Origin of the sequence: Nocardiopsis sp. CC223A, from assembly GCF_030766825.1 — a bacterium.
GTDB lineage: Bacteria > Actinomycetota > Actinomycetes > Streptosporangiales > Streptosporangiaceae > Nocardiopsis.
The window spans coordinates 1-40,553 of the sequence record NZ_JASFDV010000067.1; the positions used below are offsets into that span (position 1 = coordinate 1).

43 protein-coding genes and 1 pseudogene are annotated in these 40,553 nt (G+C 73.2%); 26 read left to right on the top strand and 18 right to left on the bottom strand.

Annotated features, from left to right (window positions below; genetic code table 11):
• Together QJS33_RS22940 and QJS33_RS22945 are read right to left on the bottom strand one after the other, a co-directional pair.
• Nucleotides 1-728: MFS transporter (locus tag QJS33_RS22940; RefSeq protein ID WP_306370118.1), on the bottom strand; the 728-nt coding region annotated here is incomplete at its 3' end.
• A 168-nt stretch (nt 729-896) separates the two neighbouring features.
• Nucleotides 897-1,070 (bottom strand): GTP-binding protein, encoded by a 174-nt coding sequence (locus tag QJS33_RS22945; RefSeq protein WP_306370158.1) that lies wholly within the window; start codon nt 1,068-1,070, stop codon nt 897-899.
• A 278-nt stretch (nt 1,071-1,348) separates the two neighbouring features.
• On the opposite strand from QJS33_RS22945, the gene QJS33_RS22950 reads away from it, so the two are divergent.
• Nucleotides 1,349-2,902 (top strand): alkaline phosphatase, encoded by a 1,554-nt coding sequence (locus tag QJS33_RS22950; protein ID WP_306370119.1) that lies wholly within the window; start codon nt 1,349-1,351, stop codon nt 2,900-2,902.
• Between the two features lie 40 nt (nt 2,903-2,942).
• On the opposite strand, the gene QJS33_RS22955 is transcribed toward QJS33_RS22950, so the two are convergent.
• Both QJS33_RS22955 and QJS33_RS22960 read right to left on the bottom strand, forming a co-directional pair.
• Nucleotides 2,943-3,641: a metal-dependent transcriptional regulator gene (locus QJS33_RS22955; RefSeq protein WP_306370120.1), complete on the bottom strand. Its 699-nt coding sequence runs from the start codon at nt 3,639-3,641 to the stop codon at nt 2,943-2,945.
• Between the two features lie 445 nt (nt 3,642-4,086).
• The gene (locus QJS33_RS22960; RefSeq protein ID WP_306370121.1) at nt 4,087-4,284 is read right to left on the bottom strand and encodes a hypothetical protein; all 198 of its coding nucleotides are present in this window, start codon (nt 4,282-4,284) and stop codon (nt 4,087-4,089) included.
• Nucleotides 4,285-4,390: 106 nt separating this feature from the next.
• Between QJS33_RS22960 and QJS33_RS22965 the strand changes: the two genes are divergently transcribed.
• The 6 genes from QJS33_RS22965 (at nt 4,391) to QJS33_RS22990 (ending at nt 9,700) form a co-directional block, all read left to right on the top strand.
• Entirely contained in the window at nt 4,391-5,308 is a 918-nt protein-coding gene (locus QJS33_RS22965) for a LysR family transcriptional regulator (protein WP_306370122.1), read from the top strand.
• A 53-nt stretch (nt 5,309-5,361) separates the two neighbouring features.
• On the top strand, nt 5,362-5,826 hold the full coding sequence (locus QJS33_RS22970; protein ID WP_306370123.1) for an N-acetyltransferase: 465 nt from the start codon (nt 5,362-5,364) through the stop codon (nt 5,824-5,826).
• Nucleotides 5,827-5,938: 112 nt separating this feature from the next.
• Nucleotides 5,939-7,738 carry a bifunctional UDP-sugar hydrolase/5'-nucleotidase gene (locus QJS33_RS22975; protein WP_306370124.1) on the top strand — a complete coding sequence of 600 codons (1,800 nt, stop codon included), beginning with the start codon at nt 5,939-5,941 and terminating at the stop codon, nt 7,736-7,738.
• A 364-nt stretch (nt 7,739-8,102) separates the two neighbouring features.
• Complete coding sequence (locus QJS33_RS22980; protein ID WP_306370125.1) at nt 8,103-8,702, top strand: molybdopterin-dependent oxidoreductase; 600 nt, start codon at nt 8,103-8,105, stop codon at nt 8,700-8,702.
• A gap of 3 nt (nt 8,703-8,705) precedes the next feature.
• Entirely contained in the window at nt 8,706-9,431 is a 726-nt protein-coding gene (locus tag QJS33_RS22985) for a ferredoxin reductase (RefSeq protein ID WP_306370126.1), read from the top strand.
• On the top strand, nt 9,428-9,700 hold the full coding sequence (locus QJS33_RS22990; protein ID WP_306370127.1) for a DUF6510 family protein: 273 nt from the start codon (nt 9,428-9,430) through the stop codon (nt 9,698-9,700). The genes QJS33_RS22985 and QJS33_RS22990 overlap by 4 nt, the downstream gene beginning before the upstream one ends.
• A gap of 354 nt (nt 9,701-10,054) precedes the next feature.
• Here QJS33_RS22990 and QJS33_RS22995 read toward each other — a convergent pair whose 3' ends face one another.
• Nucleotides 10,055-10,939 carry an LLM class flavin-dependent oxidoreductase gene (locus QJS33_RS22995; protein ID WP_306370128.1) on the bottom strand — a complete coding sequence of 295 codons (885 nt, stop codon included), beginning with the start codon at nt 10,937-10,939 and terminating at the stop codon, nt 10,055-10,057.
• Between the two features lie 159 nt (nt 10,940-11,098).
• Here QJS33_RS22995 and QJS33_RS23000 point away from each other — a divergent pair, with 159 nt between their 5' ends.
• The 7 genes from QJS33_RS23000 (at nt 11,099) to QJS33_RS23030 (ending at nt 16,709) form a co-directional block, all read left to right on the top strand.
• On the top strand, nt 11,099-11,569 hold the full coding sequence (locus QJS33_RS23000; RefSeq protein WP_306370129.1) for a GNAT family N-acetyltransferase: 471 nt from the start codon (nt 11,099-11,101) through the stop codon (nt 11,567-11,569).
• A 94-nt stretch (nt 11,570-11,663) separates the two neighbouring features.
• Nucleotides 11,664-11,867, top strand: coding sequence for a hypothetical protein (locus QJS33_RS23005; protein WP_306370130.1), 204 nt, complete (start codon nt 11,664-11,666; stop codon nt 11,865-11,867).
• Nucleotides 11,868-11,946: 79 nt separating this feature from the next.
• A complete protein-coding gene (gene urtA, locus QJS33_RS23010; protein WP_372339704.1) occupies nt 11,947-13,161 on the top strand; it encodes an urea ABC transporter substrate-binding protein in 1,215 nt (404 codons plus the stop codon).
• A gap of 71 nt (nt 13,162-13,232) precedes the next feature.
• A complete protein-coding gene (urtB, locus tag QJS33_RS23015) occupies nt 13,233-14,123 on the top strand; it encodes an urea ABC transporter permease subunit UrtB (protein WP_306370131.1) in 891 nt (296 codons plus the stop codon).
• Nucleotides 14,120-15,247: an urea ABC transporter permease subunit UrtC gene (urtC, locus tag QJS33_RS23020; protein WP_306370132.1), complete on the top strand. Its 1,128-nt coding sequence runs from the start codon at nt 14,120-14,122 to the stop codon at nt 15,245-15,247. Before urtB ends, urtC begins: the two co-directional genes overlap by 4 nt.
• Nucleotides 15,244-15,993, top strand: coding sequence for an urea ABC transporter ATP-binding protein UrtD (gene urtD, locus QJS33_RS23025; RefSeq protein ID WP_306370133.1), 750 nt, complete (start codon nt 15,244-15,246; stop codon nt 15,991-15,993). The genes urtC and urtD overlap by 4 nt, the downstream gene beginning before the upstream one ends.
• Nucleotides 15,990-16,709, top strand: a complete 720-nt coding sequence (locus QJS33_RS23030) for an ABC transporter ATP-binding protein (protein ID WP_306370134.1) — start codon at nt 15,990-15,992, stop codon at nt 16,707-16,709. Before urtD ends, QJS33_RS23030 begins: the two co-directional genes overlap by 4 nt.
• 60 nt (nt 16,710-16,769) lie before the next feature.
• Here the strand turns inward: QJS33_RS23030 and QJS33_RS23035 are convergent, their stop codons facing one another.
• Entirely contained in the window at nt 16,770-17,792 is a 1,023-nt protein-coding gene (locus QJS33_RS23035) for an acyltransferase domain-containing protein (protein ID WP_306370135.1), read from the bottom strand.
• A gap of 211 nt (nt 17,793-18,003) precedes the next feature.
• On the opposite strand from QJS33_RS23035, the gene QJS33_RS23040 reads away from it, so the two are divergent.
• Nucleotides 18,004-19,611 carry an AMP-binding protein gene (locus tag QJS33_RS23040; RefSeq protein WP_306370136.1) on the top strand — a complete coding sequence of 536 codons (1,608 nt, stop codon included), beginning with the start codon at nt 18,004-18,006 and terminating at the stop codon, nt 19,609-19,611.
• 174 nt (nt 19,612-19,785) lie between these two features.
• Here the strand turns inward: QJS33_RS23040 and QJS33_RS23045 are convergent, their stop codons facing one another.
• Nucleotides 19,786-20,076, bottom strand: coding sequence for a 4a-hydroxytetrahydrobiopterin dehydratase (locus QJS33_RS23045; RefSeq protein WP_306370160.1), 291 nt, complete (start codon nt 20,074-20,076; stop codon nt 19,786-19,788).
• A gap of 354 nt (nt 20,077-20,430) precedes the next feature.
• Here QJS33_RS23045 and QJS33_RS23050 point away from each other — a divergent pair, with 354 nt between their 5' ends.
• The 4 genes from QJS33_RS23050 to QJS33_RS23065 are packed head-to-tail and all read left to right on the top strand — an operon-like array spanning nt 20,431 to nt 23,998.
• On the top strand, nt 20,431-22,629 hold the full coding sequence (locus QJS33_RS23050; RefSeq protein ID WP_306370137.1) for a nitrate- and nitrite sensing domain-containing protein: 2,199 nt from the start codon (nt 20,431-20,433) through the stop codon (nt 22,627-22,629).
• Between the two features lie 5 nt (nt 22,630-22,634).
• Nucleotides 22,635-23,051 carry a roadblock/LC7 domain-containing protein gene (locus QJS33_RS23055; protein WP_306370138.1) on the top strand — a complete coding sequence of 139 codons (417 nt, stop codon included), beginning with the start codon at nt 22,635-22,637 and terminating at the stop codon, nt 23,049-23,051.
• Entirely contained in the window at nt 23,048-23,395 is a 348-nt protein-coding gene (locus QJS33_RS23060) for a DUF742 domain-containing protein (protein ID WP_306370139.1), read from the top strand. Before QJS33_RS23055 ends, QJS33_RS23060 begins: the two co-directional genes overlap by 4 nt.
• Nucleotides 23,396-23,419: 24 nt before the next feature.
• Entirely contained in the window at nt 23,420-23,998 is a 579-nt protein-coding gene (locus QJS33_RS23065) for an ATP/GTP-binding protein (RefSeq protein ID WP_306370140.1), read from the top strand.
• Nucleotides 23,999-24,106: 108 nt separating this feature from the next.
• Here the strand turns inward: QJS33_RS23065 and QJS33_RS23070 are convergent, their stop codons facing one another.
• From QJS33_RS23070 to QJS33_RS23080, 3 genes are read right to left on the bottom strand one after another with little or no spacing between them, the layout of a single operon-like run.
• Nucleotides 24,107-24,916 (bottom strand): ABC transporter ATP-binding protein, encoded by an 810-nt coding sequence (locus tag QJS33_RS23070; protein WP_306370141.1) that lies wholly within the window; start codon nt 24,914-24,916, stop codon nt 24,107-24,109.
• Between the two features lie 39 nt (nt 24,917-24,955).
• A complete protein-coding gene (locus QJS33_RS23075) occupies nt 24,956-26,032 on the bottom strand; it encodes an iron chelate uptake ABC transporter family permease subunit (protein ID WP_306370161.1) in 1,077 nt (358 codons plus the stop codon).
• A gap of 5 nt (nt 26,033-26,037) precedes the next feature.
• Entirely contained in the window at nt 26,038-27,072 is a 1,035-nt protein-coding gene (locus tag QJS33_RS23080) for an iron ABC transporter permease (RefSeq protein WP_306370142.1), read from the bottom strand.
• 185 nt (nt 27,073-27,257) lie between these two features.
• On the opposite strand from QJS33_RS23080, the gene QJS33_RS23085 reads away from it, so the two are divergent.
• A complete protein-coding gene (locus QJS33_RS23085) occupies nt 27,258-28,253 on the top strand; it encodes an iron-siderophore ABC transporter substrate-binding protein (protein WP_306370143.1) in 996 nt (331 codons plus the stop codon).
• Between the two features lie 54 nt (nt 28,254-28,307).
• Here the strand turns inward: QJS33_RS23085 and QJS33_RS23090 are convergent, their stop codons facing one another.
• The 6 genes from QJS33_RS23090 to QJS33_RS23115 all read right to left on the bottom strand — a co-directional run bounded on the left by QJS33_RS23090 (nt 28,308) and on the right by QJS33_RS23115 (nt 33,650).
• Nucleotides 28,308-28,574: a LapA family protein gene (locus QJS33_RS23090; RefSeq protein ID WP_306370144.1), complete on the bottom strand. Its 267-nt coding sequence runs from the start codon at nt 28,572-28,574 to the stop codon at nt 28,308-28,310.
• A gap of 198 nt (nt 28,575-28,772) precedes the next feature.
• Nucleotides 28,773-29,696, bottom strand: a complete 924-nt coding sequence (locus tag QJS33_RS23095; protein WP_306370145.1) for an SPFH domain-containing protein — start codon at nt 29,694-29,696, stop codon at nt 28,773-28,775.
• Between the two features lie 104 nt (nt 29,697-29,800).
• Complete coding sequence (locus QJS33_RS23100; protein ID WP_306370147.1) at nt 29,801-30,568, bottom strand: TSUP family transporter; 768 nt, start codon at nt 30,566-30,568, stop codon at nt 29,801-29,803.
• Between the two features lie 176 nt (nt 30,569-30,744).
• Complete coding sequence (locus QJS33_RS23105) at nt 30,745-31,380, bottom strand: alpha/beta hydrolase (RefSeq protein WP_306370148.1); 636 nt, start codon at nt 31,378-31,380, stop codon at nt 30,745-30,747.
• Nucleotides 31,377-32,327 carry a ring-cleaving dioxygenase gene (locus tag QJS33_RS23110; protein WP_306370149.1) on the bottom strand — a complete coding sequence of 317 codons (951 nt, stop codon included), beginning with the start codon at nt 32,325-32,327 and terminating at the stop codon, nt 31,377-31,379. Before QJS33_RS23110 ends, QJS33_RS23105 begins: the two co-directional genes overlap by 4 nt.
• 33 nt (nt 32,328-32,360) lie before the next feature.
• Complete coding sequence (locus QJS33_RS23115) at nt 32,361-33,650, bottom strand: MFS transporter (RefSeq protein WP_306370150.1); 1,290 nt, start codon at nt 33,648-33,650, stop codon at nt 32,361-32,363.
• Nucleotides 33,651-33,721: 71 nt separating this feature from the next.
• On the opposite strand from QJS33_RS23115, the gene QJS33_RS23120 reads away from it, so the two are divergent.
• The 5 genes from QJS33_RS23120 (at nt 33,722) to QJS33_RS23140 (ending at nt 37,916) form a co-directional block, all read left to right on the top strand.
• Nucleotides 33,722-34,660, top strand: a complete 939-nt coding sequence (locus tag QJS33_RS23120) for a LysR family transcriptional regulator (RefSeq protein WP_306370151.1) — start codon at nt 33,722-33,724, stop codon at nt 34,658-34,660.
• A 63-nt stretch (nt 34,661-34,723) separates the two neighbouring features.
• Nucleotides 34,724-35,509: an SDR family oxidoreductase gene (locus QJS33_RS23125; protein ID WP_306370152.1), complete on the top strand. Its 786-nt coding sequence runs from the start codon at nt 34,724-34,726 to the stop codon at nt 35,507-35,509.
• A 215-nt stretch (nt 35,510-35,724) separates the two neighbouring features.
• Entirely contained in the window at nt 35,725-36,438 is a 714-nt protein-coding gene (locus QJS33_RS23130) for a GntR family transcriptional regulator (protein ID WP_306370153.1), read from the top strand.
• 81 nt (nt 36,439-36,519) lie between these two features.
• Entirely contained in the window at nt 36,520-37,446 is a 927-nt protein-coding gene (locus tag QJS33_RS23135; RefSeq protein WP_306370154.1) for a sucrase ferredoxin, read from the top strand.
• 254 nt (nt 37,447-37,700) lie between these two features.
• Nucleotides 37,701-37,916 (top strand): hypothetical protein, encoded by a 216-nt coding sequence (locus QJS33_RS23140; protein WP_306370155.1) that lies wholly within the window; start codon nt 37,701-37,703, stop codon nt 37,914-37,916.
• Here the strand turns inward: QJS33_RS23140 and QJS33_RS23145 are convergent.
• On the bottom strand, nt 37,905-38,390 hold the full coding sequence (locus QJS33_RS23145; protein ID WP_306370156.1) for a MarR family winged helix-turn-helix transcriptional regulator: 486 nt from the start codon (nt 38,388-38,390) through the stop codon (nt 37,905-37,907). The genes QJS33_RS23140 and QJS33_RS23145 overlap by 12 nt on opposite strands.
• Before the next feature lie 124 nt (nt 38,391-38,514).
• Here QJS33_RS23145 and QJS33_RS23150 point away from each other — a divergent pair, with 124 nt between their 5' ends.
• Nucleotides 38,515-39,717, top strand: coding sequence for an NAD(P)/FAD-dependent oxidoreductase (locus QJS33_RS23150; RefSeq protein ID WP_306370157.1), 1,203 nt, complete (start codon nt 38,515-38,517; stop codon nt 39,715-39,717).
• Nucleotides 39,718-39,723: 6 nt separating this feature from the next.
• On the opposite strand, the pseudogene QJS33_RS23155 reads toward QJS33_RS23150, so the two are convergent.
• Nucleotides 39,724-40,553, bottom strand: a pseudogene (locus QJS33_RS23155) (serine/threonine protein kinase); the annotation flags it as partial.

The following is a 40,553-nucleotide window of genomic DNA, read 5'->3' on the forward strand; positions in this document are numbered from 1 at the left end:
GCGGCCGCCTCCGGGGCATGGGCCGCCGCCGGGGCCGGGACCGCCGGGGCGGAGGGGTGGCCGGGCCGGTGCGGCCCCGCGGGCAAGGCGGCCTGCGCCCCGGCGGTACCACCGGCCCCGGCGGGGGCGGCCTGCGGGCCGGGCCGGTGTTCGGGCAGGGCCAGGGCCGCCAGCGCGCACACCGCGCACACCGCCACACTGGCCGCACCCACCGCCGCGTACCCGCCCCAGGCCATCACCGGCACCGCCGCCAGGGTGGCCGCACCCACGGCCGCCACCCCCAGGGCCCGGGTCACGCCCATCACCCGCGCGTAGCGGTCGGCCGCACCCCGGTGGGCGAGCTCGTCGTGGACCAGCGCCTCAAGGGAACCCGAGGACAGGGAGCCGCCCAGCCCCCACAGCACGAACCCCGCGGCGAACGCCCCGTAGCCGGGGGCCAGCAGCCACAGCACGAAGGCGGCGGCGGTGAACACCGGGGCGGCCGCCAGCAGGTACCGGCGCGGGACCACATCGGCCAGGGCCCCGGCGGGCACCGCGGACACCAGGCCCACCCCGGACCAGAGCATGAAGAGGGAACCGATCTGCGCCACCGACAGGCCGTGGTCGGCGAACAGCAGGGCGTACACCGGGTACAGGAGGACGAACTCCTCCGCCGCCGCGTACACGTACAGCGGCCCGGTCAGTCGGAACACACGCGCCCCAAAGGCGCGCGCGGAGTCGAGAGTCATGGAGGTCTTTCGGTCGAACGTGCAGGGACACCGAACAGCGGTGCCGCCGGGCGGGGCCCGGGCACGGACCGAAGACCGTCGTCGGACTTAACATCGCTTGCGCATGGCACCAGCATACGACGCCCGGCCCCGGCGGGTGCGGGGGCCGGGCGGCGCACGCGCACCGGTTCAGGGGGCGGTGCGCACGGTGATGCCCCGGGCGCGTTCGATGGCGCCGGTGCCGGTACGGGTGTCCCCGCCGTCCGCACCGCCCAGGCGGTCGATGACGCCGCAGTGGAACAGCGGGCGCTCGGTCAGGCCGGTCTCACCGGCGTCGGCACGGGCGACGATTCCGATGTTCACAACGGACAAGAGGCGTTTCCCCCGGAGATACGGGAGCAGATGAGCCGAGGTGCTCCGTGACGCCGCCGCATGCCGCTCCCCTGTCTCTCCGGGCCCGGTGAACGCCCCCGATCATGCACCCCCCACCCCGGCGCACGTCGCACACCGTCACCTCTCGGTCACCCAACGTCGGATGATGTTCACCCCGGGATGGTTGGGGTGTTCGGCTCCCTGTGGCCGGATGGATCGCGGCCCCGCCACCCCCGGCGGACACCGTCCCCGCACCGAGGAGAACCCCCATGCCGGGCACCCCCCGCACCCCCATCACCCGCCGCCGCATCCTGACCGGCGGCGCCGCCCTGGGCACCGCGGCCCTGGTGGGCGCCGCCCCCTGGGGCGCCACCGCCACCGCCGCACCCCGCACCACCCCCGTCGCCGACCCCTTCACCCTGGGCGTCGCCTCCGGCGACCCCGACCACAACAGCGTCGTGCTGTGGACCCGCCTGGCCCCCGACCCGCTCGCCCAGGACGGCCGCGGCGGCATGCCCGACCGGGCCGTCGACGTCCAATGGCAGATCGCCGAGGACGCACGGTTCACCCGCGTCACCGCCTCGGGCACCGCCACCACCGGCCCCCGGGACGCCCACGCCGTCCACATCGAGGCCCGCGGGCTGCGCCCCGGCGCCCACTACCACTACCGGTTCCGCGTCGGCACCCACATCAGCCCCGTCGGACGCACCCGCACCACCCCCGCCCCCGGCGCCCGGGTGGACCGGTTCGCGTTCGCGTTCGCCAGCTGCCAGAGCTTCACCCACGGCCACTACACCGCCCAGCGCCACCTCGCCGACGAGGACCTGGACCTGGTCGCGTTCCTGGGCGACTACATCTACGAGACCGGCGATGCCGGAGCGGTGGGCCGCCCCCACGTCCCGGCCCGCGAAGTGCGGACCCTGGCCGAGTACCGGGTCCGCCACGCCCAGTACAAGGCCGACACCGACCTCCAGGCCGCCCACGCCGCGTTCCCCTGGGCGGTGGTCTTCGACGACCACGAACTGGAGAACAACTGGGCCGACGACCACCCCTACCGCGGCGAGCCCTCCGAGGAGTTCACCCAACGCCGCGCCGACGCCCTGAAGGCCTACTACGAGCACATGCCGCTGCGGCCCGCCCAGCGCCCGCAGGGCCCGGACCTGCACCTGTACCGGCGGTTGTCGTTCGGGCGGCTGGCACGGCTGCACCTGCTCGACACCCGCCAGTACCGCGACGTGCAGTCGCGCCCGGACCGCGAGGACCCCGACCGCACCCTGCTGGGCGCCGACCAGAAGCGGTGGCTGCTGGAGGAGCTGTCCTCCTCCCGGGCCCAGTGGAACGTGCTCGCCCAGCAGGTGTTCTTCTCCCAGCGCGACTTCACCGCCGGGGACGCCGAGGGCTTCAGCGACGACGCCTGGGACAACTACAAGGTGGAACGCGACCAGGTCCGCGACCACCTGGCCGACGTGCGCAACCCCGTGGTGATCACCGGGGACGTGCACGCCAACTACGTGGTCGACGTCAAGGCCGACTTCGACGACCCGGCCTCGGCCACGGTGGCCACCGAACTGGTGGGGACCTCCTTCACCAGCGGCGGCGACGGCACCGACCACAACCCCGGCGACGCGGTGCAGCTGGCCGAGAACCCGCACATCAAGTTCATCAACAGAAAACGCGGCTACGTGAGGAACACGGTGACGCCCACCGAGTGGACGGCCGACTACCGGATCGTGGACCGTGTGTCGACGCCGGGGGCGCCCATCACCGACCGGGCCCGGTTCACCATCGCCGACGGCGTCCCCGGAGCGGTCCCCCAGGGGTGAGGCACCGCGTGGGCCCGCCGCCGGGCGGCGGGCCCACGGGTCACGACTCGTCGGGGGCGATCCACAGGGCCTCGGCGGCCACCAGACCCAGCGACCGGTCCCGGTCCCGGGCGTCGGCGTCGGCGCGCACGGCGATGCGCAGCGACCCCGCGAAGGGCTGGCGCTCCACCACCCGCACCGTCATCCCGATGCCGATCTCGATGTCGGCCAGGTACCGCAACAGGTCGGGATCGGTGTCGTTGACCCGCACGATGGTGCCCTCCACCCCCTCGTCGGCCTCCGACAACAGCACCGAGGGCCGCTCCACCACCCGGCCGTCCGTGGTGGGGATGGGGTCGCCGTGCGGGTCGACCACCGGATCGCCCAGGTAGGAAGCGATGCGGTCGACGAACTTGTCCGAGACCACGTGCTCCAGGATCTCGGCCTCGTCGTGCACCTCGTCCCAGGAGTAGCCCAGCGCCGCCACCAGGTACGTCTCCAGCAAACGGTGGCGGCGCAGCACCGACAGGGCCGCCTTGGTGCCCTCCTCCGTCAACCGCACCGACCCGTAGCGGCGGTGGTCGACCAGGCCCAGCTCACCGAGTTTGCGCAGCATCCCCGACACGGAGGAGTTGGAGACGGACAGCCGCTCGGCCATGCCGGAGATGGTGACCGGACCGGTGCCGCGCTCCTGGAGGTCGTAGATGACCTTCACGTAGTCCTCAACCGACGTGGACGGTCGTGTCGGGGTGTTGTTCATGCTCGTAACCGTATCGCGGACCACCCACGCGCCACGATTTCCGCACCGCCCCCGTCGCCCGCGGCCGCGGACTCGGTCGGCGGCGAAGGACGGACCGCGGGCGGTCGGCTCCTCCTCTGGGATGCGGATCGCCTCGGGGCCCATCCCGTGGGTCGTCAACAGGTCCTTCGCGGTGACCCGGATGAGCCGGTCGTAGCGCGTGCAGCCGTGGGCGGCCGGCTCGCGCGGGGCCACCTCGCCCATCCGCGCGGGGAACTCCGTGGGCGGTGCGCCCTCCCGCCCGCCCATGGCGCCCTCCGGGGTCGGCGGCGCGCCCCCTGCGGGCCTGATCCGGGCCCGGGGGGTGCGCCGGGTTCCCTCCCGGGCGCACCGCCCGGGCCCGCGGGACCGCTCCCCGGACCGGCCCCACCGGGCACCCGCCGGGGCGGCACCGGACCACCGGGGGTCAGGCCGGGCAGCCCGGGACCAGGTCGGGGCGCCCGCGCGAGACGATGCGCGCCCCCGCCGCGCCGACCTCGCGCACCTGTAGGGAGCCGCACGCGCAGCGCGCCCACACGGTCAGCCCCGCGGCGGTGGCGTGCCGGGACACCACACGAAAGAGCTGGGAGTCGGGCCAACCGCAGTGCGGGCATGTGCTCGTCATCGTCGTACTCGTTCCTTCTCGCCGGAGCCGGACCCCTCCAGCCTCCCCCCACGAACCTTCAATGTCCACGTTGAATTTCTGGACCAGACCATGAAGCATTAGCTACATGATCGATCTACGGCGCCTGCGCGTCCTCCGCGCCGTCGCCCACTACGGAACCGTCACCGCCGCCGCCGACGCCCTGCACATGACCACCTCGGCCGCCTCCCAACAGGTCCGCCTGCTCGCCAGGGAACTGGACGTGCCCCTGCTGGAACCCCGCGGCCGCGGGGTACGGCTCACCCCGGCCGCCCACGACCTGCTCACCCACGCCGACGACATCACCGCCCGCTGGGAACGGGCCGAGATCCAGATCCGCGGCCTGGGCACCGAACCCGCCGGACCGCTGCGCATCGCCTGCTTCCCCGTGGTGATGTCGCGCCTGCTCGCCCCCATGGCCGCACAACTGTCGGCCGCCCACCCCCGCCTGGACATCCGCCTGTCCGAGGCCGAACCCGAACGCGCCCTGGACCTGCTCTTCCAGGGCGAGGTCGAACTGGCCGTCATCGAGGCCGCCCCCGGCGTACCGCCGCCCACCGACACCCGGTTCGACCAGACACCGCTGCTGGACGACGTCCTGGACCTGGTGGTACCGCACGGCCACCCCCTGGCCGACCGCACCGAGGTACCCCTGGCCGAGGCCGCCGACCAGACCTGGGTCCTGCCGCCCCCGGACTCCACCTGCCGCGCGCACACCGTGTCGGCCTGCGGCGCGGCCGGATTCACCCCCCACGGACCCCACCAGGCCCGGGAATGGACCGCGGTCGCCGCCCTGGTCGCCCACGGACTGGGCGTGGCGCTCATCCCCCGCCTGGCCGACCTGCCCGAACTGCCCATCGCGCGCATCCCCTTGCAGGGCAGGCCGGCCCCGGCACGCAAGATCCTGACCTGCACCCGCACGGGCTCGCGCACCCACCCCGCGGTCAACGCCGCCCTGGACCGCCTCACCCGCCTGGCCGCCCCCTTCACCGACCCCCACCGGTGAACCGCACCCTCCCGCACAACGGGTGCGCACCCTCACACCCCGAAAGGCCCGACATGGCACCCGACATCACCACCGGCACCACCGCCGACCACCCCGCCTGCGCCGACCTGTGGACCGCCGCCATCGCCCACCGCGACGGCACCGCCCCCGACCCGGCGGTGCACGCCCGCGCCCTGCGCAAACTCCTGCACACACCCCGCCTGCTCCTGGTCCTTCGCGACCCGGACCGCCCACCGGGCGGCTACACCCTCACCCACCTGCCCACCGGCACCGACCGCACCGCCCACCTGACCCACATCGCCATCGCCCCCGCCCTCCAGGGCGGCGGCCGGGGACGCCGCCTCCTGGAGGCCACCCTGGCCCGCCTGGCCGAAACAGCCGACGCCGTCACCCTCCAGGTCCTGCACACCAACACCACCGCCCGCGCCCTGTACGAATCCACCGGCTGGCACCCGGTCGCCCACACCCGCTTCGCCGACTCCGGCCGCCCCGCCGTCCTCTACCGCAAGACCCTGTGACCACCACGCCCGCCGTGTCCACCGACCGTTCACACACGCCCGCTTCCCCCACGGCACCGGACCCATTACCGTGTGTGGCTTCGCCCCGCTCGAAACCCCCGGGAGAAGCCCCATGACGAAGGAGCCCACCATCTCGCGACGCGGAGCCCTGGGCGGCCTGAGCGCCGCCGGCGCCCTGGCCCTGGCCGGCTGGCCCACCCCCGCCGCCGCATCCCCCACACGCGAGGCCCTCATCACCGTGATGGGCACCTCCGACCTGCACGGCCACTGCCTCAACTGGGACTACTACAAGGACAGCGCGTACTCCGACGCCGACGGCGACCACATCGGCATCGCCAAAGCCGCCGCCCTCGTCGAACGGATCCGCTCAGAGCGCGGCCGCAACAACACCCTGCTCTTCGACTCCGGCGACACCATCCAGGGCGCCCCGCTGGCCACCTACTACAGCGTCGTCGAACCCATCACCGAGACCGGCGAGACACACCCCATGGCCCGCGCCATGAACGCCCTGGACTACGACGCCGTCACCCTGGGCAACCACGAGTTCAACTACGGCCTGGACCACCTGGACACCTGGATCTCCCAGATGGACGCACCCGCCCTGGCCGCCAACGCCGTCCACCACGGCACCACCGACCCCGCCTACAAGCCCTACACCCTCAAACGCCTCAAGGTCGACTGCACGAACAAGCCCAGCACCCAGCCCCTCACCATCGGCGTGCTGGGCCTGACCAACCCCGGCTCGGCCATCTGGGACCGCCACCACGTCCAGGGCCGCCTGGACTTCCTCGACCTGGTCGACACCGCCCGCCGCTGGGTGCCCGTCATGCGCCGCGAAGGCGCCGACATCGTCATCGTCAGCGCCCACGCCGGCGACAGCGGATCCTCCTCCTACCAGGGCGACGTGCCCGTGGAGAACGCCTCCGCCCTGGTCGCCGCACAGGTCCCGGGCATCGACGCCATCCTGTTCGGCCACGCCCACCGGGAGGTCCCCGAACGGTTCGTCACCAACGAACAAACCGGCGAGCAGGTCCTGATGACCATGCCCTCCTACTGGGGGCGGCGCCTGTCCGTCATGGACCTGGCCCTGCGCCGCGAACGCGGCCGCTGGCGGGTGGTGTCCAAGAGCGCCCTGACCCTCAACGCCAACACCGTCGAGGAGGACCCCCGCATCGCCGCCCTGGTCGCCGACCAGCACGCCACCACCGTCGCCTACGTCAACCAGGTCGTCGCCACCAGCACCGAGGAGCTCAGCGCCGCCACCGCCTGCTGGACCGACACCGCCATCGTCGACTTCGTCCACAAGGTCCAGGCCGACACCGTGGCCGCCGCCATCGCCCACACCCCCGAGGCCGACCTGCCGGTGCTGTCCATCGCCGCACCCTTCAGCCGCTCCGCGGTCTTCCCCGCCGGCGACCTGAGCATCCGCGACATCGCCGCCCTGTACATCTACGACAACACCCTGCTCGCCTCGGTGCTCACCGGCGCCCAGGTCCGCGACTACCTGGAACACTCCGCCCGCTACTACCGGCAGGTCCCCGCCACCGGGGACGTCGACCCGGCCGATGTGACCAACGCCGACGGCATCCCCGACTACAACTGCGACCAGCTCGCCGGCGTCGACTACACCCTGGACGTGTCCCGCCCCGCCGGGCGGCGCGTGAGCTCCCTGACCCTGGACGGGACCGAGGTCACCGACGACCAGCGGTTCGTGGTGGCGGTCAACAACTACCGCCAGTCCGGCGGCGGCGCCTTCCCGCACATCGTGGACGCACCCGTGGTCCACAACGCCCAACGGGAGATCCGCCAGGCGCTCATCGACCACGCCACCGGTGTGCAGGTCATCGACCCGGCCGACTTCCACACCGTCAACTGGCACCTGGTCCGCGAGGGCGCCCCGCTCTTCCCCTGACCCCGACACCGGTCCAGGCCGTCGAACGGCCCGCGGCCGCACCGGCACACCCCTGGCCGTCGGCCCCCTCACCGGCACCGACCACGCCCCCCGGACCTAACGCCCCCGGAACACGCCCGGACGGACGCCGGGAGAGCACCGCCTTCGCACGCAAGGCCGTGACCGGTCCCCTCACCGGCTCCCGCGCCCGCTACGGGGCCGTCGAACCCCCGGCCCCCGACGTCCCGGCCAGAACCCCACCAGCCCCCTCCCCGGCCCCGCCAGGCCGGGGAGGAACGGTTTTTACCGGCCCGGTGCCCTAACCGCGCGGGCACCGGGGTAGGTGGCCGGGCACGGACACCACCACCGGCGAGGGACCAGGCACATGAACCTCATCACCAGGGGCTTCCACGGACGGCGCGGCGGCGACCCCACCCGCATCCCGCCCGGCCAGTACGAAACCCACGACTTCCCCGTCCTGACCGTCGGACCCACACCCCGCGTGGACACCGACACCTGGACCTTCACCATCACCACCGAGACCGGCGCCCGCCACACCTGGACGTGGGAACAGCTCCTGGCCCTGCCCCAGGAGAGCCCGCACACGGACATCCACTGCGTCACCCGCTGGTCCAAACTCGACACCGACTGGACCGGCGTCTCCCTGGACACCCTCCTGGAGGACGTGGAGACCACCGCCGAATACGCCCTGGCCCACTCCCACGGCGGCTACACCACCGACCTGCCCCTCCAGGACCTCACCGACGGACAGGCCTGGATCGCCCACACCTTCGACGGCCACCCCCTGGACCCCGAACACGGCGGCCCCGCCCGCCTGCTCGTCCCCCACCTGTACTTCTGGAAATCGGCCAAGTGGATCAGCGGGCTGACCCTGCTCGACGAGGACGAACCCGGCTTCTGGGAACAGGCCGGATACCACGACTACGGCGACCCCTGGCGCGAACAGCGCTACCGGGGGGACTGACCCGTGGCCCGCTGGACCCCGGCCACCCTGGAGGCCGACCGGTGGGAGACCCCCACCGCCCGCACCCTGGTGCTGTCCGTCCCCGGCTGGACCGGCCACCGCCCCGGACAGCACGTCGACGTGCGCCTGCGGGCCGAGGACGGCTACACCGCCGAACGCTCCTACTCCATCGCCTCGGCCTCGGCCCCCGACCGGCTGGAACTCACCGTCCAACTCGACCCCGACGGCGAGGTCTCCCCCTACCTGGTCGGCGACTTCGCCGTCGGCGACCGGGTGGAGGTGCGCGGCCCCCTGGGCGGCTGGTTCGTGTGGGACACCACCGCACCCGACCCCGTCGTCCTCATCGGCGGCGGCTCGGGCATCGTCCCGCTGATGGCCATGGTCCGCGAACGCCACCGCACCGGGAGCAGGGCCCTGTTCCGCCTCCTGTACTCGCTGCGCACCCCCGAGGACCGCTACTACCGCACCGAACTGGGACCGGCCGCCGACCCCGGCGTCGACGTGTTCGTGGCCTACACCCGCACCGCACCACCGGGATCGGCGCGCGGCCCCGAACGGCTCAGCGTCGCCGACCTGAACACCCACGGGTTCCCGGCCGAGTTCGCCCCGGTGTGCTTCGTGTGCGGCCCCACCGGGTTCGTGGAGACCGCCGCCGACGGCCTCCTGGCCCTGGGCCACGCCCCGGACCGGATCCGCACCGAACGCTACGGCGCAGGAGGCCGACGATGAGCACACCCGCCACCCACCTGGACGGCAACGTCCTGGCCGGCCCCCTGTCGGAGGTCTTCGCCGTGGACGTGACCGCCGCCGAACGCCACTGCGCCCACTGCGGCGACCACGGCGCGTTCGCCCGCCTGCGCGTGTACACCGACGGCCCCGGCCTGGTGGTGCGCTGCCCGGGCTGCGAGGTCCTGGTGCTGCGCCTGGTGCGCACCCCCCGGGGGCTGGTCCTGGACCTGGGCGGAACGGGCTGCATCACCCTGCCCGTCGACGACTGAAGGCCCGGCCCCCGCGGCCGGGGGCCGGACCCCCGGTGTGCGTTGGGCGGTGAGCAGGCGCAGCGCCGGCGGCAAGACCGGGGTCATGGCGTTCTTCGCGTCCCCCACCCGCAGGTGGGCGATGACCGCGCGGACGAAGTACACCACCGGCCCCGTCGCGGCGGCCGCGCCCAGCGGCCACCACAGCAGGCCCCGGGGGAAGCCGACGCTCCGCACCGAGGTGACGACCGCCGGGGCACGGCGCAGTTCGCCGATGCCCGAGGCGATCACGAACGCCCCGACGGGCATGAGGCGATCCTCCGCACGGGTGTTCCGTGGGAAACGGCCGGAAGGGCAGGGGAACGGCGGGCGGCCTCAGGAGCGCCCGGCCGCGATCAGCCCACGGGTGGCGGGGGCGACCTCGGCACCGAACGCGCGCAACCGGTCGGGGTCGTCCGAGGCGAGGATGAACGTGGAGAAGCCGTGCTCCAGGGCCAGCGCGGCCAGCGGCTCGGGCCAGTCCCGAAGCGGCCCGGCCAGCGGCCCCTCGCCCGCGCCCAGCCCCACGTTGAGCAGGCGGCGGATCCGCCCCGGGTCGCGCCCGGCGGCCGCGGCGGCCTCGTCGATACGGGCGTTGCCCTCGCCCAGCTGCGCGGGGTCGGAGAGGTAGGCCAGGGACGGCAGCCACCCGTCGGCCCTGGCACCGACCAGGCCCAGCATGCGGGGCTTGTAGGCGCCCAGCCAGATCCCGATGTCGTGCAGCGGTGCGGGCCCGCGCTTGGCACCGCTCAACCGGTGGTACTCGCCCTCATAGCGCAACCGGGACCGGTCGTCGGTGTCCCACAGGGCGCGGATGACGTCGATGGCCTCGCCCAGGGCGTCCACGGCCTGCCCCGGCGCCAGGCGGCGCCCGCCCATGGCCTCGATCGCGTCCCAAAAGCCCCCTGCGCCCAGGCCCAGCTCGAACCGGCCGCCGGAGAGCCGGTCCAGGGAGGCGGCGGCGCGGGCGATGACCGCGGGCGGACGCAAGGGGAGGTTGAGGACGTTGGCCGACAGGTGCACCCGCTCGGTGCGGGCGGCGACGTAGGACAGCAGGGTCCAGGTGTCCAGGAACGCCGACTGGTACGGGTGGTCCTGGAAGGTGACCAGGTCCAGCCCGGCCTGTTCCGAGACGCGGGCCAGCTCCACGGTGGCGGCCGGGTCCGCGGCCGCGGGCGTGATGAAGGAACCGAAGACGGGCGCGTGGCCGTAGTCGGGCATCGCCGACCCTCCCAAGACGAGCGCAACCCCGGGCGGGTTGCGAAACAGATGATCCTCACAGCGGACGTGCACGGAAACCGCGCACACCACCCGGGTATTCCGCGCCACCGGACCCCCGTACACCGCAGACGTACCCGCCCACCGCTACCCTCAACGACCATGCCCGACTGGAACACCCGCCCCGCCACCCCCGCCGACGTCGAACCCGTCGCCGAACTCCGCGCCCTGGTCCTACGCCCCGACCTGGAGCGCCTGGGCCGCTACGACCCCCACCGCGTCCGCAGACGCCTGCGCGAGGGCTTCACCCCCCACCACACCCGCATCATCGAGGTCGACGGCGCCCTCGCCGGCTGCGCCGCCCTGCGCCCGGCCCCCGACGCCCACCACCTGGAGCACTTCTACCTCGCCCCGCACCTGCACGGCCGCGGCATCGGCACCGCCGTCCTGCGCACCCTCCTGCGGGAATGCGACGACCAGGGCCGCACCGTCCGCCTCAACGTCCTCCAGGGCAGCCCCGCCCGCCGCCTCTACGAACGCCACGGCTTCACCCTGGACACCGAGGATGCCGTCGACGTCTTCCTCGTCCGCCCGCCCCGCGCCCCCGGCCCCACCGCCGCCATGGGCACATAACCCCAGGACAACAAAAAGCCCCCATATCCGATATGGGGGCAAAGATCCCGTGTCATCCCCGCAGCCACCAGGACCGGGAACCTATCCTGCGCACATGCACATCCGCATCCTGTGCCGCACCTGCATGGGCACCGGCCGCCGCGCCGCCGTCACCGCACGCCTCGAAGACGACCACACCCTCACCCAGGTCCTCCTCGCCCACCCCTGCACCGACTGCGACGCACACGGACACACCACCCAGACCGCCACCGTCCACCCCGATTTAACCGACCCACCGGATACCGCAATGTATACGTAACCCTCCGACACGACCCGCGAAACACCCCGCCACCAGCCTCCTAAGTGTCCCCACACCCCCGACACCGAGGAGCCACAGCGTGGCACCCACCCCCACACGCACCCTCACCGCCCTCACCCTCACCCTGGGCCTCACCCTCACCGCCTGCTCCGGCAACGACACCCAGGGCATCACCGACGACACCGTCACCGTCGGCATGATCCACTCCCTCTCCGGCACCATGGCCATCAGCGAGGTCACCGTCCGCGACGCCGTCCAACTCGCCATCGACGAGATCAACGCCGACGGCGGCGTCCTGGGACGCACCATCACCCCCGTCATCGAAGACGGCGCCTCCAACGAGACCACCTTCGCCGAACGCGCCGAAAAACTCCTGCAATCCGACAACGCCGCCACCGTCTTCGGCGGCTGGACCAGCGCCTCCCGCAAGGCCATGCTCCCCGTCTTCGAACGCAACAACGGCCTGCTCTGGTACCCCGTCCAATACGAAGGCCTCGAAGCCTCCCCCAACATCGTCTACACCGGCGCCACCACCAACCAGCAGATCATCCCCGCCCTCGACTACCTGCGCGAACAAGGCCACACCAGCCTCTACCTCGTCGGCAGCGACTACGTCTTCCCCCGCACCGCCAACCAGATCATCACCGCCTACGCCGACGCCCACGACATGGACATCACCGCCGAGGAGTACACCCCCCTCGGACACACCGAATACTCCACCATCACCAACGACATCGCCCGCACCGAACCCGACGCCGTCTTCAACACCCTCAACGGCGACTCCAACGTCAGCTTCTTCCAACAACTGCGCTCCGCCGGCGTCACCGCCGACGACACCCCCGTCCTGAGCGTCAGCGTCGCCGAAGAAGAAGTCGAAGGCATCGGCACCGACAACATCACCGGCCACCTCACCGCCTGGAACTACTACCAGACCACCGACAACGACACCAACGGCGTCTTCGTCGACGCCTTCACCGAACGCTACGGAACCGACCGGGTCACCTCCGACCCCATGCAGTCCGCCTACAACTCCGTCTACCTGTGGAAGGCCGCCGTCGAAGCCGCCGACAGCTTCGACGTCGACGACGTCCGCGCCGCCCTGGACGGCATCACCATCGACGCCCCCGAAGGCACCATCACCCTGGACGGCGACACCCAACACGTCATCAAGACCGCCCGCATCGGCCAGGTCAACGACGAAGGCCTCATCGACGAGATCTGGACCTCCCCCGAACCCATCGTCCCCGACCCCTACCTCCAGGGCTACGACTGGGCCGCCGACCTCAACGGCTGACCCACCACCGGGCGCCCCACCCCCGGGGCGCCCGGCCACCCCCGCCCGGCACACCCCGCAAAGGAACCACGGTGGAAGCCCTCGTCAACCAACTCCCCATCGGCCTGGCCATCGGCGCCGTCCTCCTCCTGGCCGCCCTCGGCCTCAACTTCACCTTCGGCCAAATGGGCGTCATCAACATGGCCCACGGCGAACTCATCATGGTCGGCGCCTACACCGCCTACGTCCTGCACGCCTGGGTCGGCATCAACCCCGCCTACAGCCTCCTGGCCGCCCTGCCCACCGCCTTCGCCGTCACCGGCACCCTCGGCTGGCTCCTCGAAACCACCCTCATCCGCCACTTCTACGGCCGCCCCCTCGACACCCTCCTGCTCACCTTCGGCATCGGCATGATCCTCCAACAAGCCGCCCGCGACATCTTCGGCGCACCCAACGTCGACGTCCCCGCCCCCACCTGGCTCACCGGAGGCATCACCCTCCCCGGCGACATCCGCATCCACTACTCCCGCCTGTTCATCCTCGCCCTCGCCATCACCTGCGTCATCGCCATCGCCCACTACCTCAACCGCTCCCGCCAAGGCCGCCGCATGCGCGCCGTCATCCACAACCGCGACCTCGCCGCCGTCTCCGGCATCAACACCCGCACAGTCGACGCCACCACCTTCTTCATCGGCTCCGGACTCGCCGGCATCGCAGGCGTCGCCCTCACCCTCATCGGCCCCACCGGACCCACCCTGGGCACCAACTACATCGTCGACGCCTTCCTCGTGGTCGTCGTCGGCGGACTCGGCCGCCTCAGCGGCACCGTCCTGGCCGCCTTCGCCCTGGGCATCCTCAACGCCACCGTCGAAGCCTGGGCCGACGCCTCCCTGGCCAAACTCATCGTCTTCACCGCCATCGTGGCCTTCCTCCAGGCCCGCCCCCAAGGACTCTTCACCGTCAAGACCAGGGCCCTCACATGACCACCACCGAACCCACACCCACCCTCCTGCACCGCCTACGCGGCCCCGCCACCCTCGCCGCCCTCCTCGCCGCCGCCCTCCTCCTACTCCCCCAACTCCTCGAACCCTTCCGCCTCAACCTCCTCGCCCAATACCTCTGCTACGCCATCGTCGCCCTGGGCATCGCCCTGGCCTGGGGCCGCGGCGGCATGCTCACCCTCGGCCAAGGCGTCTACTTCGGCCTGGGCGCCTACGCCATGGCCATGCACCTCACCCTCCAAGCCACCGCCGCCGACCCCCTCGCCCCCGACCTCCCCCCATTCATGGTCTGGTCCGGCCTGACCCAACTCCCCTGGTTCTGGCGCCCCTTCACCAGCCCCGCCGTCGCCGTCCTGGCGGCCATCCTCATCCCCGGCACCCTCGCCGCACTCCTGGGCTGGTCCGTCTTCCGCCGCCGCGTCCGCGGCGCCTACTTCGCCATCCTCAACCAAGCCCTCGCCGCCGCCTTCGTCATCCTCCTCATCGGACAACAACACCTCACCGGCGGCTCCAACGGCCTCACCAACTTCCCCGTCTTCGCCGGCCAAAGCCTCTACACCCCCACCGCACAGACCACCCTCTACACCCTCACCGTCCTCACCCTGACCGCCACCTACCTCCTCTTCCGCCACATCACCCACAGCCGCTACGGCAAACTCCTCATCGCCGTCCGCGACGCCGAAGACCGCGTCCGCTACCTCGGCCACAACCCCACCTGGATCAAAACCCTCGCCTACACCCTCGCCGCCATGGCCGCAGGCGCCGCCGGAGCCCTCTTCGTCCCCATCATGGGCATCATCTCCCCCACCCTCATCGGCGTCATCCCCTCGATCATGATGGTCCTCGCCGTCGCCATCGGCGGCCGCCACTCCCTCGCCGGAGCCGCCGCCGGCGCCATCATCATGAACACCGCCCAGACCACCTTCGCCGAAACCTTCGCCGGCGGCTGGACCTACCTCCAAGGCGCCCTCTTCGTCCTCGTCATCGCCCTCGCCCCCCAAGGACTCGCCGGACTGGCCACCACCCTCAAAAACCGCCTCACCCGACCGACACCGACCGAACCCGACCCCGCACCCGCACCGGCCGCCGAACGGAGCACCCCATGAGCCTGCTCACCCTCACCGACCTCACCGTCACCTTCGGCCCCTTCACCGCCCTGGACCACATCGACCTCACCATCGACGAAGGCGAACTCCGCTTCCTCATCGGACCCAACGGCGCCGGAAAAACCACCCTCATCGACACCATCACCGGCCGCACCCGCCCCACCCACGGCACCATCACCTTCGACGGCACCGACATCACCCGCACCCCCGAACACCGCATCGTCCGCCACGGCATCGGCCGCACCTTCCAGACCAGCGTCGTCTTCGAAGAACTCACCGTCATCGAGAACGTCGACCTCGCCGCCTCCTCCCACCTCACCCCCTGGCGACTCCTCCGACGCGCCCCCACCACACCCCCCGACGCCCTCGCCGTCCTGGACCGCGTCGACCTCACCCACCTCGCCCACCGACCCGCCGCCACCCTCTCCCACGGCCAACGCCAATGGCTCGAAATCGCCATGCTCCTGGCCCAGAAACCCCGCCTGCTCCTCCTCGACGAACCCGTCGCAGGCATGAACGCCGAAGAACGCACCCGCACCGGCGAACTCCTCACCCACATCGCCCACGACCACACCATCGTCGTCATCGAACACGACATGGACTTCCTACGCCGCTACGCCCACCAGGTCACCGTCCTGCACGAAGGCCGCATCCTCACCCACGGCGACATCACCACCGTCCAGAACGACCCCCAGGTCCGCGAGGTCTACCTCGGCCGCACCACCCCACAGAAAGCCACCACATGACCACGCCCACCGACCACCACCCCACCCTCCAGATCACCGGCCTCAACGCCGGCTACGGCCGCGCCCACGTCCTCTTCGACATCGACCTCACCATCCACCCCGGCACCGTCGCCTGCATCATGGGCCGCAACGGCGTCGGCAAAACCACCCTCCTCAACACCATCGCCGGACTCATCACCCCCACCACCGGCACCATCCACCTCAACGGCACCGACATCACCCGCACCCCACCCCACACACGCATCCGCAACGGCATCGGCTACGCACCCCAAGGCCACGAGACCTTCGCCCCCCTCACCGTCGCCGACAACCTCCACGTCGCCCACCAAGCCGCGAAAAGAGGCGGCCCCGACCCCATCGGTACCGCCCTCGCACACTTCCCCCGACTCACCCCCCTCCTCGACCGCCGAGCCGGACTCCTCTCCGGCGGCCAAGCCCAACAACTCGCCATCGCCCGCGCCCTCGTCACCAACCCCGACCTGCTCATCCTCGACGAACCCACCGAAGGCATCCAACCCAACATCGTCACCGAGATCGAGAACGCCATCACCGACATCGCCGCCCAAGGCACCACCATCCTCCTCGTCGAGCAATACCTCGACGTCGCCCTGCGCTGCGCCGACACCGTCACCGTCATCGACGGCGGCCGCATCACCCACACCGGCCCCAAGGACGACCTCACCGAAGAAGCCGCCCACACCCTCCTCGCCATCTGAACGAACAAAAAAAGGGGGCGCCGACCACCCCCGGCCGACACCCCCGCACACCACACGGGCTCACCCCGACAACGGCACCCACCCCGTCCGCACCTGCCAGCCCCCACCCGCCTCCAAACGCTCCACCACCGCACGCTCCAAACGCGTGTTCCGCGGAGCCCCCGCCACATCCACCTCCGGCATCCCGAACACGAACCGGAACACATCCGACTCCCCCGGAACACCCTCCCCCACCAACGTGAACCGCCGCTGGAACCGCACGATGTTCGACCCCTCCCCCAACACCTCACCCCACTGCGGATCCAACAACCACGACGTACACGTCGCCACCACCGGATCCATCCCCAGATGCGCCCGCGCAAAAGGCCGCGCCCGCCCCAACGCATCCGACACCACCACCGGATCCAACCCACCCGACGGAATGTGCAACCGCAACACCGGATCCCCCACCGCGAAACCCGGACCCAACGCCGCCGCCTCCCCCCGCGAATACCACTCCACACCCCCCTGCGGACCCAACACCCCCGGCTCCAACTGCAAACCCCCCACCCAGAACAACCGCCCCCGGAACTGCGCCGCCACCCACGCCGCCGTCTCCACACCCACCCGGCCGAACATCCGCCGCGAACGCCCCACCTGCACACCCACATCCGCCAGCGTCGCCCGCGTCACCGCCGGATCCACCCCCAACGCACCATGAGCCGCATACTGCGCCGGCACCCGCGCCGCGAAAGCCACCAACGACGCCACCCGCACCCGCACATCGTCGTACGCCACCAACGACGGCCAATCCACCCACGTCCCCGCAGGCAACCCCGCATCCGCCGCCAAACGCCGGTACATCCCCACCACCAGCGCCCACGCCTCCGCCGGCCACCCCTCCCCCGAAGGCCCCGGCCACACCGCCGCCACATCCGCACGATCCTGCGGCGCCAACCCGAACTCGTCCCACACCCGCTCGGCATCCGCGCCCTGCGGCACCCGCAACGGCTCCCACGGCTCCGGCAACCCCCGAGCCGCGATCAACCAACGACGGTCATCCTCCGCCAGACCCAACCGGTCGGCCACCATGTCAGCGTTCATGCGCCACATCATGGCCGAACCACCACCCCCCGCGCGAGTGCCCGGACCCCCCACCACGACCAAAACCACCACAAGTGAACCCGAACCCCCACACCACGCGTCTCACCCAGGGAAAACCCCCTTCACCCCCCGAAGAAGGTCTGGACAGTGGGCATAGTGTTGACATGTCCCGCCCCTAGCACCACACCCACCGAGACGAGGACGACCTCCGATGCCCCACCCGGCGCACCGTGTACGTGAGTGGCTCACCGACTACGACTCCCCGACCACCTCGGTGTCCCACGTGCTGTGCGACCGACACCACCCCGACCGCACCGCCATCACCCAGATCGGCCCCGACCTCACCCCCACCACCCTCACCTACGGCCAACTCCGCGACCGCTCCCAAGCCCTCGCCAACGGACTCGCCGCCCACGGCATCCGCCCCGGAGACCGCGTCGCCACCCTCATCCCCAAGGGCATCGACCTCGCCGTCACCGCCCTGGCCACCTGGCGCCTGGGCGCCGTCCTCGTCCCCCTCTTCACCTCCTTCGCCCCCTCCGCCATCCGCGAACGCCTCACCTCCTCCCACACCCGCCTCGTCATCGTCGACGACCACCACCGCACCAAACTCGACACCGACGACACACCCCCCTGGAGCATCGCCACCACCGGCACCCACCCCCTGCGCGACGGCGACACCACCCTCACCGCCCTCGCCACCACCGACGCACCCACCGCACCCGACACCGCCGTCGGCGGCGACGGCCTCCTCGCCATCGTCTACGTCTCCGGACTCGTCGGCCCGCCCCGCGGCGTCCCCGTCCCCGTCCGCGCCCTCGCCGCCATGCACGCCTACCACCACTACGGCCTCGGCGTCGACGAAGACGACACCTACTGGAACACCGCCGACCCCGGCTCCGCCTTCGGCCTCTACCACGGCCTCATCTCACCCCTGCTCGCCGGACACTCCTCCATCGCCCTGCGCGCCGGATTCTTCGACCCCGAACTCACCCTCGACGTCCTGGGCATGTACGAGGTCACCAACCTCGCCGCCGACCCCACCACCTACCGCACCCTGCGCGCCGCCACCAAGACCCTGCCCCCCGAGGTCGTCGTCCAACGCCTCACCAGCTTCGGCGAACCCCTCGCCCCCGACGTCATCGACTGGGTCACCGACGTCTTCGGCGTCCCCGTGCGCGACCACTTCGGCCAGACCGAACTGGGCTGGTGCGTCGGCATCCCCAACGGCGACACCGGCCAGGACACCGGCGAGGTCACCCCCGGCGCCATCGGCCCGGCCCTGCCCGGCTGGCAGGTCACCGTCCTGGAGGCCATCTCCGACGAGCCCGCGCCCCTGGGCGCCTACGGCCGCATCGCCGTCGACCTCCACAACAGCCCCCTGGCCTGGTTCACCGGCTACCTCGACAACGACGCCGCCTCCCAGGTCCGCTTCACCCCCGACAAGGCCTTCTACCTCACCGGCGACACCGGCATCCTGGACCGCCGCGAGTGGCTGTTCTTCTCCACCCGCGACGACGGCGCCATCCTCAGCCGCGGCTACCGGATCGGCCCCACCGAGGTGGAGGCCGTCCTCAACGAGCACCCGGCGGTGGACGAGTGCGGTGTCTACTCCATCCCCGACGAGCTGGCCGGACAGCTGATCGGCGCGCGCATCGTGCCCGCCCCGGGCGTGGCGGCCGACGAGGACCTGGCCGCCGAGCTCAAGGAGTGGGTGGGCACGCGGTTCGCCACCCACGCCGCGCCGGACGTGGTGGACTTCGTGCCGGAGCTGCCGCGCACCGCCTCGGGCAAGATGCGCCGGTCCCGGCTGCGCTGACCGGCCCCGGCCCGCCAGGGGCCCGCGGATCACGCGGTACGGAGCATTGTTTTGAGTCCTTGATTTCTACGTTCTGCGCCTGACCTGCGCTTTCTCTGCCCAGTGGTGGATTTCTGGACCACTGGAAACATGAGCTATGAACGGAAATCCTCGGAAGTATCTTGTGTTCGACCGTTAACCCTGTGGCACCAGCTCGTCGATGCGCGCGGCCAGCGCCATGTCCTTGTCGGTGATCGCCCCGACCGAGTGGGTGGCCAGGGCCAGGTGCAGGGTGTCGTAGCGGATGTCCATGTCGGGGTGGTGGCCGGCCTGCTCCGCCGCCTGCGCGATGGCGCCCACCAGCGAGATGACGGCCGGGAAGTCCGCCAGGCGCAGGGTGCGCCGCAGCACGGGCCCCTGCGAATCCAGCTCCCAGCCGTCCAGGCGTTCCAGGCCGTCGCGGATCTGTTCCTCGGTGAGCTTCACGGTGACCCCCCGGTCGTGTCCTGCGTGCACGCCGCCCCTACCCGCCCCGGACACATCCCAATCGGGCCGTTCTCCGGGATGGGGGTGCGGCGTAGCCGCACGCCATTGTGTTCTGGGTGTTCTCTGTTCAACAGAACCCCCACCTTTACTACGTAGATTCTTAGTAGGAGCACGGGGTTCCGCCCACTCTGTTACCAACCTGAGCCCCTACCCCTGACCAGGCACGACGCCCCTCCGCGCCACCATGCGCCCTGCCCGCCCCTTGCACTCTCCCCTGGTGACCGGCTTCACTCGTGGGAATCCGGTCCCGGTCCCCCACCACCGGCCTCCTCCACCGGCCCTGGAAGCGAGCCCATGCCCCCCAAGAAGCGCCGGTCGCTTCGCGCCCGCATGATCACCCTGGTGCTCCTGCCCAGTACCGTCCTGCTCCTGGTGTGGTCCCTCTTCACCGCCCTGCTCGTGGGCGACATCCGCGAACTGCGCACCGAGGCCGCCCTCACCCGCGAGGTGGGCACCGCCGTCTCGGCGGTGATCGGCGCCCTCCAGGACGAACGGCTGGCCACCGCCGACTCCGCGGACGGCGGCCAGAGCACACGACTGGCCCTGGAGGACGCCCGCGCCGCCACCGACACGGCCGCTGCCGAGCTGACCGGGGCCCTGAACGGCTTCGACGCCGACGCACTGCCCGGCCAGGCCCTGGACCTCCGACAGGACCTGGCGGGACTGGCCCACCACCGCGGCATCGTCGACGCACTGCCGCCGCACCGGCGCGAACTCGTGCAGACCGCCGGCGCCTACCACGACCTGGTCGAGCAGGGCCTGCGCTTCTGGGACGCCCGCGTCGAGTACGCCGAACCCGCGCAGATCCCCCGCCTGCGCTCGCTCAACTCCCTGATGCGCGCCCGCGAACTCCTGGCCCGCCAGAACACCGTGTTCGCCCACGCCATGGCCACCGACACCTTCACCCCCGGCGCCCACACCGAGTTCGTCGCCGCCGCCGGCGCCCAACGCCACACCTGGGACCGCATCGGCGCCGAACTCGCCCCCGAGGACGCCCGCACCTACCGGCTCCTGGAGTCCTACGACTCCCTCCAGCGTGTACGCGACCTACAGGACGAGGTCATCGCCGCGCCCCAGCACACCCGTCCGCCGGTCAACGCCTCCGCCTGGGAAGGGGCCGCCGAGGCCGCCGACCAGCGCATGCGCGCCGTCGAACACGGCCAGCTGGACCTGCTGGCCGACTACAGCGACGCACTCTCCGCCGACCTCGCCCGCACCGCACTGCTGACCAGCCTCCCGATCCTGGCCATCGCCCTGGCCTCGGCGGTCACCGCGATCACCGGCGCCGTCCGCATGGGCCGCCGCCTGCACCGCCTGCGCACCACCACCCTGGAGCACGCCCGCGTCCACCTGCCCCGCCTCACCGCCCGCCTGCGCGCCGGCGAGGAGGTCGAACCCGAGCCCGCGCCCGTGCCCCGCACCCGGGGCGATGAGATCACCGACGTCGCCGACGCCTTCGACGACGCCCGCCGCGCCGCCGTGACCGCCGCCGTCCAGGAGGCGCGGCTGCGCGCCGGGGTGCGCGCCATGTTCGGCACCATCGCCCGCCGCACCCAGTCGCTGGTCCACCGCCAGTTGGCCGTCCTGGACCGGCTGGAACGCGACGAGACCGACCCCGACACCCTGGCGGCGCTGTTCCGCGTCGACCACTTCAGCGCCCGGCTGCGCCGCAACGCCGAGAACCTCATGCTGCTCAGCGGCGGCGCCCCCACCCGACACCCCCGCGCCCCGATGCGGCTGCACGAGGTGGTGCGGGCCGCCGCCGGGGAGATCGAGGACTACACCCGCGTCCAGCCGCGCGACCTGCCCCCGGTGGCGCTGCGCGGCGACACCGCCGCCGACACCGCCCGGCTGCTGGCCGAGCTGCTGGAGAACGCCACCGCGTTCTCCCCGCCCACCGCCGAGGTCGAGGTCCGCGCGGTCGTCGGCGACGGCTGCCGCATCGAGGTGACCGACCGGGGGCTGGGCATGGAGGCGGCCGCCCTGGAGGAGGCCAACGCCCTGCTGGCCGACCCGCCCCGGTTCGACGTGGCCGGGCTGGTGGAGGACTCGCCGCTGGGCCTGTTCGTGGTCGCCACCCTGGCCGCCCGCCACGGGCTGGCGGTGCGGCTGTCCGCCGCGCCGGACGGCGACGGCGTGCGCGCGACCGTGCACGTGCCCGCCGACGCCCTGGTCGAACCCGACCCGGCACCCGCTCCCCCGCCGCCCGCCGCCGTCCCCGCACCCCCCGTTCCCGGGCGCACGGCTCGCGCGGTCGCGACGACTCCCCCCGCCCCCGCGAACGGGACCGGACCGCAGGAGGCCACCGACGCCGACCACTACAAGGGGCTCCCCCGCCGGCGCCCCGTCGACCCGGCGCCCGGCCCCGCGGCCACCGATGACGACGACCGCTCCCCCGAACGGATCCGTTCACTGATGAGCGCCTTCCAGGCCGGAACCCGGCGCGCCCGCGCCGCCGGACCCGGGCCGGACGGCGACACCGAGGAAGGATGAGGATGATGTCCGCCCAAGCCGAGGAGAACGAGACCGGCACCCTGGACTGGCTACTGGCCGACCTGGTCGAGAAGATCGCGCACTCGCGCAGCGCACTGCTGCTGTCGGCCGACGGGCTGCCGCTGGCGGCCTCACCGGGCGTGGACCGCGAGCACGGCGAGCGCCTGGCCGCCATCGCGTCGGGGTTCGCGTCCCTGGCCAGGGGCGCCCGCGCACCGCTGGGGGCGTCCAAGGTGCACCAGACCATGGTCGAGCTGGACACCGTGTTCTTCTTCGTGGTCGACGCCGGGCAGGGTGCCTCCCTGGCGTTGGCCACGGGGACCGAGTGCGACATGGGCCAGGCCGCCTTCGAGATCAACCGGCTCGTGCGCCGGGTCGGACCCCACCTGGCCGCGCTGCCGCGCCGGGGCGGACGCGGGTGATCCCCGACCGCGCCGAGGGGCCGGACCTGATCCGCCCCTACGCGCTGACCGGGGGCCGCACCCGCCCCTCCCGGTCGGATCTGACCCTGACCACCTCCGTGGTGGCGGTGGCGGAGGTGGTCGAGGACGACCCGGAGGCCCGGGAGATCCACGCCCTGTGCGGCCGACCGGTGACGGTGGCCGAGGTCGCCTCCCGGTCGGGGCTGCCCCTGGGCGTGGTCCGGGTACTGCTGGCGGACCTGGTGGACCGAGGGAACGTGCTGGCCCACACCCCCGACCGGGAACGGGACCGGCCCGACGAGGCCACACTGCGCGCGGTACTGGCGCGCATCAAGGAGCTTTGAGGCGCATTGAACGGAACGACGACGATGGACGGACCGGGAGTGTTCGGGCAGGCGCCCGACACGCTCAAGATCGTGGTGGCCGGCGGTTTCGGCGCCGGAAAGACCACGCTGGTGTCGGCGCTGAGCGAGGTCGAGGCGCTGCACACCGAGGAGGAGATGACCGTGGCCGGGACCGGTGTGGACGACCTGAAGGGGGTGGAGGCCAAGACCACCACCACGGTCGCCCTCGACTTCGGTCGCATCACCCTGGACCCCACCACCGTGGTGTACCTGTTCGGCACCCCGGGGCAGCGGCGCTTCTCCCACATGTGGGCGGAACTGGTGGAGGGGGCGCTGGGGGCGGTGGTGCTCGCCGACACCCGCCGCCTCACCGACTGCTTCGACGTCATCGACTTCTTCGAGGCGCGGCGGGTGCCGTTCGTGGTGGCGGTGAACTGCTTCGACGGGCAGCGCTCGCACCGCGCCGAGGACGTGCGGGTGGCGCTGGACGTGGCCGACCCGGTGCCGGTGCTGCTGTGCGACGCCCGCGACCGGGCCTCCGTCAAGGAGGTGGTGGTGGAGCTGGTCGAGCTGGTGCTGCGCCTGGAGATGTCGGGCGCCTGACCCCGGGGCCGGGCGGGCCCGGGACCCGTTCGGCGGGCCCGGACACCGGCGGACGCGGAGGAGGAGCCGGCGGGGGCGCTCCGGCGCCCCCGCCCTCCCGCGCGGTGGTCAGCCGCCGTTGCGGCGCCGGTCCACCGGCACGATCAGCGGAGTGTGCGTCTCGGGGTCGGGGATGATCCGCACCGGGAGCCCGAACACGTGCTCCACCAGCTCGGCGGTCACGATCTCGGCGGGCTCGCCCTCGGCGACGATCGCCCCGTCCTTCATCACGATCAGGTGGGAGGCGTACCGGCAGGCGTGGTTGAGGTCGTGCAGGACCGCCACCAGGGTGTGCCCGCCCTGGTCGTGCAGCTGCGCGCACAGGTCCAGCATGTCCATCTGGTGGGCGATGTCGAGGTAGGTGGTGGGCTCGTCCAGCAGCAGCAGCGGCGTCTGCTGGGCCAGCACCATCGCCAGCCACACCCGCTGGCGCTGGCCGCCCGACAGCTCGTCCACCGACCGGTCGGCCAGCTCGGCGACCCCGGTGGCCTCCATCGCCTCCGACACCACCTTCTCGTCGTCCCTGGACCACTGGCGCAGGAACCCCTGGTGGGGGAAGCGGCCGCGGGCCACCAGGTCGGCCACGCCGATCCCGTCGGGCGCGATGGAGGTCTGCGGCAGCAGGCCCAGGCGCCGCGCCACCTCCTTGGCCGGGTAGGACGAGATCACCTGCCCGTCCAGCAGCACCTGCCCCCTGGCGGGTTTGAGGGTCCGCGACAGGGCGCGCAGCAGCGTGGACTTGCCGCAGGCGTTGGGCCCCACGATGACGGTGAACGAGTTGTCGGGGATGGTGACGGCGAGGTCCTGGGAGATGACGCGCTGCTCGTAGGCGAGCGTCAGTTCCCGGCCGCTGAGACGGTCGAAGTGGTGAACGGTCATGTTCTTCCTCGTGGGGATGGGTGCGCGGATCGGGCGGGCTCAGGCGCGGCCGCGCCGCCACTCGGTGTACAGGAGCCAGATCAGGTAGCTGCCGCCGATGACGGCGGTGACCACACCGACCGGCAGCTGGGTGGGGGCCAGGGCGCGCAGCGCCACCAGGTCGGCCACCGCCAGCAGGGCGGCGCCCATGAGCGCCGCGCCGACGAAGGTGGTCCCGCCGGTACGGCTGAGGCGGCGGGCCAGCTGCGGGGCGGCCAGGGCCACGAACCCGATGGGGCCCGAGACCGCGATCGCGGCGCCGGTCAGCGCACTGGCGGCGGCCAGCGCCGCCACCTGCGTGGTCTGGGCGTTCACGCCCAGGGCGCGGGCGGTGTCGTCGCCCAGCTCCATGAACCTCAGTTGCCCGCCGAGGTACACCAGGACCGGGCCCAGCAGCACCAGGCACACCCACACGGCGATCACCTCGCTCCAGCCGCGGGCGTTGAGGCTGCCGATCATCCAGATCTGGGCGCTCATGGCGTCGGTGAGCTCGGCGCGGGTCAGCAGGTAGTCGCGGACCGCGCCCAGCATCGCCGAGACACCGATGCCGACCAGCACCAGCCGGTACCCCTGGACGCCGTTCTTCATGGCCAGCAGGTACACGACGGCTGCGGTGAGCAGGCCGCCCGCGATGGCCCCCATGGACACCATGAGCCGGCCGCCGCCCACCACCAGGATGACCGCGACGGCGCCGGTGGCCGCGCCGCTGGTGAACCCGATGATGTCGGGGCTGCCCAGGGCGTTGCGGGACAGGCTCTGGAAGACCGCCCCGGCCAGTCCCAGGGCGGCGCCCACCCCCAGGGCGGTCAGTGCCCGGGGCAGGCGCACCCCCTGGACGAAGAACACGTCCAGGCGCTCGCCGACACCGGCGATGGCGGCGGGTACCGCGGCGAGGGGGATCTCGTAGTCGCCCACCGACACCGACACGACCAGGGCGGCCGCGGACACCGCGACCAGGAGCAGCGCCACGACGAGCGTGCGCGGCCGCACCAGGAGCGAGAAGCGGTCGCCGATGCGCAGGGCGAAGGCGCCGCGCGGGGTGAGCCGGCCCCCGGTGCGGGGGCGCGGCGGGGTCAGGATGCTCACAGGGCTGCCATCTTTCTGCTGCGGACCAGGGCGATGAACAGGGGGGCGCCGACGAACGCGGTGATGATGCCGACCTCCAGTTCGGCGCCGGGGACGACGACCCGGCCCAGGGTGTCGGCGGCGGTGAGCAGGATCGCGCCGAACACCGCCGAGTAGGGCAGCAGCCACCGCTGGTCGGGGCCGGTGACCAGACGGGCCACGTGCGGGATGATCAGCCCCACGAACCAGATGGGCCCGGCGGAGGCGGTCGCCGACCCGCACAGCAGGATCACGGCGATCGCGGTCAGGGTGCGGATCGTCGGGATGCGCGCGCCCAGGGAGGCCGCCAGGTCGTCGCCCAGGGCGACGGCGTTGAGGGAGGGGCCCAGCAGCAGGGTCAGCACCACGCCCCCGATGAGGAACGGGGCGACCTGCCAGAAGATCTCCAGGTCGCGGCCGACCAGGGAGCCCACCTGCCAGAACCGGATGCGGTCGAACACGAAGTCGTTGAGGACGATCACACCGAAGATCAGGCCCTGGAGGACCGCGGCCACGGCGGTGCCCGCCAGTGCCAGCCGCACCGGGGTGGCGCTGGCCGGCCCGCGCGAGCCCAGCAGGTAGACGGCGACCGAGGCCAGCGCGGCGCCCAGGAAGGCGGGCCAGATCAGTGCCGACCCGGCGGCCCCGAACGCGAACACCGCCACGACCACCGCGGCGGCGGCGCCGGAGTTGATCCCCAGGATGCCCGGCTCGGCCAGGGGGTTGCGGGTGAGCGCCTGCATGAGCGCCCCGGCCAGGCCCAGCGCCGCACCCACGAACACACCGATGATGGTGCGCGGCACGCGCAGGGTGCGGATGACGTTGTGGTCGTAGGTCCCGTCGTAGGCGGTCAGCGCGGCCCAGACGTCGGCGGCGGGGATGGGTTTGGCGCCGACGGTGATGCTGAGCAGGACGCACACCCCCAGGGCTCCCAGAGCCGCGAGCAGGCCGACCGGCCGGACGATGCGCCGGGTCGGTGTGGGGGGTGCAAGGGTGGGCGCGCGCAAGGCCACGGCTTCCCCGTTCGTCTGTGTAGGTGATCGTGGGCGTCGTCCCGGGGCGTCCTGGACCGGACCGTTCCCGCCACCGCGGATCGACCAGGACAGGTTAGCCTTACCTGGGTCGTCCTCGCACGGAAGGGTCCCCCATGCACTTCTCCCGCAGCCCCCGGACCGGCCTTCGGCCACCCTCGGCGCGCATGCCCGGCGCGACCGCCACCCTAGCGGCATCGGTGCTGGTCCTCGCCCTGGGGGTGACCGGTTGCACCGCCACCGAACCCGCCCCGCCCGCCGCGGGGACCGACACCCGGACGGTGGAGGGCGCCGACGGCGACGTCGAGGTGCCCGCCGACCCGCAGCGGATCGCCGTCCTGTGGCGTCCGACACTGGCCGCCGTGACCCTGCTGGGCCACCACCCGGTGGCCACCATGGGCACCCCCGGCGCCCCCGACCAGGGTCTGACCCCGTTCCTGCCCCGGGACGTCGAGGGCGGCCTGATGAACCTGGTCACCAACTCCCCCGCCGAGGACGACGTCGACATCGAGGCGCTGGCCCTGGCCGAGCCCGACCTCATCATCGGGGTGTCCACACAGGTGGGCGCGCAGGACGCGATCGAGGCGGAGCTGTCGGCGATCGCGCCCACCGTCCTGCTGGAGTGGGAGGGCACCGGGTCCTGGCGCACCCACCTGCACGACGTGGCCGCCGTCCTGGGCCGGGAGGCCGAAGCCGAGCGGGCCGACGCCGACTACGACGCCGCCGTCGGGGAGGCCCGGGCCGCGATCGGGGAGGCCGGGGTGGACCCGGACACGGAGGTGTCCCTGGTGCGGTTGCAGAGCGACACCGAGATCCGCCTGGAGACCGCGGCCTCCTTCCCCGGACAGGTCATCGGCGACCTGGGGCTGGCCCGCCCCGAGGGGCAGGTCGAGCCCGAGGGCGACACCGACTTCGTCCCGCTGTCGTACGAGAACCTGGACCGGGGCGACGGCGACGTGATCTTCGTGCTGGCCGGGTCCGGGTTCCCCGACGCCCCCGACACGTTCTCCGACGGGATCTGGTCCGACCTGGCGGCGGTGCGCGGCGGACAGGTGTACCGGTTCGACTACGACGTGTGGGGCGCCGCCAACCTGCACGCCGCCCACCGCATCGTCGAGGAGGCCACCGCGGCGCTCACCGGGGAGACCGAACCCGCCCTGTAGACGCCCGTGGGCCCCGGGGGTTCCCGGGGCCCACGGCGTCGACGCCCCGCGCCGTCAGCGGCCCTTGCGGGCGGCGGCCCGGCCGGTGCGGGTGCTCCCCGAGGGGCGCAGCAGCCAGCCGATGACCCCGCCCACCACCACGGCCGCCGTCAGCGTCACCCACAGCGGGGAGGTCACGGAGACGAGCAACAGCCGGATCTCGGTGGGCTCCCGGTTCTGCACGACGAACACCACGACCGCGACCAGCAGGACCAGGGCCACCCACGGTTTCGGCGAGGCCAGCGGCCCCCGCTCGTTCTCCACCGGCGGCGGATCGGTCATCGTGTCCCCCCTTCGTCCGCGACCGGCCGGTCGCGTCTGAACCCGGCCCCCGCCGACGGGCCGGGCCCGCCGGCCACCGGGCGTGCGCGGCCGCGGGAGCGGGGCCTCTCCTGCCACCTCACCGGCGACGGGCGCGGACAAACCCCGCCGCAGGTGAGCAGTTCTTTACCGTCCGTGCCCTCGGCCGGTCCGCCGGGCTCAGTCGCCGCCGCGCGGGGTGACGTTGACGCCGCTGCCGTAGGGGATGGGCAGGAAGTCGACCTTCCCGTCCTTGAGGGCCTGGTACAGGATGTAGCCGTCGGGGCCGAGCACCTCCACCAGCGCCTCGATCGCCTCCAGCTCCTTGTCCACCCGCTCGTTCTCCTGCTCCTGGGCGGTGGTCATCTCCACCGCCTCCTGGGCCAGGGTCAGCGCGTTGCGGACCTCCTCGGGCGGAGTGGGCTGCTGGATGGTCAGCTGCGGGGTGCCGCACTCGTCGCCGTCACCGGTGTAGACGGGCGAGCAGAAGAACTCGCCGCCGCCCTGCTCGTCGATGTAGGCCGAGGTCAGGTCACCGACCTTCTGCTCCCACTCGGCCTTGGCGTCGGCGCTGGTGTACAGGTCGCGCCAGGCGTACTCCTTGGTGGCGTCGTCCAGGGCCCGGTTGAGGGGCTGGCCGATGTAGTCGCGCAGCAGGTCCACCCACCCCGCGTCCTCGTAGGCGGTGTACTTCAGGCCCAGCCGCTCGTGGAACTCCCGGAGCTGCTCGCACTCGATGTTGAGGCTGAACGTCACCAGCCCGGTGACGGTGAGTTCGAGGTCGTCCCGGGACACCACCGTGGCCGAGCCCATCTCGGAGGCGTCGCCGCCGGAGAACTCGAAGGTGCGCTGCCCCGCGGGGTAGAGGTACGTCTCGTCGCCGGGGCCGTGGTATTGACGGTTGCCGGGCTCGATGCAGCTGTCGAAGGTGGTGGAGGAGAAGGCGCCCGCGTCGTACTCCAGGCCCGCCCGGTCGGGTCCGGCGTTGGCCGAGCAGGCGGTCAGGGCGAGGGCGGCCGCGGCGGCGGCGAAGGCCGCGAGGGTACCGGTCCGCCACCCGGGCCGGCGGCGGGGTCTCGTGCGGCTGTTCGTGCGAGGGGACATGGGCGCACCATTCGTCTCAAGAGGGGGATTCCTTCTCACCTCTCGGACGGCCGCCGGGCGCACCCGGCTCCCCGTGGCCGCTCCCGGTCACGGGGGGCCGGGCCTTACCCGAAGATGTCCCACCCCATGCGGACGAGCAGCCCGGCGATGACCACCAGCAGGACGGCGCGGACGAACCCCGATCCGCGCTTGAGCGCCATGCGCGCGCCGATCTGGGCTCCGATGACGGTGCACACCGCCAGCCCCAGGCCCAGCAGCCAGTCGACGTGGCCGCCGATCGCGAACACGGCGAGGGCGCCGAGGTTGGTGCAGACGTTGACGATCTTGGCGGCGGCGGAGGCCGACACGAAGTCCATGCCAAGCACGGCGGTCAGGGAGATGATGAGGAACACGCCGGTACCCGGCCCGATGAGCCCGTCGTAGAAGCCCACCCCCAGCCCGGCCAGGGCGACGGCGGCCAGCATGCGGTTGCGGGTGCGCCGGCCCGGGACCTCGGCGGCGCCCATGGCGGGCCGCAGGTACACCAGCAGCGCCACCCCGGCCAGGACGACCATGATGACGGGTTTGAGGACGTCGGTGGTCAGGGCGGCGGCCATGGCCGCCCCGCCGCCCGCGCCCAACAGGGCCAGGGTCGCGGTGGGCACCACGACGGCGCGGTCCACGGGCACCTTGCGGGCGAAGGCGACGGCGGCCGAGGCGGTGCCGAAGATCGCGCCGAGCTTGTTGGTGCCCAACAGGGTGGCCAGCGGGGTGGTGGGCGCGGCGACCAGCAGGGCGGGCAGGAGCAGCAGGCCACCGCCGCCGACGACGGCGTCGACCCATCCGGCGGCGACGCCGACCAGGAGCAGCAGGCCGAGGATCTCGGGGTCCACGGGTCACCGGCCCCGCAGGAGAGAGATGATCATGGGTTCTTTTCAGGCGGGGATGTGCGGGTGGGTGGGAGGAGATAAGGGGGGATTCCCCACGAAGTCTAGCGGGGTGCGGGCGTCCGGGGACGCACCGCACCCCGTCCGACGGCGGCGCCCGGGTCCGGGGGCGCCGCCGTGGTCTAGTGCGGCCCGTAGCGGCCCTCGAACCAGGCGCGGGCGCCCGTCACCACCTGCGGGGGGACACGGTGCCCGCCCGGGTGCTCCAGCAGCTCCACCCGCGCGCCCAGGGCGGTGAGGTGGTCGGCCAGCAGCCGGGCCTGGTCGGGGGTGCTGATCGGGTCGGCCGTCCCCACGCCCAGGAACGCCGCCCTCCCCGACAGGTCGACCTGGTCGGGTTCGCGGCCCTGAAGCGGGTATCCGGCGCCCAGCAGCACCGCCCCGTCCAGCAGGTCCGGGTGCAGGAGCATCAGGGCGGCGGCGATGTTGGCGCCGTTGGAGAACCCGGCGGCCACCACCGGGGAGCCCAGGCCGTGGCGGTCCAGGGCCGTGGGCAGCCAGTCGGCCAGCTCGGCGGCGCGGGCGATGACGTCCTCGACGTCGAAGACGCCTTCGCGCAGCCGCCGGAACCAGCGGTTCATCCCGTTCTCGTTCACTCTGCCGCGCGGGGAGAGCAGGGCCGCGCCCGGGGCCAGGGTCCGGCCCAGCGGGAGCAGGTCGTGCTCGTCGGCGCCGGTGCCGTGGAGCAGCAGCAGGGTGGGCGCCTGGGGCCGGCGGGCGGGTTCGACGACGTGGACGAAGTCGGCGACCCCGCTCACCGGCCGGTCTCCAGGGGCGGCAGGGCCGCGGCGATGGCCTCGCGGTCCGGTTCCAACCACGGCGGCAGCCGCAGGGAGCGGCCCAGTTCGAGCAGGGGCTCGTCGTAGTCGAAGCCGGGCCCGTCGGTGGCGATCTCCAGCAGCACCCCGCCGGGTTCGCGGAAGTAGATGGAGGTGAAGTAGTTGCGGTCGCGGATCTCGGTCACGCCCACGCCCTGGGCGATGAGGTCCTCGCGCCAGGAGGCCTGGACGGGGCCGTCGGGTGCGCGGTAGGCGACGTGGTGGACGGTGCCGGCGGCCACGTGGCCGCGTTCCGCGGCGGGCCGGGCGAGCACGTCGACGATGGTGCCCACACCGTCGCCTGCGGCGGCGGTGCGAAAGCGCGTCCGGTCGGCGCTCTCGTCCTCCAACCGGAAGCCCAGCTGGTCGATGAGCATCGCGGCGGTGTCCTCGACCCGGTTCTCGGTGAGGGTGACCGCGCGGATGCCGCGCACGGCGCGGTCGGCGGGGATGCCGCCGCCGTCCCAGGGGTCGGTGTCGTGGTGGTCGGGGGAGGCCGCCAGTTCGATGACCAGGCCGTCGGGGTCGCGCAGGGACAGCACGTCCTCGGCGCCGCGCTCGACGGGCCGGGTGAAGTCGATGTCCAGGGCCCTGAGGTGGTCGGCCCACCAGCCCAGCGACCCCTCGGGGACGGAGAAGGTGGTGACGGTGGCCTGCCCGGCGCCCAGGCGCCCGCGCGGGGCCCCGGGCCAGGGGAAGAACGTCATGACGGTGCCGGGGTTGCCCGCCCGGTCCCCGTAGTAGAGGTGGTACGTGGTGGGGTCGTCGAAGTTGACGGTGCGCTTGACCAGGCGCATGCCCAGGACGTTGCGGTAGAAGTCGGCGTTGGCGGCCGGATCCGTGGCGATGGCGGTCACGTGGTGGATCCCCGCCGGGCGTACGTCCATTCGGCACCTCTCTCACTACCAGTTGGTTGAATATTAAACCACTTTGGGCGGCCCGTCCCCTCCACGCTCCCCCGCACCACCCCCCGTTCCGGTCAAGGACACCCCGGCCCCGGGCAAGGCCTCCCTCTCCGAGCGCAGCCCCAGCCCCGCGACCAGCGCCGACGCGCACAGCACCCCGGCGAACACCAGAGCCGCGCCCCACCCCCAGCGGTCGTAGAAGAGCCCGCCAACCCAGCCCAGCACGCTCGCCCCCACGTAGTAGGCCAGCGTGTACACCGACGACGCCTGCGCCCGCCCCGCACCGGCCCGCCGGGCCGCCCAGGCCGAGGCGGTGGCGTGCGCGCAGAAGAACACGAACGTGAACACCACCAGCCCCACCGCGACCACCGGCAGCCAGGGTGCGGCCAGCACCGCCGCCGCGGCGCCCATCACCGCGGCCGAGACCGCCAGCACCCGGTAGGGACCCCACCGGCCTCCGGCCCGCCCCGACCAGGCCGACCCGGCCATCCCCGCGGTGTAGGCGACGAAGAGCGAGGACGCCACCGCCTGCGACAGCCCGAACGGCCCGCCCGTCAGCCGGAACCCCAGCAGGTTGTACACGGTCATGAACGCGCCCATGAGGAGCAGCGCCTGGGCGTACAGCGCGGCCATCCCCGGGGTGGCCAGCGCCGCCCGCCACCGGGAGGGGCCGCCGGTCCCGCCGCCCCCGGCCCGGGGCGTCCCGCGGGTCCGGCGCGGCAGCGCGCACACGAACACCAGCCAGGCCAGGACGCCCACCGCGGTGGAGGCCGCCACCCCCCACTGCCAGCCCCCGGCGGCGGCCGCCCACCCCGAGACCAGGCGCCCGCCCATCCCGCCCAGCGGGTTCCCGGCGATGTACACGCCGATCGCCCGGGCGGCGTCGCCCGGGTGCAGCACCTCGGACAGGTGCGCCACCGCCGCCGCGGGCACCCCGCCCAGCGCCGCCCCCTGCACCGCCCGCAGGGCCACCAGCAGCCACAGGTCCCCGGCGAAGGGCGCCGCGCAGCCGACCAGGGTGGCCACCGCCAGGGACACCGCGATCACCCGGGTACGCCCGAACCGGTCCCCCAGCCCGCTCCACACCAGGGCGAACCCCGCCAGCGCGCCGGTGGCCGCCGACACCGTCAGCGACACCCGCGCCGCCGACTCCCCCAGGTCCGCCGCCAGCTCCGGCAGCACCGGCTGCACCGACCACAGCTGGGCGAAGGTCGCCACGGCCACGGCCACCATCGCCACCACGGTGCGCCGGTAGGCGGAGGTCCCGGCCCGGGGGCGGTCGTCGACAGGGTGCGCGGTGTCCATACCGCTCACGCTAGAAACCGACCGAACCATACGTCCAATGCATGAACGCGCCCTGAACCATACTGGAATGCATGGAATCCGAGGACGCCGACCGCATCACCCGGCTGCTGGCCCCCCGCCTGCACATGCTGGCCGCCCTGGCCCGCACCGAGCACGTCACCCGCGCCGCCGAGACCCTGGGGATGCCCCAGCCCACCCTGAGCAGGGCGATCGCCCGCCTTCAGGAGGACACCGGGCTCACCCTGGTCGAGCGCACCGGACGCGGGGTGCGGCTGACCCGCACCGGCCGCCTGCTGCTGCCGCACGTGGAGCGGGCCCTGGCGGACCTGGCCCGCGGGGTGGGCGAACTCACCGACGCCGGACAGGGCCGGGTCGGCCTCACGTTCCTGCCCACGCTGGGCGTGGAGGTGGTGCCCGCCCTGCTGCGGGGCTTCCGCCGCGCCCACCCGGACGTGCGCTTCACCCTGGTCCAGGAGCCCTGGGCCGACTCCCTGCGCCGCCTGGCCGAGGGCGGCGCCGACCTGGCGCTGACCTCGCCGCTGCCCGCCGACCCGCGCCTGGCCTCGACCGTGCTGCACACCCAGGCGCTGCGCCTGGTGGTGCCCGAGCACCACCGGCTGGCCGCCGCCGACCGCGAGATCGCCCTGACCGAGGTGGCCGCGGAGGAGTTCGTGCTGCTCAAGCCGGGCCGGGGGGTGCGCCACCTCACCGACCTGATCACGGACCGGGCGGCGCTGACCCCGAAGGTCGCCTTCGAGGCCGACGACATCGCCACCGCCCGCGGGCTGGTCGGCGCCGGGCTGGGGGTGTCGGTGCTGCCCGCGCGCCCGCGCGGTCCGCTGCCGGGCACGGTGGAACTGGCCCTGGCCGACCCGGGTGCGGTGCGGCCGATCGGAGTGGTGCACCCGGTCCAGGGCTCCGGCGGCGGCTACACGCCCCCGGCCGTGGCGACGTTCCTCGCCCACGTGCGCCGGCACGGGCCGCGGCTGATCCCCGACCTGACCGGCTGACCCGACGGTCCGACCGGCGAAAACCCCTTGCCCGGCGCGGGGGCCGCCACCACGATGGCCGCCATGACACGAACCGAGGGTTCCCCGACCGCACGCCCCGTGGCCCTGGTCACCGGGGTGGGCCGCACCCGCGGCATCGGCGCCGCGATCGCCCTGCGCCTGGCCGGGGCCGGCTGGGACATCGCCTTCACCCACTGGACCCCCTACGATGCCCGGATGCCCTGGGGCGCCGAGCCCGGCGCCACCGCGCGGATCCGCGCGGCCCTGGCCGAACGCGGGGCCGCCCACCTGGCCCTGGAGGCCGACCTCGCCGACCCCGCGGTCCCGGACCGGGTCGTGGCGCGGGTCACCGCCGAGCTGGGCGCGCCCACCGCCCTGGTCCTGTGCCACTGCGAGTCGGTGGACTCCTCGCTGCCGGACACCGATGTGGAGTCCTTCGACCGGCACTTCGCGGTCAACACCCGCGCCTCCTGGCTGCTGGTGCGCGCCTTCGCCGGCGCCTTCACAGCGCCCCGCGGGTCCGGCCGGATCGTCGCGCTGACCAGCGACCACACCGTCGGCAACCTGCCCTACGGAGCGAGCAAGGGGGCGCTGGACCGGGTCGTCACCGCCGCCGCCCGGGAGCTGGCCCACCTGGGCGTGTGCGCCAACGCGGTGAACCCGGGGCCGGTCGACACCGGGTGGATGGCCCCCGGGCTGAAGGAGGAGCTGGCCGGGCACACCCCGCTGGGCCGCATCGGCACCCCTGAGGACACCGCCGACCTGGTCGAATTCCTGTGCTCGCCGCGCGGCGGGTGGGTCAACGGGCAGTTGCTGCACAGCGATGGCGGGATCTCCGCGCCGTCCTGAGCGCACGGCGCGGCCGCCGTGTTCCGGATCAGGACGGTATCCGGACCGCGGCGGCCGCGCGCCCCATAGTCGGCCGTAACTTGTCCGAATGTCAACAAAACGGTGGCGGAACGGGATCGCCCGCAACCGTACCGAGACCCGAACGGTTCTCACTTTCCACTGCGTGCGCCCTACACTTTCCCAGCACCCGACCACCCCGTCATCCGAGGAGGCGCATGCGCAGGGCCCGGCGGCGCGGGCTCGCCCACGAGGCGGCCGACCGTATCCGCGAGTCCATCCTCCAGGGCACCCTGCCCCCCGGCGCACCGCTGCGCGAGGTCGACCTGGCCACCCGGCTGGACGTCAGCCGCGGCTCCGTCCGCGAGGGGCTGGCGCTGCTGGAGCGCGACGGCCTGGTCGTCAGCGAGTGGCACCGCGGCGCCCGCGTCATCGAACTCACCCCGGCCGACGTCGACGAGGTCTACACCGTGCGCGGAGCACTGGAGCGCCTGGCCGCCCACCGCGCCGCCACACGTGTCACCGACACCCACCTGGCCGAGCTGTCCGACCTGGTCGACGCCCTGGACCGGGCGCTGTCCGACGACGCCGACGCCGCCGAGCTGCTCCGCCTGGACCTGGGCTTCCACGACCTCCTCTACGAGATCGCCGCCAACACCCGCCTGGTGCGCGCCTGGTGGACGCTGCGCTCCCCGGTCCACCTGTTCCAGCTCACCCGCATACGCCGCTGCCACCCGCACTACCGCCGGGACTCGGTGGAGGAGCACCGCACCCTGGTCGACCTGATCCGGCGGCGCGAGGCCGACGCCGCCGGGCGCTGTGCCGAGGCCCACGTGGCCGCCTCCCGCGACGCGCTGATCCACATGCTCGGCACGGACACGCCCGACACGGGGCCCACCGACACCGACGGCGGCTTGGGTAGGCTAACCTAACCTCGGCGCGCGAACGTGTCCGGGCACGTCCCGGGCACCTCGCGCGCCCGTATGCACTCTCCCGCCCGATTGGACCGACCCGTGCGCCTACCCACCGCCCCGGACGGCAGCCGGGGCTGCTCGGCCCTGGCCCGCTACACCGGCGAGCAGATCGCCGGAACGGCCGGACGCACCGTCGGATGGCTGCTCATCGAACACCCCGGCCCCTGGCGCAACCCCACCTTCACCAGCCCCGGGCTGGACAAGGGCGTCGTCTCCGCCCTGGCCGCGCAGATCACCGGCCACGACGTCAAACCGCAGCTCATCAAGCGCCCCGGTGCCGGTCGTGGCACCGGTGGTCCGCGCCGCGCCTACCTGGCCCACGTCAGCCGCACCTCCCCCTGGGTGCGCCGCTTCGACTTCACCGACCAGGCCGAGCTGCTGGACATCGACGTCACCGCCGCCGAGCGGCCCGAACCGCCGGACCTGGGCACCCCCGTCGACCACACCCTGTACCTGGTCTGCACCCACGCCAAGAAGGACCCCTGCTGCGCGGTCCTGGGCCGCCCGGTGGCCGCCGCCCTGGCCGGCACCGACGCCGAGGTGTGGGAGACCACCCATGTGGGCGGCGACCGGTTCGCCGCCAACCTGGTCGCCCTGCCCCAGGGCGCCTACTTCGGCCGCCTGGACCCCGCCTCGGCCGTGGACACCGTCACCGCACTGGAGGGCGGCCGCATCGTCCCCGCCAACTTCCGCGGCCGGTGCAGCGACTCCTCCGCCGTCCAGGCCGCCGAGGCGGCGCTGCGCATGCGCCTGGGCACCGTCGGCACCGACGAGATCACCCACCTGGGCGAGGAGGACACCCCCGACGGCGTCCGCGTCACCCTGGGCCACGACCGGGGCCTGTACACGGTCTCCGTCGCCCGGGAGGAGGGGGCGGCCTGCCCCACCACCTGCTCGGCGGCCGAGCTCAGCCGCCCGGTCCACCACCGTGTCACCGAGATCGAGGGCCTGCCCGCTCGCGTCTGACCGTGTGAGACCGCCCACACCCCCGGTCGGGACCCCCTGCCGACCGGGGGTTCCCACGGTCCCGCCCTTCGCCCTGCGATATGACGGCGTGCAGAATTCCTCATATGACCATGAGGTGGTGACGATCCCGCGCGGCCCGCCCGAGGACCGCCCGTGCACCGTCCGCTCCACCGGGCCGGGGCCGGGTTCTTCCGCGTGTTCGGCCGCCCCGTGCGCATCCGCGTGCCGGAACCGCTCCGGGACGGCCCGCGCCGGTGCGCGACCTGCTCGCCGACACCGGGGGCGAACCCTCCGACCTCTCCCGGCGACTCGCCGTGCCGTCGGAGGTGCGCCCCGACCACGAGCGGGCGCTGCGCTCCCAGGCCGCGATCGAGGACCTGTACGCCCGCGGGCTGGTCCTGGACACCACCCCGCGGGCCATCGGGCGCGCCCACGCGCTGCTGCGCGAGAGCGGCACCCTACCCGCCTGAGGCCTCCCCTGCGGGCTCCGCGCCGCCGGCGACCTCGGCGGTGGCGCGGGTCTGGGCGGCGGCGGCCCGGGTGAGGTACCCGGCGATGAGGGCGAGCTGGTCGGCGTCGTAGTCGGCGTGGACCGCGCCGAGTTCGCGCATGAGGGGGCCGAACACCTCCTCGGCGCGCTCGGTGGGAACGCCGGTGAGGGTGACCACGACCCGGCGGCGGTCGCTCTCGTCCCTGCCGCGGGTGATCAGGCCGCGGCGCTGGAGCCGGTCCAGGACGCCGGTCACCGAGGCGGGGGCCAGCCCGGAGTGGCGGACGAGTTCCCCGGCGGTGCAGGGACCGTGCCGTTCCAGCAGGTCCAGCATCTTCCAGTCGCTGGGACCGATGCCCAGGCGCTCGCCCACGGCGGTGTGGAACATCACCGCGGCCGCGGAGAGCTCCCGTCCGGCCTGCTCGACCTCGCGCAGCGCCCTGTCCCGATCCATGCCTTCTCCGTTCCGCCGACTCTTCCGCACGCCCGTGGGGCGCCGCGCCCTTGACTGCGTCGACCCCTCCGAATATATTTCGTTCGACCGAACGAAATAATATTGTCGCTCACAGGAGACCATCATGCGCGTTCTCATCAGCGGCGGCGGCATCGGCGGCCCCGCACTGGCCCTGGCCCTGCACCGGGCCGGCATCGACGTCCGCACCTTCGAGGCCCACCCGGGCCCCGCCGCCTCCCTCGGCTCCCACCTGGGGCTGGCCCCCAACGGACTCGCCGCCCTGCACGCCCTGGGCGCGGGCGAGGACGTCATCGCCCGCTCCGCCTTCCCCAGCGACACCATCGAGTTCACCAACGGCCGCGGCCGCGTCCTGGGCCGCCTCAGCGACGGCTCCACCGCCCAGGGAGAGCACCTGCGCACCCGCACCATCACCCGCGGCCGCCTACAGACCGTCCTGGCCGACGCCGCCGCACGGGCCGGGGTCCCCGTCGCCTACGGCAAGCGCCTGGTCTCCCACACCGACCACGGCGACCACGTCACCGTCGCCTTCGCCGACGGCGGCACCGCCCGGGGCGACGTCCTCATCGGCGCCGACGGCATCCACTCCCCCGTCCGCCGCACCATGGACCCCGCCGCGCCCCGGCCCGCCTACACCGGGCTGCTCAACCTGGGCGGCTCCCTGCCCGCGGGCCTGCTGCCCGCCACCCCCGAGGGCACCACCCGCATGGTCTTCGGCCGCCGCGCCTTCCTCGGCCACCAGACCGGCGGGGGGACCACCCTGTGGTTCGTCAACCTGCCCCACCCCGACCCCGCGCCCGCTGAGCCCGCGGGCGGCTGGCAGCGCCACGTCCTGGACCGGTTCGCCGACGACGACCCCGCCATCGCCGCCGCCCTGGCCCACGCCGACCCCGCCGCCTTCACCCCGACGGGCATCCATGACATCGCCTCGCTGCCCCGCTGGAGCCGCGGCCGTGTCGGCCTGCTGGGCGACGCCGCCCACGCCATGGCCCCCTCCAGCGGACAGGGCGCCTCCCAGGCCCTGGAGGACGCCCTGGTCCTGGCCTCGTGCCTACGCGACATCGACGACCCCGTCCACGCCCTGAGCACCTACGAGCACCTGCGCCGCGACCGCGTCGAACGCGTCGTCGCCATCGGCCGCCGCCAGGGCTCCCTCAAACTCGCGCGGAACCCCGTCACCGCGTTCCTGCGCGACCTCGCCCTGCCCCTGGTGTTCAAAGCCGTCGCCCGCACCGACCCGCACCGCGAGGTGTTCGCCCACCGCATCGACCCCGACCGGCCGGTCCGGCCCGCCGGGGTCCGCGGCTAGCGCCAGTCAGCCCCAGAAGCCGAAGCTGTACAGCAGCCCGTTGGTCGCCGCGATCACACCCAGCGCCAACACCGCCCCGGTCACGAACGAGGTCCGCACCGACCGCACCAGGAACTCCAGCGACACCAGGTTGTTGAGGATGAAGTAGCCCAGCATCGTCGCGTGCCAGAACCCGTCCATCGACAGGGGCTCGAACGAGAAGGCCGTGCCGTTCCACAGGTCGGTCTCGGTGGTGAACCACGCCCACGCCAGCGCCGCCCCGTACCCCAGTGGGATCTGGATGAACGGCAGGATCAGCAGCGGCAGCAGCTTGGCGAAGCTCCACAGGCTCGGCCGCCCCGCCTCGCGGGCCTCGGCCTGCGCCCGGCGCGCCGCCTCCTGCTCGGCGCGCACCCGCTCGCGGTGGGCCCGGTCGGCCTCCTGGCGGCGCTGGTGCTCCACCTGCTCCTCGTGACGGCGCCGCTGCTGCGCCGCGTACTCCTCCTGGCGGCGGCGCTCCTGCTCCTGGTGTTCCTGCCGGGCGCGCAACTGCTCCTGGTGGCGGTCGTACTCGCGGCGACGCAGCTCCTCGGCCTCGGCCTCCGGCGCCCCGCGCCGCCCCCCGTACAGGTCGGCGTAGGGGTCCTCCCCGCCCTGGGCGGACGTCGGGGAACCGTACCCCCGGCCCTGGGCGGGCATCTGCCGGGTGGCGTCGTAGCCCTGCTGCGCCGCGCCGTACCCCTGCTGCGGCTGCGCGGCCCCGTACTGCCGCGTGGGCGCGTACCCCTGCCGCCCGCCCTGCCCCAGGACCGAGGTCGCCCCCTGGTCCTGGGCCGCGGCGGGCGTCACCCGCGTGG

Coding starts and splice junctions, on each gene's coding strand:
- QJS33_RS23035 (WP_306370135.1), bottom strand. CDS start 17,792: ATGAACGCTGACATGGTGGCCGACCGGTTGGGTCTGGCGGAGGATGAC.
- QJS33_RS23110 (WP_306370149.1), bottom strand. CDS start 32,327: ATGGACGTACGCCCGGCGGGGATCCACCACGTGACCGCCATCGCCACG.
- urtD (WP_306370133.1), top strand. CDS start 15,244: ATGAGCCTGCTCACCCTCACCGACCTCACCGTCACCTTCGGCCCCTTC.
- QJS33_RS22965 (WP_306370122.1), top strand. CDS start 4,391: ATGATCGATCTACGGCGCCTGCGCGTCCTCCGCGCCGTCGCCCACTAC.
- QJS33_RS23055 (WP_306370138.1), top strand. CDS start 22,635: ATGTCCGCCCAAGCCGAGGAGAACGAGACCGGCACCCTGGACTGGCTA.
- QJS33_RS23095 (WP_306370145.1), bottom strand. CDS start 29,696: ATGTCCCCTCGCACGAACAGCCGCACGAGACCCCGCCGCCGGCCCGGG.
- QJS33_RS23120 (WP_306370151.1), top strand. CDS start 33,722: ATGGAATCCGAGGACGCCGACCGCATCACCCGGCTGCTGGCCCCCCGC.
- QJS33_RS23065 (WP_306370140.1), top strand. CDS start 23,420: ATGGACGGACCGGGAGTGTTCGGGCAGGCGCCCGACACGCTCAAGATC.
- QJS33_RS23150 (WP_306370157.1), top strand. CDS start 38,515: ATGCGCGTTCTCATCAGCGGCGGCGGCATCGGCGGCCCCGCACTGGCC.
- QJS33_RS22995 (WP_306370128.1), bottom strand. CDS start 10,939: ATGCCCGACTACGGCCACGCGCCCGTCTTCGGTTCCTTCATCACGCCC.
- QJS33_RS23000 (WP_306370129.1), top strand. CDS start 11,099: ATGCCCGACTGGAACACCCGCCCCGCCACCCCCGCCGACGTCGAACCC.
- QJS33_RS22955 (WP_306370120.1), bottom strand. CDS start 3,641: ATGAACAACACCCCGACACGACCGTCCACGTCGGTTGAGGACTACGTG.
- QJS33_RS23130 (WP_306370153.1), top strand. CDS start 35,725: ATGCGCAGGGCCCGGCGGCGCGGGCTCGCCCACGAGGCGGCCGACCGT.
- QJS33_RS23085 (WP_306370143.1), top strand. CDS start 27,258: ATGCCCGGCGCGACCGCCACCCTAGCGGCATCGGTGCTGGTCCTCGCC.
- QJS33_RS22970 (WP_306370123.1), top strand. CDS start 5,362: ATGGCACCCGACATCACCACCGGCACCACCGCCGACCACCCCGCCTGC.
- QJS33_RS22960 (WP_306370121.1), bottom strand. CDS start 4,284: ATGACGAGCACATGCCCGCACTGCGGTTGGCCCGACTCCCAGCTCTTT.
- QJS33_RS22980 (WP_306370125.1), top strand. CDS start 8,103: ATGAACCTCATCACCAGGGGCTTCCACGGACGGCGCGGCGGCGACCCC.
- QJS33_RS23005 (WP_306370130.1), top strand. CDS start 11,664: ATGCACATCCGCATCCTGTGCCGCACCTGCATGGGCACCGGCCGCCGC.
- QJS33_RS22950 (WP_306370119.1), top strand. CDS start 1,349: ATGCCGGGCACCCCCCGCACCCCCATCACCCGCCGCCGCATCCTGACC.
- QJS33_RS23115 (WP_306370150.1), bottom strand. CDS start 33,650: ATGGACACCGCGCACCCTGTCGACGACCGCCCCCGGGCCGGGACCTCC.
- QJS33_RS23090 (WP_306370144.1), bottom strand. CDS start 28,574: ATGACCGATCCGCCGCCGGTGGAGAACGAGCGGGGGCCGCTGGCCTCG.
- QJS33_RS22975 (WP_306370124.1), top strand. CDS start 5,939: ATGACGAAGGAGCCCACCATCTCGCGACGCGGAGCCCTGGGCGGCCTG.
- QJS33_RS23070 (WP_306370141.1), bottom strand. CDS start 24,916: ATGACCGTTCACCACTTCGACCGTCTCAGCGGCCGGGAACTGACGCTC.
- QJS33_RS23050 (WP_306370137.1), top strand. CDS start 20,431: ATGCCCCCCAAGAAGCGCCGGTCGCTTCGCGCCCGCATGATCACCCTG.
- QJS33_RS23040 (WP_306370136.1), top strand. CDS start 18,004: ATGCCCCACCCGGCGCACCGTGTACGTGAGTGGCTCACCGACTACGAC.
- QJS33_RS22990 (WP_306370127.1), top strand. CDS start 9,428: ATGAGCACACCCGCCACCCACCTGGACGGCAACGTCCTGGCCGGCCCC.
- urtC (WP_306370132.1), top strand. CDS start 14,120: ATGACCACCACCGAACCCACACCCACCCTCCTGCACCGCCTACGCGGC.
- QJS33_RS23125 (WP_306370152.1), top strand. CDS start 34,724: ATGACACGAACCGAGGGTTCCCCGACCGCACGCCCCGTGGCCCTGGTC.
- QJS33_RS23145 (WP_306370156.1), bottom strand. CDS start 38,390: ATGGATCGGGACAGGGCGCTGCGCGAGGTCGAGCAGGCCGGACGGGAG.
- QJS33_RS23030 (WP_306370134.1), top strand. CDS start 15,990: ATGACCACGCCCACCGACCACCACCCCACCCTCCAGATCACCGGCCTC.